Below are 57671 nucleotides of genomic sequence, written 5' to 3' on the forward strand. Positions count from 1 at the left end.
TGGCTCAAGCACGTTTAGCGCGCAGTTGGCGGCCAAATTAGGCTTGCCCTTTGCCTTCGCTGCCCATTTTGCCCCAACCCATTTGTTTGATGCCTTGCAATTGTATCATCAGCACTTTCAGCCATCGGCCCAGCTTGCCAAGCCCTATAGCATGGTTGCAATCAACGTCATTGGCGCGGAAACCGATGCCGAAGCCCAATATTTGTTTACCAGCATTCAACAAGCCTTTTTAGATATTCAGCGCGGCACGCCGCGGCCAATTCCGGCTCCAACCAACGATCCAGCCAAGCGCCAAGCGCTAGATTTTGCCTTTGCGCAAAGCCCAATGTTGGCCTACACCGCGATTGGCACAGTTGATACCTTGGAGCAACGCCTCAGCCAGATTATCAAAGAAACTGCCGCCGACGAAATTATGGTTAGCGCCAATATTTACGATCAAGCAGCGCGCAAGCGTTCATTTGAAATCGTCGCTGCCGCTCGCGATCGCATCAACGCCAAACGCTTGGCCTAATAAAACCGCTCATCAGCGGCATGCTTAACCAGCAATCGGTTAAGTATGCCGCTTTTTTATGCTGGGCAGCATCTCCATCGAACGAATGATTGTTCAATTGGCTAAGAGCAGTTATAATCGTGGCGTTGATTGGGCTGATGAGAGCAGCCTAACCCCTCAACATAGCGTCATAATGCCTACGCTTACTCTCACGCAAACCAATTCTATTGAATTGCAATCAAGCTGGTTGTAGGCAGCACTATTTTAAGTCTGAGAAAGGGAACTTCGATGAGCAACTGGTGGAAACTGCGCAGTCTTGGTTGTATAGTCAGTTTAGGTTTGGCAATTGGCTTGGCTCCCCAAGCCTCGCTGGCCGATGGCGTTGTGTATGTTGTGCCGGGCGGCGCTGGCAACCAAACAGGCAGCGATTGGGCCAATGCCAAGGATCTCCAAGCAGCCATCCAAAGCACAGCCGCTGGCACCGAAATTTGGGTTAAACAAGGCATTTATCGGCCAACCACTGGGGCAGATCGGACAGTCGCCTTTACCCTAACCAATGGGCTAAACCTTTTTGGCGGCTTCGCTGGCACTGAAACCAACCGCCAACAGCGCAACCCACTGCAATATCCCAGCATTTTGAGTGGCGATTTGCTTGGCAACGACGCTGGTGCAGCCAATGATACCAACCCAACCAGGAGCGATAATAGCTACCATGTTATGTATTGTGTATCAAAGTCTGAGCCAATTTTAATCGATGGATTTGTGATTCGTGGCGGTCAAGCAACAAACCAAATCTTTCCACGCAATATGGGCGGTGGAATCCTCGCAGATCAGTGTAATTTAACGATTTTAAATACTCGGATCTACAACAATGCTGCATTGTTTGGCGGCGGGATTCTGAATTTCAATAGCACATTAATGCTTGGTCAAAGCATTGTTGCTGGCAACTGGGCACTGAGCACTGGTGGCGGGCTGGAAAATCAACAAAATGGAATCGTTAACATACGATCAACCACATTTGTTGGCAATATTTCGCAGCAAAATACCGTGAGCGCCATTGCCAATGCTGGTGGCACGCTGAATCTGCATAATAGCATCGTTTGGGGCAATAATGGCATCGCGCCAATCAACGGCTCAAATAATAATTTTAACCTTACGGTGAGTTATTCGATTGTGCAGGGTGGCTTTGTTGGTACTGGCAATAGCAGTGCCGATCCCCAGTTTGTTGATGCTGATGGCGCTGATAATCTGATTGGCACGCTTGACGATAATGTGCAATTGCAAGCCAATTCAGCTGCTCGCAATGCTGGTAACAACAGTTTACTGCCAACCGACCAAACAGACCTTGACGGCGATGGCGATATTGCGGAAACAATCCCATTAACCATCGATTATTTGCCACGAGTCAACGAAGGTTTAGTTGATATGGGACCATACGAATACCAAGGCAACGAACCAACAATCACGCCAACGCCAAGTAGTACGCCCAGCCCAACCGCAACGGCGACCGCTACCGCAACCCAAACCCCGACGGCTACGGTTATGCCAAGCGAAACCCCAAGCCCAACAGCTACGGCAACGGTTGTGCCTCAAAACAGCGTTTATCTACCAGCGGTAACGCGCTAAGTTTCAAGGCGGCTGCTTGCTATTCCAAAGCAGCCGCCTTTTCGCGTAAGCCAGCCCAAACCTGTATAATAGGCCCAAGCCTAGCTTAGCAGGGAGATCGCGATGATCGCATCGGTACGGGGTGTTGTGCAATTTATTGGGCTGGATCAGGTAATCATTGACGTGCATGGCGTGGGTTTGGCGATTGCTGTGCCGCGCACGGTTTTAGCGACGATTGGCGCTGTCGGTGATAGTGCCCAACTCTATACACACTTGCATGTGCGCGAAGATATGCTGGCCTTATTTGGCTTTAACTCGCCAGCCCAACGGGCCTTATTCGAGTTATTGCTTGGCGTGAGTGGCATCGGCCCCAAGGTTGCATTGGCGCTGCTTTCCGCCGCCAGCCCCGAAGAATTGCAACAGGCGATTGCCCGCGAAGATACAATCATGCTCTCAAAAGTGCCAGGCATTGGCAAAAAAACCGCTGCTCGTTTAGTGCTTGAACTGAAGGGCAAATTTGGCGTAAGCACAATTAGCCATCAACTCAGCACCAACCCAGGCTTGCTCGCGATCAATACCGAATTGATCGATATTTTGACCAGCCTTGGCTATAGCAGCACTGAGGCCCAAGCAGCGCTCAATGCCCTGCCAGCAGATGCGCCCGCCGACACCGAAGAACGCCTCCGCTTGGCCCTGCAATATTTTGGTGGCGTGTAACCTAGCCCATAAGTCAGCTACAATGTAGGCCATGCAGGTAGCCTCACAATAGGACTACCAAGAATGATTCTCGTTAGGATGGCCGTAAGCTCGCGCTGGCATACTACGGTCAAATCCTTCCTCCTCACACACACTCTTCTCTCCTTCAAGCGGCCCAACTGGGCCGTTTGGAGTTTTAGCCCAGTGAACTACCACACCCACAAGGGGTGTAGCTTCTGCTTTCAACGACGGTTACCAGCGTTTCGCTGGATTTACACCATCTCCAGCAGCGTTTTGACTTTCCGTCGTCCCAACGGCAAGCAGGCGTATTCCTTCATGCACAATGTTGATCGCGGCGTTGCCATCGCGATCATGGGTCGTGCCACAGGTGGGGCATGTCCACATGCGGTCCGCCAGCTTTAAGGCAGTCTTGGAATGACAGACGTGGCACGTTTTCGATGAGGCGTAGAACCGCCCAACCTTAACGACCCGCCGTCCGCACCATTCGGCTTTTTCCTGCAATCGTTGCATGAAGGTACTGAGGGAGGCATCACTGAATGATTTGACCCAGAGGGTACCCCGCTTGGTTCTCGCAAGGCCTTTAATATTCAAATCTTCAATGCACACCACATCGAATCGTTGAACCATCCCCAACGCATGTTTATGGAGCCAATCGGCGCGTTGGTTGCTGATTTTCTGGTGAATTTTGGCAACCCGCTTACGGGCTTTAGCGCGGTTGTGGCTACCCTTTTGAGCGCGTGCGAGCTTGCGCTGAGCGCGGGCAAGTTTCTTGTGGCTGCGGCGGTAGAACTTGGGTGGCGCAGTTTTCTCACCCGTTAACAGCGTAGTGAAGGATTCAAGCCCGACATCAATCCCCACAGGCCGATCAGCCGTTGGTTGAATATCAGGGAGGTTGATATGACAGATGAAAATGACCCACCACGCGCCCGTTGCGTCTTGTTTGTATGGTTGCACCCTTCGCTATGCCTTGCAAGGGGCGATGAATGATTGCCTGCATATGCCCGATTTTTGGCACGCTGATCGTGCATTCATCAACCGCCACCACACCTTGCGGGAAGCGGAGGCTGTGCGGGGTGGCTTTGCGGGCTTTGAAGCGCGGGTACTTGGCCTGTTTGGCAAAAAATTTGCTGAAGGCGGTTTCTAAATCCATCAGCGCTTGTTGCAACGGTTGCGAATGGCACTCGCGAAAAAAAGCCGTTTTGGGCTGACGTTTTAGATCGACCAAGGCAGCCGCCAGTTGCGAGTAACTCAGCCGTTGACCCGTTGTTTGGTAGTGGGTTTGCTTGCAGTGCAGCGCCCAATTCCAGATGAAGCGTCGGCAACCTGCCCACTGGACCAAGGTTCCGACTTGGGCAGGTGTGGGTTGCAGACGGTATGTGTAACAACGGGTCAGCGTTCGCATCATCAGGCTTCCTTTTGGTTGGCACTATCCATGGCAATGGTTTGGGCGGAAACCGTTCCCGCCGAACCGACAACCATCTGTCCAAAGCCCACGACCCCAACAATGGCGGCGTTTCAGCGTTAGGAATGTGCGAAACCCATCCACGACAAGGGTACTTTTCAACATCTTCCCAATCACCATGAGCGCGGTTGTGGGCGGTGCTGAAAGAAATCCATGAGTGTGATGGCAATGTATCCCTTGAGCACGCAATGCCGATAGTTGGTGACAAAAGTTGCTACCGCAACTATAATGCTTTATTTTGTATCTTTATTGTATATCAATGTTACTATTTTGTCAATATGTATAGACTATAAAGATATAAATTAGTGTAATTCAATCGAGGCTGCTATAGTACAGAAAGGAATGGATTAAATGCAGGTATCAACTATGCCAATCGAATGCAACGTGCGCGTACTTCTTGCAGAACGGAACCTTGAACGTGCTAAAAAAGGATTGTCTTCCATCAGTGTTCGTGAATTAGCCCGTGAAACACATATCACGCATAGCGCCTTAGTGAAACTTGTTAATGGGAAAAGCACGCGAATCGATTTTGAAACCATCGATCGATTAATGGAATTCTTTGACACGGAGGATGTCAATCAGATTTTGATGCGTAAGTTAAAGACTGAGTGAAAAAAAGCTAGGCGATGCTGTAACACTCCTAGCGCGGCTCCACCGAACGAAGCAAGGCAGAGCGACCGCTATTATCGCGGATAATAGCCATTTTTTTGACTGCATCGAATAGAGTACGCAGTCAAAAAAACCGAACCACGGTTGATTGCTCTTCACGAGGGAGCCTGCCATTACGCTCTTTAATTGCTCTTCGTTAGAACTGGCACGCATGCATGCCGCGCGGGGAACCCAAAATGGGGGGGGTGTTCTGCGGCAAGCCCAATAAAAAACCAACCAACTGAGGTTGCTCAGTCGGTCGGTCGATTATGCAATTAATCAATTATTGCGCTAAGCGCTGTTGACGAAACATTTCATACAGCACAATGCTGGTCGCAACGCCCAAATTGAGCGAGTCGCACGTGCCAGCCATCGGAATCCGCACTAAGGTATCGCAGATGCTTTGCTCAACTACCGACAGCCCAAGCCGCTCGCTGCCCATCAACAAAATCGCAGGGCTAGGGTAGCTGATCGTTTGATATTCTTGCTCTACATCTGGCGTGGTGCCAATCACATGATAGCCGTTAGCCTTTTTCCATTCGCCAAACTCTTCGAAGTTGGTTCGGACCATGCGCAAGGCAAACAACGAACCCATGCTCGCGCGAATCGCCGCTGGATGATAGGGATCGGTCGTGTCGCCAATCAAAATCAGCCCTTCGCAGCCAACTGCATCGCAGGTACGCATAATTGCACCCAAATTACCAGGGTTACCAACTCCATTCAAGGCAACCCAAGGCCGATCAGTCAATTGCACGTTGCTTAATGGTTCTTGCTCCAACTTAACAACAGCCCCGATGCCTTGGAGATTTTCTTTGAATGAGATGCCCGAAAAGGCGCTAATCGAAAGCTCAACCATTTGTTTGGCAGCTTTGCGCAAGGCGCTGACGGTTTCGTTGGAGTGCTCGGTGCGCGAAAGTAGCTCCAGCGAAATGGCCCCAATTTCAATTGGTAAGCCAGCGTTAATCGCTTGCGCAACAATCCGCGCACCTTCAATATAGTAGGTTCCAGTGCGGTCACGGGCATCGCGCGAGCGCAATTGGCGAATTTCTTTAACAATATCGGGCAACACTATTTGCTCAACAACTGGCGCAGGCTTTTGGGCTTGAGCCGGAAGTTTGCGACCATAGTTGTTTGAGCGATCATTGCGATCGGTGCGTTTGGCAGGGCGTTGCTGGCTGGCTGGTTGCCGACTGGGCTTAGTTGGTTTGCGTGGCATGATACGCTACTTTCTCCCACAGCAGCAGTACAAGCATCCACTGGGGAGAGTATTTTAACCAAAAAACCCTTAGCTGCCAAACGCACAAATTAGCCAAAACCGTTATTCGGCGACTTCACGATATTCAAACCAATCAAAATCGGCCACGGTTTGGCTGGCTTGGCCTTGGCTACTGGCATAAAGGCCAATCACTGTGCCCACAAAGCCCCCAGCAATTGGCGTGCTCAAAAAGCGCCCATCGAGATTTTCGAGCACTGGTTGCCATGCATCTGGTTGTTCGGCCACAAAGAAGCTATATTCTTGACCATAGGCCACAATGCGCAAATACTGACGCTGGCCGCTGACTGGCACTTGGGCCAAGGTTTCTTCCTCGCCGTTGCGGCAAACAATCACGCTGGCTTGCTGCGCGCCATCGATCACAAATTGCACCTGATATTTATGATTTTGAATCAGCACCATGCCTGCAACTTCATGCGCTTGCTGCGGCTGAAATTCCAGCACGGTTTGGGCCAAAAAGTTCATGTGCTGCTGGCGGCGACCAACAAAGCTGGGGTTGGCCATTTGATTGATTTGCTCAGGTCGCAGTTGCATGCGCAGCCAACCTGGCCGTTCACTCAAGCTCCACCATTCTGAGCGCGGCGTGCGTAAGAACATCCAATGCATGCCAACAGTATCGCCATCAAAATGATCGCAAGCCGCTTGAAATGGCCAGCGTTGCAACGGCAAATCGGGCACAGGATAGCTCGACTCAACCTTACCAGTGCCAGGGCTGATCAAGGGCCAGCCTTGTTCCCATTCAACCGGAGCTAAGAAGGTTTCACGGCCAAGATTGTAGAATTCGCCGCCATACGGACGCATTGCCAAGAGCACCATCCACCATTCACCGTTTTGAGTTTGCACCAAATCAGAATGGCCAGTGCCCATAATCGGATAATCGCGGCCAAGTTGGCGATGGGTCAGAATGGGGTTTGCCCGATAGCCTTCATAGCCTTTCGTCAACTCGCTGCTGCGCGCAATAGTCACTGCATGGTTATATTCAGTGCCCGCTTCGGCAATCAGCAAATAATACCAACCATCGATTTTATAAAGATGTGGCCCTTCAGTCCAAACCACGCCGTTGAGCGCGCCGCGCCACAAGACATATTGCTCGCCAACTAATTGCATCGTGCTCAGATCAAGCTCTTGCAGCCAAATTTCGCATTGACCTTCGTATTCGGGGTTGGCTTTGCCCCGATTGCCCACATACCAGGCCCGACCATCTTCAAAAAACAGCGAGGGATCGATTCCATCAGCATCGAGCCAATAGGGGTCAGACCATGGGCCAGCTGGCGATTCAGCGGTCACAATAAAGTTGCCATGACGCTCTTTACCAGCAATCAAGGTCGTAATCATATAAAACGTGCCATTGTGATGGCTAATTGTTGGGGCATAAATTCCAGCAGATGGGTGAATTTCATCGAGGTTAAGCTGCGAAGGACGATCTAAAATATGGCCAATTTGCTGCCAATGCACCAAATCGCGGCTATGGTGAATCGGCACGCCGGGGAAATATTCAAAGGTTGAATGAATCAGATAATAATCTTCACCCACCCGACAGATCGCCGGATCAGGATAAAAGCCCGACAGAATTGGATTTTGAAAGCGGCGTTGCATAGTGTTCCTCACACATGGAAGGGTTGTATTCGTTCTTTTTTAGCAGAAATCAGTTAAGATGCAATTGAAAGTTTAGTGTTTTGGAGCAAATAATGAGTGATTTGCCAGCCAGCGCCCGCATTTACAACAATCATATTCTAAAGTTCTATGATTTTTTGGTGCACGGCATTTCCGATAGTTTTATTTGGCGTTGCCCCAAGCCCAATTTAGTGCAGTGGTATCGGCAGCATTTGCGTGCTCAGCATTTGGATATTGGGCCAGGTAGCGGCTTGTTGCTGCGCGAAACTCTGGCCCAACACAGTTTAGCTAAACTCGTGCTGCTCGATGTTAATCCAGAGTGCTTAATCCAAGCCAGCGCGAATCTTACCCAATGGCAACCGCAATGCGTGCGAGCTTCGATTATGCATGCCTTGCCATTAAACGAGCAATTTGAATCGATTGGCTTAGGCTATATTTTGCATTGTATTGCTGGCACGCCTGAAATCAAAGCCGCGGTCTTGCAACGCTTAGCCGAGCGGTTAACCGCTGATGGGGTGTTATTTGGGGCCACGATTCTGAGTGCAAGCGAGCCATTTCATAGCAGCACTGCCCGCCGTTTGATGGGCATCTACAACCAGCGCCAAATTTTCGCCAACCAAACCGACACGCTTGCCAACCTCGAAATAATGTTGCAACAGGCCTTTCAGCGCTACGAAATTAAACGCATCGGCAGCGTCGCCATGTTTGCTGGCTGGCGTTGAGAAATTAGGGTTCAAGGGTCGGGGATCAGTTGTCAGGGGTCGGGGATCAGGAGGGCTTGCTTGTGCCAAGAGCCGATAGCCTTCGTGCTCTTCGTGGATCAAAACTTAGCGATCTTCGCGATCTTCGCGGTTCCTAATTCCCGACCTCCAGTCCCTCGCTCATTTTGAAATCCAAGCATTTTTTAGAAGAATTTTAGTAAAAAGGCTTGTAGACTAGCTCGTTAAAGTGGCGTGCTAATCTGCGTTTGCCCAAACGCGGGGCGCGACCCTTGAGCAACTAAGCGCTGCTTGGCAAACAACGATGTAGAGCAGCATGGAGCATCAACGATGATTAGCAACCCACCCCGCGAACGCATATTGTTTGATCAAGGCTGGCGTTTTGCCCTCGGCCATGCCTTCGATCCCGCCCAAGATTTTCAGCTTGATACCAGCCATTTTTCGTTTTTGGCCAAAGCTGGCTATGGCGATGGTGCAGCTTCGCCCAAATTCGATGATCGGGCTTGGCGCATCGTCGATTTGCCCCACGATTGGTGCGTCGAACTGCCATTCGATCAACGTGCCAGCCACAGCCATGGCTACAAAGCGATTGGTCGCAAGTTTCCCGCCAACAGCATTGGCTGGTATCGCAAAAGCTTTGCAATTGCCGCCGGCGAGCTTGGGCGACGGATCAGCCTCGAATTCGATGGCGTGCATCGCGCTGCGCAGGTTTGGGTCAATGGCTTTTATCTTGGCAACGAGCCAAGCGGCTACACCAGCTTTAGCTACGATATTAGCGATTATCTGAATTATGGCGGCCAAAACGTGGTCGTCGTGCGCGCCGATGCAACCACCGAGGAAGGCTGGTTTTACGAAGGCGCTGGCATTTATCGCCATGTTTGGCTCAGCAAAACCGCGCCGCTGCATGTTGCCCGCTATGGCACGTTCGTCACCAGCGAAGTCCATGAAGCAAGCGCAACCATCAATATTCAAACCACGATTATCAACCAAAGCCAGCAACCAGTTGAATTCAGCTTGCTCGAAACGATCAACGCGCCTGATGCAACGCCCGTCGTGCAAGCCCAAAGCTCAATCTATCAACTGGCTGCGGGCCAAAGCGCCGAATTTACCCACCAGCACGAGCTGAACAATCCACAACGCTGGGATCTCACCAGCCCCAATTTGTATCAACTCACCAGCAGCGTGCAGCTCGCCGATCAAACGGTCGATAGCTACGAAACCAGCTTTGGGGTACGCAGCATTCGCTTCGATCCCGATCAGGGCTTTTTCTTGAACGGGCGCTCGGTCAAATTGGTTGGCAGCAATCAGCACCAAGATCACGCCGGAGTTGGCACGGCCCTGCCCGATAGCTTGCAAGCATATCGCATTCAACGCTTGCAGGAATTCAATCACAACGCGATTCGTACTTCGCACAACCCGCCAACGCCTGAATTTCTTGATGCCTGCGATCGTTTGGGCATGTTGGTGTTGAACGAAAACCGCTTGATGGGATCGAATCCTGAGCATTTGCGCCATGTCGAGCAGCTGATTAAGCGCGATCGCAACCATCCATCGGTTATTTTGTGGTCGTTGGGCAATGAAGAATGGGCGATTGAAGGCAATATCATCGGCGCACGCATCGCCAGCACCATGCAAAGCTTCGCCCGCCAATTCGACCATACCCGCCTATTTACGATTGCTTGTAGCGGCGGCTGGGATACGGGCATCGGCACGGTGACTGATGTGGTTGGCTATAACTACATTTGGCATGGCGATATTGATGCTCATCATGCCCAATTCCCATGGCAATCTGGCGTTGGCACCGAGGAAAGCAACACCTACGGCACGCGCGGCATCTACCAAACTGATGCTAGCCGTGGCCATTTGGCGGCATCTCCCAGCGGCGATGGCTATGCCGATACCGAATTTAGCTGGCAATTTTATGCTCAACGCCCATTCTTGGCTGGGCTATTCTTCTGGACAGGCTTCGATTATCGCGGCGAACCAACGCCGTTTGAATGGCCAGCAGTCGCCAGCCAATTTGGCTTTTTCGACCTCTGCGGTTTTCCCAAAGATATTGCCTATTTCACCAAGGCTTGGTGGGGGCAAAACCCAGTGTTGCACATTGGCTATCACTGGGATTGGCCACATGATCTTGGTCAAGTCAAGAGTTTCCCAATCTATAGCAATTGCAGCGAAGTTGAGCTTTGGCTGAATGGCGTAAGCCTTGGCCGCCGTGCAATGCCCGAAAATGGCCATCAACAATGGGAAGTTGCCTATCAGCCAGGCGAATTGCTGGCCCGCGGCTATACCGATGGCGTTGAAGTGATCAGCACTAGCTTGCGCACCAGCCAAGCAGCCAGCCAGATTCAGCTTGTGCTTGATTATGGTCAACTCAAACAAGCAGGCGATTTGGCAATTGTTACGCTGCAAATATGCGACGATCAAGGCCAAATTGTGCCAACTGCCAACCACTTGCTTGATCTCCAATTAGCTGGTTCGGCCAAAATTTTAGGCGTTGGCAATGGCGATCCTGCTAGCCACGAGCCAGAACAATATCATCCAAGCTACCTAATTAGCCCAATTCAGATTACTGGCGAGCAAACCGCCGCTGATCTGAGCACTGGCTTGGAATTGGCTCGCGGAGCAGTAGCCCAAAGCTGGCAACCAGCATTTTTGCACCACAACGACGATCAACAAGCCAATCCACAACCCTATATCGTCTTCAATGGCAGCTTCGAGCTACCAAGCTACAGCGATGCTAGCAGCATTCGTTTGTTCAGCAAAAGCATCGCCCACGACTATAGCGTTTATATCAATGGCCAACTGATCGCCAGGGAGATTGCGCTGGATCAAGGCGACCAAGTATTTGAATTGAGCCACGATTTAGTGCAGCCCGGCCACAACGAATATCTGGTAACTGGGCGCTGGATCAAAAAAGCCAATCCTTGGGATTTCCCCAATCGCGAGCCTGGCGTGGTCCAAGTGATCGAGCCAGCAGCGCCATGGCAACGCCGCGCCTTCAACGGCCTAGCTCAAGTTATTGTGCAACACACTGGCGGCGACGAGCCAATGAGCCTTAGCGCAAGCAACCCCGAACTCAATAGCGCAAGCCTGACGTTTTAATCCTCGGCAATTGGGCGAGCCAGCACTGCTTCCAACAAGGCGGTCGCTGGCTCCTCAATCAGCAATAATTGATCGATTTGATCGCTCTCCATCGCCTGCAAAATTAATTCATTAATTCCGCCCACAATCGCCATCGCCAAAGCTGGCGTGATTTGGCGTTTCTGCGGCGAATCGTATTGTTGATCAGCCCCCGTTGCGCGCAACAAATCAGCAAAGCGTTGATTGGCGGCGCGGCGAACCTGCAAACCCCTGCGGCCTGCGGCCAAAATTTCAATAAATAAGGTCCGCATCAGCAACGGATGGGCTTTGATCCGCTGTAAATAGGCCCGATGGGCGCAGCGCACCCGCGAATGCAGATCGTGCGCGCCCTCGATTGCTTGGCGAATAACCTCGATCAGCTGATCGGTGGCGGCGGTATAGAGCGCCAACAAACAATCTTCTTTGCTGGCAAAATGCTCGTAAAACGTCCGCTTGGAAACCCGTGCCAAGCGCACAATATCGGCAATCGTGGTTTCGGCATAGCCTTTTTCGGCTACCGCCGCCGTCATTCCATCCATCAAGCGGCTACGATAGTCAGTTTCGCTTAGTTGTTCGGTCATACCACCCTCGTCGTTGAGCCATTCCTCACGCATACTAGCTTAATTTCTTGGTACTTGACAGTACCAGAAGCAAATGATAGCATAAATCGTGTTGGTACTCAATAGTACCAAGCATATTTTTTGATAATTCGCGGCGACCTGCACAGGCCAGCATTGCAATAAGCGAGGCTCGTTGTATGAGTATTTCTAGTCCCATTCGTGCTATTCCCCAACCACCAACCCGTCCGATTGTTGGCAATGTACCGGATATTGGCATGGAAACGCCGGTGCAAAATTTGATGAAATTGGCGCAGCATTATGGGCCAATTTTTCGCGTGAGTTTTCCTAATCGCTCGGTTTTGGTGGTTTCTTCAGCAGCGTTGGTGGCCGAAATTAGCGATCAACAACGCTTCGATAAATTATTGCATGGCCCGTTGATTCAAATTCGCGATTTTGCTGGCGATGGTTTATTTACGGCCTACACCGAGGAAGCCAATTGGAGCAAGGCGCATCGTTTATTGATGCCAGCCTTTGGGCCAGCCAGCATGCGCAATTATTTCGACGACATGCTCGATATTGCCGACCAATTATTTACCAAATGGGAGCGCCAAGGGCCAGAAACCGATTTCGATGTCGCCGATAATATGACCCGCCTGACGCTGGATACGATCGCCTTGTGTGGCTTTGGCTATCGCTTTAATTCATTTTATCAGCGCGAAATGCACCCCTTTGTTGAGGCAATGGTGCGAGCCTTGGCCGAAGCAGGTGCGCGTGCCCGCCGTTTATCAATTCAAACCAAGCTGATGCGTTCGACCCAGCGCCAATATGAAGCTGATATGCACTATATGCACGGCATTACCGACGAATTAATTGCTAAACGCCGCAGCCTGCCCAGCAATGAAGTGCCCAACGATTTATTGGGATTGATGCTCAACGCCAAAGATTCAATCACTGGCGAAGGCTTAGATGATGCCAATATTCGCAATCAATTGGTGACATTTTTGATTGCAGGCCACGAAACGACCAGCGGCTTGCTTTCGTTCGCCACTTATTTCTTATTGCAACAACCAGCAATTTTGCAGCGCGCCCAAAGCATTGTCGATGCGGTGCTGGGCGATCGCTTGCCGCGCTACGAAGATTTAGCCAAACTTGGCTATCTCGACCAAATTTTGCGCGAAACGCTGCGGCTTTGGCCAACCGCGCCTGTATTTGGCGTATATGCCAAGCACGATACAACGATTGCTGGCTTTCCGGTGAAGCAAGGCGAAAAATTCCTTGCCCTATTGCCAACCTTGCACCGCGACCCCAAAGTTTGGGCCAATCCAGAAGCGTTTGATCCTGATCGCTTTGCGCCCGAAAGCCGCGAACAAATTCCTGAGCATGCCTGGAAGCCGTTTGGCAACGGTCAACGCGCATGTATTGGCCGCTCCTTTGCCATGCAAGAGGCCACGTTGGTGCTGGCAATGCTGCTGCAACGCTTTGAATTATCGCAGCCACAGCCCTACAAATTGCATGTCAAAGAAACTTTGACCCTCAAACCAGAAGGCTTGACAGTTCGCGCCCGCCTGCGCAAAATAATTAATCGGGCAAGCCAGCCAGCACAACCAATAATTATGTCCAAAACCGCCAACAACCAAGCCCTGCACAACACGCCGCTGTTGGTGCTCTATGGCTCGAATTCTGGCTCGTCGGAAGCTTTTGCACGCCGCATTGCCAGCGATGGTGAGGCTCAAGGCTACCAAGTAAGTGTTGCGCCACTCAATGATTATGTCAATAAATTACCAACAAATGGCGTAGTGAGCATTGTTGCAGCGTCGTACAATGGCCAGCCCGCCGATAATGCCCAAGCCTTTTGCCAATGGCTGGCCAGCGTGGAGCCAGATTCGCTCAAGGGCGTGCGCTATAGCGTGTTTGGCTGTGGCAACCGCGATTGGCAAAGCACCTACCAAGCAGTGCCAACTCAAATCGATCAGCACTTGCAGGCCGCAGGAGCAGAACGCTTGCTTGAACGTGGCGCAGCTGATGCCCGCAGCGATTTCTTTGGCGATTTTGAGCGTTGGTACGCGCCATTTTGGCCAACCCACAATCAAGCATTTGCAATCGAAACCACAGCAATCAACACCAAACCGCTGTACGAGGTTGAATTACTACCATCAAGTAGCAACCAACTCGCCCAACAAAGTGGCTTGGTGTTTGCTAGCGTGCTCGAAAATCGCGAATTGGTGGATTTAAGCTCGCCCTTGGGCCGCTCAAAACGCCATCTCGAATTCAACTTGCCTGCTGAAATTCAGTATCAAGCTGGCGATTATCTGGCAATTCTGCCCGAAAACCACCCCAGCCTAATCGAGCGGGTCTGTAAACATTTTGGCCTAAAAACAGAGCAAACCGTGGTTTTACACGCCAATCGGGCCGCCAACTTGCCGCTTGAGCAGCCAATCAGCCTTGGTGAATTGCTCAAAAGCCACGTTGAGTTGGCAACGCCAGCGACCCAGCGCGATCTAGCAATTTTGGCTGAGAAGAATGTTTGTCCGCCGCATCAAATCCATTTGGCTAGCTTGGCCAATGATCACGAACGCTACAGCAACGAAATTTTGCAAAAACGGCTCAGCCTGCTCGATTTACTTGAACAATATCCATCATCGCTGCTGAATTTTGGCGAATTTTTGGCGCTTTTGCCAGCAATGCGGGTGCGTCAATACTCAATTTCATCATCGCCATTGCTCAATCCGCAGCAGGCCAGCCTAACCGTAGCGGTAGTTGATGCACCTGCATGGTCGGGCAAAGGCCAGTTTTATGGCACATGTTCAAGCTATTTGGCCCGCTTGCAGGTTGGTGATCAGGTTGCCTTGACGTTGCGCCAGCCACATATTCCATTTCAGCCACCAACTGACAACAACCAACCACTGCTGATGATTTGCGCAGGCACCGGTTTAGCACCATTTCGTGGTTTTATCCAAGAACGGGTAGTCCGCCACGAGCAAGGCGAGCTGCTTGGCCCAACTGCCCTGTTTTTTGGCTGCGATCATCCCGAGGTCGATCTGCTGTATCGCGATCAAATTGTTAATTGGCAGCAAGCAGGAGTTTTGGAATTTTATCCCGCTTTTTATCGCCAGCCAATCGGCGAGGTCAGCTTTGTGCAACATCGGCTCTGGCAAGAGCGCCAACGAGTGTGGAGCTTAATCGAACAAGGCGCAGTAATTGCGGTCTGTGGCGATGGCCGTTATATGGCTCCAGCAGTGCGCGAAACGCTCGCCAAAATTTATGCTGAAGCCACTGGTAGCGAGCAAGCAGCAGCCATGGATTGGATTAGCGAAATGGAGCAAACAGGTCGCTATGTGGCCGATGTTTTTGGCTAAATCAGGCATCAATTAATCAAATAGCTGTAAAAATGCCGTTGGATCAATTTCCAACGGCATTTGTTTAATCGAAGATTGTTCGCTGCTGAAAGTGTGGAAATTGTTTATTGCATGAGCCACACGCGGCTGTTATACTGCGAGAGTGTCCTCTAACTAGAATATATCGCAGACTCCCTAGCGCTACAACAGCCAAATTCTGCAATCAATTGTGCAAAGCCTGATGAGGATGGCGCAATGCCTGATATTGAAGATTCATCACTGCAACTTAATCTTCCTGCATGGATGCGCAATGGCGGGATCGCTGGAGCAAGCTTACAACAGATCGATTGGCGTATGCATGCGCTTGGGCCAATGGAACAATGGCCAAGTGCCTTACAAACCGCGCTGAGTATGGTGTTATCAGCTGCAATCCCCATGGCATTAATTTGGTCGGCAACGCAGACTATTTTTCATAATGATCACTATCTTGAATTGCTTGATTCTGATAATCCCCCCAGCCAAGCAAATTCTGAAACCGGCTTCTTGAACTATCCAGCGTTGCAACAAGCCATCCAACAGGCCAGTGCAGGCCAAAGCATCAAGCTCAAAGCTTTTGCGCTAAGCCAATCATTAAGCGTTGATCTAGCTTTTAGCCCAATTTATGCAGAACACAGCACCATTGTGGGCGTGCTAAATAGCGTTACCCACAGCCACAGCGCCCAGAAAAATCTCTCTACTCAAGCAACACCAGCTTCATTTTTACATTTAATCGAGCAATCCACGCCGAGCTTGCAGCCAACCAAGCAGCTTCAGCCTGAGCACGAGCGGCTTGGCGCGCTAATCGGCTACGTTGATCGCCAGGGCTATTATCGTTTCAACAATCAGGCCTATCAACAATGGTTTCAACGGCCACTGCACCAAATTACTGGCTCAACGCTCAGCGACGTTTGGGGCGAAGCCGCCTACCAGCAATTTTATGATCACATCCATCAAGCCTTGCTTGGCCAAACCGTAAGCTTTGAGACCGTAATTGCGCTTGCAGACGATCAGATTCGCAGCGTCGCGCTTGAATATCAGCCAGATTTGAATGCAGCAGGCGAAGTGCAAGGATTTTTCAGTTTTATTAACGATCTGAGCAGCAATAAAAAATTAGCGGTTGCAGTTCAAGAATCGCAACAACGCTTTAATGCACTCTTCCAAACGAGCACAAGCCCAATGATTATTACCCGTTTGCACGATGGGCTTATTTTAGATTTAAACGAAAGCTTTAGTCGCTTGCTTGGCTATCAATACGATCAATTAATTAATCAACCGATTCAAGAACTCAATATTTTCGTTAATCTGCACGATCGAATTGCGATGGTTCGAATATTAAAAAATCAAAGCTACGTTAGTGATTATGAATTGGAAGTTCGAACCAAATCTGATGAAACAATTTTTGTTATTTGCTCAATGACCTTGCTTGTCTTAGATAACAGTTTATGTGGCTTTACAGTTATTCATAATATCAATAATCGCAAAATTTTTGAGCGCAAACTGCAAGAAAGTGAAGAACGATTAAAAATCGTGATCGAAAATCTCAATGAAGGAATTGTATTATCGGATGTTGATGGCAATCTTTTTCATTGGAATCGTACAGCTTTAGCGATGCATGGCTTTGCAAGTATGCAAGAATGTCGTGAACGCTTGCCTGATTTTCACGATTTTTATGAAATTAGCACCCTTGATGATCGTATATTAGCTATTGAAGAATGGCCAATGGCACGGCTGATTCGGGGCGAAACTTTAGAATTAATTGAATTAAAAATTCGCCGCATTAATACTCCAATTGTTTGGGAACGAATTTTTTGCTATGGTGGTGCAACCGTTATCGATTCGTCTGGGCATACGGTTGCGTTCTTAACAATTACCGATATTACTAAACGCAAAAAGGTTGAGCAAAAGCTTCAATATCAAGCCAATCTTTTAGCGCATGTTTCCGATGCAATTATTTCAACCGATAGCAATTATACTATTAGAAGCTGGAACCGTGCTGCTGAAGAAATTTATGGCTGGCCTGCCCAAGAAGCAATTGGCCAGCGCTTAGGCCATTTGATTCCAACTGAATATATTTATAACGATACCCGTGATCAAGCAAGTACACGTTTAATCGAGCAATCATTTTGGCAAGGCGAAGTCTACCAATATACCCGTAATGGCCAAAAATTGCATATGCTCAGTAGTGTTTCGCTGATTAAAAATATTCAAGGCCAAATTCAAGGAACTGTTGGAATTAACCGTGATATTACTGCTTATAAAGAAGCAACCCAAGCGCTCCAAGAAAGTGAACTACGCTTTCGAACACTAACTGAATCATTACCACAATTAATTTGGACTTGTACAATAGCCGGAGCATGTGATTATTTAAGCCAACAATGGGTTCAATATACGGGAATACCGGAAGCAGAACAATTAGGCTTAGCATGGATCAAACAAATTCATCCTGATGATCAAGCAAAAATCCTGAACGAATGGAACAATGCGCTTAATAATCGCCAAAAGTTTCATAGCGAGTATCGGATTCGGCGACATGACAATACCTATCGTTGGTTTGATACCCAAGCTGTGCCTTTTTTCAACCAACAAGGCGAAATTATTAAGTGGTTTGGCGCAAGCAACGATATTGATGATCGTAAGCGAGCAGAAGATGCCCAATTACGCAGCCAAAAAATGGAGGCCTTAGGCACGCTAGCAGGCGGAATTGCCCATGATTTTAATAATATTTTGCTAGCAATTACGGGAAATACCCAATTAGCAATGTTAGACCTTGATCCACAGCATCCTGTGCAGAATAACCTGCGTGAAATTGAACAAGCAGGCGAGCGTGCAACAGATTTAGTCCGCCAAATTTTAACCTTTAGTCGCCAACAAGAAGTAAAACGCGAGGTTGTTTTATTGCCAACAATTATTGATCAGGCAGTAAAATTATTGCGCGCAACCTTACCAGCACTGATTGAAATTCAGGTCAAGGTTGTGGGTCAAATTCCGGCAACTGCCGCTGATCCAACCCAAATTTTCCAGATTATTATGAATTTGGCGACCAATGCGGCCCATGCAATTGGCAATAATCGCGGCTTGATTGAAATTCGGCTTGATTTAATCCATCTGACTGCTGAATTATTGCGTGCAGTCCCCAACCTACAACAGGGCCATTATGTGCGGCTCTCGGTCAGTGATAATGGTTGCGGCATGGAACAAGAGACAATCAAACGAATTTTCGATCCCTTCTTTACAACCAAGCCGCTTGGCGAGGGCACTGGGCTGGGGTTATCGGTGGTTGATGGAATTATGAAGAACCACGATGGCGCAATTACGGTCTATAGCCAAATTAATAAAGGCTCCACCTTTCGGCTCTATTTTCCGACCACCAACGAACTGCCAACGCCGGAACCACCAAAACGCCAGCTGATTAGCGAAAGTGGCTCGGCCCAGATTGTGTATATTGATGATGATCAAGCATTGGTGAGCTTGGCCATTAAGATGCTCACCACCTTGGGCTACACGGTGCAAGGTTTTACCAACCCGCAACACGCCTTGGAATATGTGCAGAATGACCCCAATGCCACCGATATTGTGATTAGTGATGTTTCGATGCCACATATGTCGGGCTTCGATTTGGCCCAACAATTGCACGCGATTAAGCCCAATTTGCCAATTATTTTAACCTCGGGCTATGTACGCCCAGAAGATTATGCACGTGCTCAAGCTTTGGGCATTCATGCGTTAATTTTGAAGCCGCATACCTATGAAGATTTAGGCTATACCTTGGCCCAAATCGTCTAGCCAAGGCGGCTGAAATTTTTTAACGGTTCTTTACCCTTAACTCATCTGCTACTCATCCAAGTAGCATAATATCATTCTCGGAAACCACGCTCGGTACAAGGAAACTGCATCAACAATCGTGACGATGACGAGACCTTGGAAGGAGATAACTTCATCACCTTCAACCATCGACCGACAAAACCCCTCCTGTGATGGGGTCACACATCGCAGAACGATTCAAAAATCCTCATTCGCCGCTATCCCCCCCTATGGATAGCGGCGAATATCGTTTAGCGTTTGTTGAGCATGCGCCGCGACCACGCCACCAAACGCTTGGCAGCTCCCCGATAGGGCGGTTGAAACAGATTAACCAGATTCAGGCCACCTTGTTGAAAGACCGCTCGTTCATGCGAAAAGGTTTTAAAGCTATAAAAACCATAATAGTTACCCAAGCCACTTTGGCCAACCCCGCCAAATGGCAAATGTGGATTGGCTAAATTGAGCAAAACGCCATTAATCACGCTGCTACCAGCTGGAATTTCGCGCAAGAGCCAATTGGTAATTGCTTGATTTTCGCTGAAAATAGCCATTGTTAGGGGCTTGCCACTAGCACGGGTGGCCATAATCACTTCATCAATCTGGTCGTAGACCAAAATTGGCAAAATTGGCCCGAAAATTTCTTCTTGCATAATTGCCATGCCAGGCTTAACATTGGTCAAAACGGTTGGGGCAAAGCGCGCTGGATGGTCGGTTGATTGACCACCTAAGGCGACCAAGGCCCCTTGGGCAACCGAGTTATTGAGCAAGCCGCGCAAGCGAGCTGTGGCATTGGCATCGATCACATTGGCCAAATCAGGCGATTGCAGACGGGTATAATCGCCTTTGCCATAATTACGCTCAATTTGTTTGATAATTAATTGGGTCAGGGCTTGGGCTTGCTCGCGCTGCACCCAAACATGATCCGGCGCAACACAGGTTTGGCCAGCATTGACAAACTTGCCCCAAACAATCAATTGGGCCACTCGCTGCAAATCTGCCGAACGATCGATAATTGCTGGCGATTTGCCACCCAGTTCTAAGGTAACCGAGCTAAAATGTTCAGCGGCGCGCTGCATCACATATTGGCCAATGCGTGGGCTGCCAGTAAAGAAAATATGCTCAAATGGTAAATCGAGCAAGGCTTCGGCGGTATCAATATCGCCCACAACCGTGGTTACATGCTCAGGCTTAAAGGCGGCGGCGATAATGTTGGCAATCACTTGAGCGGTATGCGGCGTGCGCTCCGATGGCCGCACAATCGCGCAATTGCCAGCGGCAACCGCCCCCACCAAGGGAGCCAAAGCCAGCGAAAGCGGATAATTCCAAGGAGCCAAAATCAGCACCACGCCGCGCGGCTCGTATTGAATCCAGCTTTTGCTGCCAGCAAGCATGGTTGGCGTTTTAACCCGTTTGGGTTGCATCCAGCCTTCGAGGCGTTTCATTGCAAAATTAATTTGCTCGATTACCTGTTGAATTTCGGTGGCTTCGGTTTCGGCCACAGGTTTCGCAAAATCAGCCTGCAAGGCTGCATAAATATCGGGGCGGGCTTGTTCAATTGCCCGTTTAAATTGCTGTAAATAGCCAAGTCGTTCAGCTGCGCGGCTGGCAGCGATGCGGCCACGATTGGCCTGCAAGGCCGCAAATTGGCCATGAATTTGCATGAGGTTCATTGATTCCTCCAACACAACATGTCGCAGGCTATTATACGCGAGCTTGGCGGCAGCATACAGAAACTTGCTAAAACCACAAACGGCCCAGTCGGGCCGCTTGCAGGAGAGAAGAGTGTAGAGGAGGAAGAATTTGATCGTAGTATCAGGCTTGAAGCTTACGACCAACCTAACGAGCCAAAACGCCACAACTCCTATTTCGATCTAAGCCGCAGAGGGGAAAAAACAGAACATAGAGCATAGAGCAAAGAACATAGAGCCTAGGATTCAGGGATCAGGGATCAGAGGTCAGAGGCTATTGGCTTTGGGCTTTCGGAAGATTCTTCGTGGAATTCGGGCAATTCGTGGCGAAAAGAGGCTCACTTTTAACGCAGAGGCGCAGAGCAGGCATGGCTATTGGCTATAGGCTTTGGGCTGGCGAGAACATAATCTTAACAATCTGTGCCAATCTGTGGCCAAAAAACTTAACCTTCGTGTTTCTTCGCGGTTCCGTGCTTCGTGGCCCTTCGTGAATCAATTAAGGAGAGAATTTAATGCCTTCAATCAATCCTGAGTTTTTAGCAGCCTGCCGTGAATCAGTTCAGCGCCAAGTTGAGTTACTCAGTCTATTAGCGGCTTCATGGAACATGCAGCCAAATGATGTGTACTATAACTGGCGCTCACAGCGTGATCAATCGGGCATGATTGCAGACACTGCGTGGCGCTATTTTTTTCATGGCTTGGAATGCGATATCAGCAATCAAGAAGATGGGCGTTTTGTGCGCATTGAGTTTGGGCCTGGTGGACGCGCCGATTGCCTTTCGAGCTATAGCGTGCTGCAATTTATTATGACAAGCAAAGCACCATGGGGCTATTATCCCGAATTACAGTCCCAGCTTGCCGACAAACCAGCGCCATTTAATGAACACTCTGGCGATTACCACGCAATCCATGTTTTAATCGAACCACTCTATACAGCTAAGCTGATTGAATTGGCCGCTCCTGCTTTGCTCGCAATTCAAGAACAAGCCCTAGTTGTTACGCCCGAAGGCAGACAAATCTATGAGTTGCCAGCTCCCTATAACAACCCAAATACCCATGGTTTTTGGGATATGATGGTTTGCCACCGCATGGTCTTGAAATAAGCTAAGCAATGAGCGAAAAAGTCAGAAATCAAAAGTCAGAAATCAAAAGTCAGAAATCAAAAGTCAGAAATCAAAAGCCATAACTCCCTTCGCGATCTTCGCGCCCTTCGCGGTTTCCGTGCTTCGTGGCCCTTCGTGAAACTTCGTGGATCAATGCTTTAACGCAGAGGCGCAGAGCAGGCATGGCTATAGGCTATAGGCTATGGGCTGGCGAGAACGTAATCTTAACAATCTGTGCCAATCTGTGGCTAAAAAAACTTAACCTTCGTGTTTCTTCGCGCCCTTCGCGGTTCCATGCTTCGTAGATCAAACATTCCCCCTAATTGATGAGTGCAATAACCGTTATTCAATGCTACTATGGCGCTATCGCCCAACCAGACATTGATTTGAGGAGTATGTATGTCCAAATTTTGGCAGCCCAGCCGCTTTGGAGCGTTGCTTTTAACCCTTGTAGCGGTGCTCTCGAGCCTTGCGATTACCCGCGCCCAACAACCAGCCAACCCGCCAATTAATGGCGTTTGGGATAGCACGATTGGCAATAGCCTCCAAACCCCAGGCAGCATCAATAAACTCTACATCGGCCCCGATCAGCGCTTATATGTTGCTGGCAATTTCGCCTATCTCAACAATCAGTTGGGCAATGGCTTAGTCTCGTGGGATGGCACGAACTGGCACACCCACGGCTTACAGCCCAACGATATTAATAGCATCAAAACTTTCGAAACCTACCAAAACCAACTGATTATTGGTGGAAGTTTCCAAAACCTCGCAGGCCGAGCGATTAATGGCGTAGGTCGTTGGGATGGAAGCCAGTTTCAAGGCTTTGGGGCAGGTACACAAGGCTCCAATGATTATTGGGGCAATACGCCATCGCAAGTTAACGACATTACGGTTATCAGCGATACGCTCTATCTCGCTGGCAATTTTTCGCAATTTGATACGATTGCAGCAAATTCGGTAGCCTATTGGAAACCCACCGGAATTGGCGCACTTGGCAGTTTTGATAACAAAGCCTTTGTTGCCGCGTCAACTGGCCAGCAATTGTTCGTCGCTGGAGCATTTCAATATATCAATAATGTTGAAATCCCCTTTTTTGCCCGATTTACGAACGGCCATTGGTCATCAATGCCGATGCCAAGCAGTATTGGAGTTAACCCTCAATGGACGACCGGGCTTAACAATGCAATCTATGCGTGGGGCTACCTATTATCCAATCCAAAGCAACATTATGTCTATCGTTATAGCAATAACCAATGGACGCAGCTTGGTAATGATCTACCAAGCCTGATTGACGGTATCATCGATGCCAATGGCTTGTATGCTTATAACAACAGAAATGTGTGGAAACTGGTCAATAGTCAATGGCAACAAGTTCAAATTCCGGCCAGCATTACCAGCATCACCGCAGTTGCTGGCACGAGCAACCAGCTCTATCTTGCAGGCCAGTTTGTGGTCAATAACCAGCCAAGCCAGTTGATTGCGTGGGATGGAACCAGTGTAACGAGCCTCGCAACCACTACCTTGCCGCCAGCAATCGCTGATATTGGCGGTGTGCATGGCAAGCTGGTGATTAATCGGGGTGGCAATACCAACCTGCACCAATGGAATGGCAGCTCATGGCAACAACTCTATAGCATGGTCCAAGGCACTCGGATGGTTACGGTTGATAGCCAACACACCTATCTGACGAGCGGTTATCCGTTTAGCCCAAATAATGGCAGTCTCAGCGCCCTTTGGGAATTCAGTTCAACAGGGACGCTCACTAATCCAGTCGCAATTAATGGGACTGCCATAACTTGGACGCGCTCAGGCACAAGTTTGCTAGCGAACGGCAGTACTGGCACGATCAATGGCCAAGCCTATAGCACAACCGTCCAGATTAACCAAGACCATTCATGGCAACAATTTAATGTTCGTCATTATGACAACCAAGTTAGCATTTACTTTGTCAATAATCAGTATTATGCGCTCAAACTCCTTTCCGAACCCTATTCGACGATCATTTTGGTTAATGTTTGGCGCAATAATAGCTGGCAAGAAAGCGATGGCATCCAAATTGGCAATGAAACCGATGTGCAGTTTGTGGTGTGGCGAGATCGCTTGTATATCAGTGGATCATCTGGATTGTATCAATTGAATGATGATGGCAACATTGTGCAGATTGCCCAATTTAATAATATAGTTAAACGCTTGGCTAGCGTTGGTGATGAGTATCTGTATGTTGCTGGCAAATTCACTGCAGTCAATCAACAAACTACTGGCTCAGTTGCCCGCTGGGATGGCATGATTTGGCAAGGTTTAGCAGCACCTGTCAATGGCACAGTTGAGCACATGGCTGTCACCAGCGACGATCTGTATCTCGCAGGCAATTTCACTCACGCTGGATCGATTCCATCCTTGGGTGTAGCCCATTTAAGCGTAGAATACCAACCACCAAGCAACACCGTAACTCCAAGTAATACGCCAACCAACACAGCTACTCCAACAATTACCAATACACCAACAAATACAGCGGTGCCAAGCAATACGCCAACTAACACAGCTGTGCCAAGCAACACGCCAACCAATATCCCAACAAGCACGGCGGAGCCAACGCCGATGCCAAGTCAGACGTATAGAGTGTTTATAGGCTATGTTGTGAAGTAATGAGAGCAAGAGAGGGATGAAGGATGAAAGATGAAAGATGAAGCTATAGCCCTTCGTGCAATTCATGGAATTCGTGGCTAAAAATAACTTCGTGCTCTTCGTGGTTGAATTCTTTAACGCAGCGGCGCAGAGGCGATGTGGCTATCGGCTATCGGAATAAAACATCCGTGGTAAAAAACAGCCTTCGCGCTCTTCACGTTCTTCGCGGTTTCCATGCTTCGTGCTCTTCGTGTCCTTCGTGGATCAAAAAAAGGGATCAGTTCTTACCACTGATCCCCTACGATTACCTAGCCCTGATTAACCTTGGCAACAATTTCATCAACTTGGCTGGCCTCGAAAAAGCCAAAATTAACAAACTTGGCCAACGGAATTGGCTCGAATATCGCGCGGGTGCTGGCGCTTTGACCTTCGATAAAGGCTCCAGCACTTGCTTGTAACAGCTCAGCCCCAATCGGATCGTCCAAGAATTCCTTGATTGAACTCATGCGGGTCAGCACTTTGCGCACCGAACGCGGATCTTCATTAACGGTCAGATCGGCGACCAACGGCAGATCGTCGCTACAGCCACCAGCCAAAATGGTATACTCGCCGCCTTCCATTCGCCACGCCGCCCGTTGCTGGTCGTAGACGCTGAAATCGCGGGCAGCAAGGCTTAATTCAACGGTCTTGGTTTCGCCAGCAGCCAATTCGACTTTGGCAAAAGCCCGCAGTTCTTTAACTGGGCGCAAATAACTGGATTTGATTGGCTTAACGTAGACTTGCACAACTTCTTTGCCTGTACGGTCGCCGGTGTTGGTCAGGGTTACGCTTACCGTCAACGGTGTAGCATCGTCGATGGTGCTGGCACTCAGCGCAAGCTGATCGTAGCGGAATGTGGTGTAGGATAAGCCATAGCCAAAGGGAAACAGCGGCTTAACTTTGCGTACATCATAATAGCGATAGCCAATAAACAGGCCTTCGCCATAGCGCACCACCCCAGCTTCGCCTGGATAATTGAGGTAGGCTGGCGTATCAACCAGATCATAGGGAAATGTTTCGGCCAATTTGCCACTTGGATTGACCGCGCCAGACAGCACATCAACTAAGGCACTGCCCACAGCCTGCCCCGCCAAACCTGCTTCAAGCACCGCTCGCACTTGACCAAGCCACGGAATGCTGACCGCCGAGCCGTTGATCAAAATCGCCACTGTATGCGGCTGCACCGCAGCTACCGCTTCGAGCACTTGATTATGGCCAGCTGGCATGTTGATGTGAGTACGATCAGCGCCTTCAGTTTCGTAGGCATCGGGCAAGCCAACCAAAACCAAGCTTACACTTGCATCTTTGGCAGCAGCCAAGGCTTCGTTCAACAATGCTTCGTTGGTATTGCCATCGTGATCATAGCCAGCGGCGAAGGTCACTTCAACCGTATGTTCGCCGAGCCATGCTTGCAAGGCTTCAAGTGGCGTATCAACCTGAGTTGCATTAATTTCCGAGCTGCCAGCGCCTTGATAGCGTGGTTTTTGGGCAAAATTGCCAATCACCGCCACGCGGCTGCCAGCAACAGGCCGCAACGGCAAAATCCCATCGTTTTTGAGCAACACCATCGATTCGCTAGCAGCTCGTCGCGCCAAGGCATGATGCGCCGCCTGATCATAGCTTGCTGCTGGTTGGCGTTGCTCCAGCCCACGCAAAATAATTTTGAGCATGCGGCTGGCAGCAGCATCAATCACTGCCTCTGAAAGCGTTTCCTTGCGCACCAAATCGGCCAACAATTCAACGTGATTCAGGGCTGGGCCGGGCATTTCTAAATCGAGGCCAGCGCTTAATGCTGCGGCTTTATCGTTAACCGCGCCCCAATCGGAAACCACAATCCCTTCAAAGCCCCATTCATCGCGCAAAATCTCGCTGAGCAATTGCTTGTGCTCGGTTGCGTAGATGCCATTGATTTTGTTGTAAGCAGCCATAATTGTCCAAGGTTGGGCACGCTTGACAACTTGCTCAAAAGCTAGCAAATACAACTCGCGCAATGTACGTTGATCGACTTCGGCGCTAATCGTCATGCGCTCGAATTCTTGGTTGTTGCAGGCAAAGTGTTTGAGCGATGTACCAACGCCGTGCTCCTGCACCGCTTGTACAAACGCCACGCCCAACTCACCAGCCAACACCGGATCTTCGGAATAATATTCGAAGTTGCGGCCACCAAGCGGCGTGCGTTTGAGGTTGATGCCAGGCCCAAGCACAATTTGCACGTTGTTGGCTAAACATTCTTGGGCAATCGCTGCACCAATCGCGCGCGCCAAATCAACATCCCAGGTCGAGGCGACGGCGGCGGCGGTGGGAAAACAGGTGGCAGGCAGCGCATCGACAATGCCAATTGAGGAATTTTCTGGGGGTTTGCGCAAGCCATGCGGGCCATCGTTCATGTTAATCGAGCCAAGCCCCAAGCGTTCGACGGGGTGGGTGCTCCACATATCTTGGCCGATGGTCAGCGAAATTTTTTCTTCCAACGTCATTTGAGTCAACAAGTCGTTGATTTGTTGATCGCTCGCGGTCATGAATTCGACCTTTCCTTGCTACAAAATGCAGCATCTACGAGAACCAGTGCAACAGCGCAGCATAGGCGGGCATCGCATTCCAGCCCATGAGCCAACGCCCCGTTGCGTTGCATTCCTAATTCACTTGATCAGAAAGGCTATCACACCTGTTCTCAAACTATCGATCGTAACTAAATAATAAAGCTTGAGCTTGGTTCTTGCAGCGTTGCTTGAACCAGAGGCAGCCCCAAAAAGCGCTCGCGCAATTCATCGCGCAGAATATTGCCCGAAATATGTTGAATCAAGCGTTGCGCATGTTGGCGCTCGCTTACCGCCAGCGTAAATTGGCCCTGTGCTTCGAGCCATTCAGCGCGCCACGCCCGAAAGCGCCAAAGATCATGAATATCGCCAGCAGGCTTTTCGTTAATCAATACTTCGCTGAATTCGATCGCTTCAGCCAATTTGCCTTGGGCCGCCGCCAAACGGGCACGATAGTTGGAAACCAACGAGCCACCAAACCACAACACCGAAAGTTGCTCGACAATTTCGTCTACTAAGCGCTCGGCATGGGCATAGTCGCCAATTTTAAGGCACAATTCAATATGAATAACCCGCAACATCACCCCAGCCACAACTTGTTGCTCGCCAAGTTCAAAGCTCAAAATATGCCGAATCGTTTCGCTCAGCTCAGCTGGATCTTGGTTGGTTTGCTCGATCGTAACCAGCAAGCGCAGGGCAATGAACAATTGGCGCAATGCAATTAAGGCTTCATCGTTAACTTGTTCAATGTATGCTTCGCCAGCTTCCAGCACATCCAGCGCCGCTTGATAATCGCCAAGCATGCGATACAAGCGAATCAGCTCAGTGCGCCCATACATATTCAGCATAATCGGCCCAGAAAGGCTCGATTGCTCGATTGACGACTGGAACATATGCAAGGCTTGTTGAATATCGCCAGTCTCAAGCGCAATGCCGCCAAGCACCGAGCGCGAAAAGCCCAAATTCCAAGCATTGCCAATCATCACAGCCAAGCGCTCAGCCTCACGGGCATAGCGCACAGCTTGATCCAAATCGCGGCGCGAATAGTAGAAATCGGCCATGCCTGAAAGGCTATCAGCCAGCATTGGTAGGTTATTCAACGAGCGCCAAAGTTCAATCGCCTCGCGCAACATTCGTTCGGCCAATTCTGGTTGGCCATTGTTGATCGCGACGCGGTGAAAATCGTTGAGACAATAGGCTTGCAGCTCGCGCATGCCCAACTCGCGGGCCAAACCAAGCGCTTTTTCGCCCCACGGCTCGGCAGCAGTAAAGCGGCTGAGGTGGCCTTCGATCAAGGCCAAAAGCCAATAACAACGAGCTTCCGATTGGCGGTCGCCTTGTTGGATCGCCAGTTCCAAAGCACGCGTCGTCTCGCTGCGGCTACGATCAAGGTCGCGATGGTGACTCGGTAGCATCAACAAACGTGCATGCTCGATCAAGACAATAATTAACGATTCAGTGTCGTTTTCGTTCTCGCAGCGTTCAAGCACGTGATGGTATAAATCAAGCGCTTGTTTGGTTTCGCCAATCAACTCGGTAGCACGGGCATAATTCAGATACAAGCCGCGCACCACACCCAACGGCAAATCGTAATGATGGCTCAAATCGTGGGCGCGTTCGTAATGGCGAATTGCCTCGCGCAAGGCATATTGGCGATAGGCCACATCGCCAGCAAGCAAGGCATATTCAAAGGCCTTGGGATGCTCGGCATGCATAAAGTGGTTGGCCAAAGCCGCTGCCAATTCTTCTCGCCGCGAGGGATACAAGGCTTCCAAGGTTTCGCCAACTACGCCATGCAAACGCCGCCGCTCAGTTTGCAAGGTCGTGCTATACACCACTTCGTGCACCAAGGCATGGCGAAAACGCAAATAGCCATTGGGATTCGTGCGATCACGCCGTAACAACTCGCGATCGACCAACAAATCGATTGAATTAGTCATTTTTTCGGCGGTCGAACCAAGCACCTCGGCTACAACGCGAATTGCAAAACGGCGGCCAATCACCGCTGCAATATGCAGCAATTGGCGCAACTCGCTGGGCAAGCGGTCGATGCGCGCCGCCAACAAGCCGTGGACGCTATCGGGCAATTCGATTTGATTAATTGCTTCCAGCGCCACCCAACTATTGCCATCGTGCATAATCGCTTCGCGATCGATCAGCGTGCGAATCACTTCCTCAACAAAGAAGGGGTTGCCATCGGCTTTGTTGAGAATCGCGGTGCGCAAATGTTCGGGTAAGCCATCGAAATGCAGCAAATTGGCGATTAATTCGCGGCCATTGGCGAGTGATAAAGGCGCTAAATTCAATTCGAGGCCACTTAAATCGCGCGCAGATTCGACCAAGCGCCAGCCCACCACTTCGCGATCAGGCCGCGAGGTGGCCAAAATGACGAGCGGAATGTCGTTGTGCAATTGCAAAAGGTTTTGCAGCACATCAACCGAAGCCTCGTCAGCCCAGTGAATATCCTCAATCGACCAAATGACGGGCGTATGTTGGCCTTGGGCCAGCACCAAACGCCGCACAGCGGTGATATACAAGGCTTGCAACGCTTGCGGGCTGAGTTCATCGAAGCGGCGCGAGGCTGGCAGCAACAACAAATGACTCAACGCTGGAATCACCTGATCAGCTTGATCTAACAATAATGCTGTGGCGATTTGATGCAAGGCCGCTGCCATATCATCTTCACTATCGGTAATTGAAACGCCAATCAGCGAGCGCACCAAATCGCGCAGCAAGGCGTAGGCGCTTTCTTGGGTGTAGGAGAGACAACGAGCTTCGTACCAAACAACTTGCGGCAATTGCTCAAAACTTTGGTTACGCCATTCGGTCAACAGCCGACTTTTGCCAATGCCCGCCTCGCCGACCGCCATCACCACCCGCCCGCGCTGTTTGCTGAGATCAGCAGTTACCGCCAACAAACTATCGAGTTCGCCATTGCGGCCAACCATTGGGCTTTGCAGGCCTTTGATGCCACGGCCAGATGAGGGCCGCGGATTGAGGCCGCGCAACTGGAATACTGCCACTTGTTCAGAGCGACCTTTGATTGTGCGTTCGCCAAGGGCTGCATAATCAAACACGTGGGCCGTCATCCGTTGAGTTTCGGGGCCAACCAAAATCTCGGCGTTGCTCGCCAAATCTTGCAAGCGGGCTGCCAAATTAACTGCATCGCCAATGACTGAATATTGCTGCCGACCGAGCGAGCCGATGCCACCAGCAATCACCACGCCAGTATTGATGCCAATGTGCAAGCCAAGTTCGAGGCCTTCTTGTTGGCTAAGCTCAGCAATTGCAGCGAGCATGGCACTGGCAGCATGCACAGCGCGAATCGGATCATCTTCGTGAGCGAGGGGTGCGCCAAAAATCGCCATAATTGCATCGCCAATAAATTTATCGACGACTCCACCGTAGTGCTCGATAATTGGCACCAAACGGTCAAAACAGGTATTGATTAAGCGATGTACAGCCTCTGCGTCGAGCTGTTCAGCAATTGAGGTAAAACCCACCAAATCGGCGAACATTACCGTAACCCGCCGCCGTTCGCTACGGGGCAAGGGCGCATCGGCCAACATGCGGCCACATTGTGAGCAAAAACGTGCGCTGGCAGGGTTGAGGTTGAGACATTCTGTACATTGCATAGGCGGTGTACTCGGCGCAAAAATATTGCACCATTATAGCGTTAATTTTACTATTTTTGAAACAAATGTTTACTAGAAATGTATCTGAATAGTGACGAAAACCCGCCACTCGTATCCACGAGTGACGGGTTTGTAACCAAAGATTAGTGAATTCTAGTTGAATGGCAAGGTGATGGTGGATTGTTGGCCTTGGCCGCTGGTGGCGCTGGTGCGAACGCTCGCCGAACCATTGCCAATCGCGTTCCAAATTTCAATCCGTACCCGACCATTGCTCAAGTTGGCCCAAGCCCCGCTGCTGCTCTTGAGGCCAGCAGTTTGGCTATATTGCTCGAAGCCAGCAACTGGATCGGTTGGGAAGTAGTTGTAGGTTTCGGTGCGATCATAGCTGCCGTCGCCAGTCCAGTCGTAGGAGATGCGGGCTTGCACCCCATTGCCTACGGCGGTATTGGAATCGACGAACAACTTGAATTGGGTGGCTTGGCTGTTGTAGCTGCGGGTCAAGCCTGAGATGGTATAGACCAAGGCGTTGGTTGGCGTACCATCGTAGTTGGCTCCGCTAGCTGATGGAATGCTGTCGCTGTTGGCTCCAGCGCCTGCGCTCAAGCTCAAGGTACCAGCCACATTTTGGGCAGCACCATCGATCACGTGCAAGGTATTACCACTGCCACCAGCATCGATCTTGGTCAGTTGCCATTGTTGGTTGGTCGCACCAACATATTCCCATTGATGGACATTGCCACCATCGGCGGTTGAGGCATCAGCAACATCAAGCGCCTTGCCGCTGTGGCGGGCAATAATCGCATAGTAGCCGCTGCCAACATCGCGCAAACACCATTGTTGATTGGTCGTGTTGCCATATGGCCATTGATGGATGTTAACTCCGTTGCCGGTTGCGGTCGTGCCGCCTGCAACATCAAGCGCCTTGCCACTGTGGCGAGCGGTCACTTTGAAGTAGTTACTGCCAACGCCTTCGAAGCGCCATTGTTGGTTGGCTCCACCAACATAGCCCCATTGATGAACATTGGCACCATCAGCGGTTGAAACTGCATCGACATCCAAGGCTTTGCCACTGTGGCGAGCAGTTACGCGATAGTAGGCATTGGCATCCAAGCTAACTGCTGAACAGCCTGCAACTGGCGTGGCAGTTGGTAGAACAGGAGTCGCGGTTGGGTTGACCGGCGTTGCCGTTGGATTGACTGGCGTTGCGGTCGGATTCGGGTTGACTGGAGTCGCCGTTGGCGGTGGGGTTGTGCCAGTGCTGCGAGCCATGCTGCGCGCTGGAATGCTATTCAAGACCACACCATTCGAGAAAGTAACGCTCAATGGATTTGCGGTTGGATTCCAGGCAACGTAGGTGCGAACACCATTTTTGTTGAACACCGCATAGGTTGGCGTGTTGGCAGTGATCGAGGTATCGATCGAACCCAATTGCTTCAAGTTGCGAATCCAGTGGTAGGTATGAGCTTTGGTTTCGCCTTCTTCAGGCGTGAAGGGCACGGTATCGAACTTGGTTGCAGCAGTTGCAGCATCACCAAAAGCTTGGAATTGCCAAATAATGTCGAGCCAGTAGCGTTCTGCGCCACCAATGTTGTTGCGCATTTGGCTGTAGTTTTTGTTGACGTAGGCTGGATTGCGGCCCAAGTACAACGAACCACCATGGAATGGCAAGAAGTTGATGCCATGGATCATTTCTGGATTGGCGCTGAACCAGGTTGCATAGCTGCCACCATCGCCCCAAACCATCCCGACGGCTGGGTGATTGTTGTTGGCGGTGAAGCCAGCAGGGAACACAGCGTTATCCACATTGAACCAATATTGCTCAATGGCGTGGGTTTCATGGGTATACATGAAAATCCCAAGGTCGCGTAATTGGGTGTTGCCAGTGTTTGCGCCCCACAACAGCACAGCGCTGTTGAACATCATCGCTTCTGATGATGATTCGTGGTTGTTGCCTGCACCAAAACCAGCGTGGCCCGAAGCCCATGAGTGGCCTTCGTAGATGTCGAAGGTGCGCAAGCGGGGGAAGCGTGGATCGTTGGCGGTGCTGATGTTGGCAGCATCGTTGATCAACAGCTTGACCATCGAACCCCAGTTGCTATCGAGCGCCCAGTTTGGATCGTATTGGGCCAAGATTGCCGCAGCGTAGATGTAGTAGCCATAGTGGAAGTGGTGGTCGTTCAATTCGGTATCCGAGCCGAATGAAGCGGGATAGCCGATGACCGTGCCCCAGTTGCTGTTGTAGTAGAACTGGCCGTTGGTGTCGTTGGCGCTGGCGGTGAACCATTCTTGCAAGCGGTTGCGCACGGCGGTAATCAACGAATTGCGGGCATTAGTATTGCCCAATTGTTCAGCAATCGGAATCAAATTAGCCAAACGCAGCAACGCCTTGCCAGTGTAATAGGTATCAGCACCGCCAAAGTGGCTGGCTTCGTTGGCAACATCGTTCAAGTGATTGTTGAGCGTGGTGCGGTTGTAATCGCCTGCATCTGGCAAGGCTGGCAACACGCCATTGAAGCGCATCGAAGTGGTAAACGAATTCCCATCGCGCAAACGAATTTGGCCGCGCGCCGTGGTATAGCTGTAGTTAGTCAACGCCGTTGATGAGTTGATCGCGTGGTGACGATACAAGCCCAACACAGTGTTGGTATTCGAGCCTTCTTTGGCAACCGTGGTTGCATTGAAGGTGGTGTTCAGGCTAGCCGTTGCTTGATCGTAGCTCCAGCTGGCAGTGGTATTGGTCACAAAAGCATAGGCGCGTGACTTGAAGAAATTAAAGGTTGCCACGCTATTATCAGGCAGCACCGCCACCGAATAATAATCCTTGCCTGCCAAATTTGATTGGAAATTGTTCCCCGATTGGCTCCACGTAGCGCCAGTTGGGGCAAAAATACCGTAGTGATGGCCGTTGACTGTGATGCCAAGCGCATTCGTGCCAGCGCCAGTCCAGACGCTTGGCGGGGCAGCAGCGCCAATCAAGGCATCGCCACCGCTCTTAGTCAGGTAGACAAAGGGCATGCCATGGCCGAAGGTTGCGCGCAATGTTCCGCCACCATTCCAATAAGCCGTGACCGTCCAATCCGAGTAGCCGTCAACTTTGGCATCAGGCGAGTTCAAGCCCACCAAACCAAGGTTCAGGTCTTCAGAAGCGTTATAGTGAAATTCGCCAATGTAGTTGGGCGAGCCAGTTGAAATTGCTGGAATCGTGGGGAACGTTACGCCCAAGCCAGCAGATTTGGCTTTGACAATCAACGGCAAGGCCGTCATATTTTCCGAATAGGGATTGCCAGGGAAGCGCTGCCAGCCAAGCGAACTCCACCAGTCGTTGGTGGGCATTGCGCCCGTAACATTGGCAGTGCGCTTGGGCGAAACCGGATTGCCATTAAAATCATCGGGAACTTTCGCGCCTGCTGGTAAGTTGGTGGTGTAACTGCCAAGCCCTGCTTGATCCGCGTTGGCAACGGGTTGGCTTGGAGAAAAGAACAAACTCGTGGTTAGAAACGTAAGGAGGGTTCCTGCGAGCCATGGTAATCGTCTTGAGCGATTAGGCAAATGTTGTGTATTCATGCACATCCTCGTGTACTAATCAACGTCGATAGCCGAAATGTTATGAACTCCTCGTCGCATGAATCAAGCAACCTCCTTCGATCAAAGAATCCATATACTGCCATTTTAATTTTTTCCTAACTATTATTCAATGACTAAAATAAGTCATTTCGCATGCTGAATGCTTCCAAAGGCTGGTTAAATAGTTAATCGTTCTATGCTACTATGCGCAGAATTGCATATAACTGTAATTTGTCCCCTCACCCCCAGCCCCTCTCCCACTAAACGCGGGCGAGGGGAGTTCCAATATTCATGCTGAAATGGTTCCTCCTCGCTCGCCAGGCGGGTTAGGAGGTGAGGGATTGCAGATTAACGAATCATTGTATATAGAGAATAGGAACCACCCATGGCAGAGTTGCAAACCTGGCAGGCCACGAGTCTGTTGGAGTTACGTTTTATCTCCGATGCCCAAATTGCGCCCAATGGCGAGCAGATTGCGTTTGTTGAAACTTGGATCGAGGAAACAGCAGGCAAAAGTGGCCCGCGCAAGCCCGATTATCGCTCGGCAATTATGCTGATTCAGGCCGATGGCGGCACACCGCAACGCATGACCTTCAGCGTTTCAGGCCGCGATAGCTCGCCGCGCTGGTCGCCCGATGGCAGCAAATTAGCGTTTATTTCAACCCGCGATGCAGGCGTAGCCCAATTATTTGTGCTCGATTTGGCTCGTGGTGGCGAGGCCCAGCAACTCACCAGCCTTGGCTATGGCGTGGCCGAAATCAACTGGCGGCCTGATAGCCAAGCATTAACCTTCATCTCTCGCGGAGCCAAAGCCAAAGAACAACCACATGTTGAAAGCTTGCGCGACGAAAAAATTATCGAGCGCTTGCCGTTTAAATTTGATGGCGTTGGCTATTTGCAGCCAGAATATGCCCAAATTTGGCTGGTGGAGCTTGGCCAAGCACCGCGCCAAATTACCGACCAAGCGTTTGATCACGCCGATCCAGCGTGGTCGCCCGATGGCAGCGAGTTGGCGTTTATTACGGTTTCGCGGGCAGAATTAGAGCACACGCGCCAAGCAGATATGTATCTTTTAAATGTCGATACTGGTACATCACGCTGCTTGACCAACGCGCTTGGGCCGGTCTATCACCCAACGTGGTCGCCTGATGGCAGCCAAATCGCCTACATCGGCCACGATCAGCAGCTTGGCAATGCTTCAAATGAGGCCTTGTGGTGTGTTAGCAGATCTGGTGGCGATGCGCGTTTGCTCAGCGTTGGCTTTGAACATGGGCTGGAAAATAGCATTATCAGCGATGCACGGATTGGACGTTTTCCCTATCGACCATATTGGCGCGATAACGGCATCTATTGTTTGGCAACCCGCGCAGCCCGCACCCGCGCCTATCGCTACAGCGATGGCACAATGCACGAACTCACGCCAGAGGATAATCCCAGCATTTCGGGCTACAGCCAATCGCTCAACAAGCGCACCGCCTTTACCGCAGGCACAGCCACCCAGCTCGAATGCTTGTATATGGGCGATGCAGATGGCAGCATTAATTTGCTTTATGATCCAAATGCTAGCTTGCTTGCCAGCATGCAAACAATCGAGCCAGAACGCTTTACCTACAACAGTTTTGATGGCTTGGAGATCGAAGGTTGGGCGATGAAGCCAGTTGGCTTCACTGAAGGCCAGCAATATCCTTCATTGCTCTACATTCATGGTGGCCCGCACAGCGCCTATGGTCACAATTTTATGCATGAATTTCAAGTGCTGGCCGCTGCTGGATATGGCGTGATTTACACCAACCCGCGCGGTGGCACGGGCTATGGTCAACGCTTCCGCGCCTTGGTGCGCCAAGATTTTGGTGGCGACGATTATCGCGATCTCATGGCCGCCGCCGATTTGGCTGAAACGTGGGATTGGATCGACAACAAACGCATGGGTGTGCTCGGTGGCTCGTATGGCGGCTACATGACCAACTGGATCATCAGCCATAGCGACCGTTTTGCTGCCGCCAATACCCAGCGCTGTATCTCGAATTTGATGAGCTTCTTCGGCACATCGGATATTGGGCCATACTTCGGCGAAGATGAATTTGGCGGCCAGCCTTGGGCCAATATCGATAAATTTATGGAACGCTCGCCGATTCGTTATGTCAATTCAATTAACACGCCGTTGTTAATTTTGCATTCCGATGAAGACCATCGTTGCCCAGTTGAGCAAGCTGAGCAACTGTATACCGCGCTCAAGGTGCTCGACAAGCCTGTGCGCTTTGTGCGCTTCCCTCGCGAAGGCCACGAACTTTCGCGCAGCGGCGAGCCATTGCATCGCATCGCGCGCATCGAATATATTCTCGATTGGTTCGGCCACTATTTGCAAGGCCACGACCTCACGCCCGCCGATCAGTTTCGGCGCAACGTGGCTGGCGCATGGAAAAGCAACCAATAGATCAGAAAGATCAAAAGTTGCGCTGATCGATTCAGATTAGCGCAGCCCAAATAATTGAATCCACAGCCGTTGCCAGCTTTAGGCAGCGGCTTTTTGCTTGGTTTGTTGGCCGCGATACCAGGCAATTGTTGCTTGCAACGCTTGCTCCAATGGCGTTGCATCCAAGCCAAGCTCACGCTCAATCGCTTGGGCATCGACAATTTGTGGCTCGGTATATTGATAAAACATCTCAACAAACTCGCGCATAAACGAATCCATCAGGCCAAAGGCACGAATCGCCATTTTGGGCAAGGCAATGCTGCGCACGGGGTAGCCCAGCAATTGGCCAATGGTTTGCAACATCGCGCGTTGAGTTAATGGCGGCGCAACTGGCAAATGCCATGCTTGGCCCACGGCAGATGGATGCTGGCCCAACAACGCCAAGCCGCGCGCCACATCGCCAATATAACTAAAGCTATGCGGCAAATCGATGTTGCCCAACAATTGCGCTGGTTTATGCTGCAACAACATGGGAAAAACCCGATCGCCCAAGGTTGAATTTAAAACCCGTGGGCCAAAGAAATCGGCGGCGCGGCCAATCGCCACCTCCAGCGTGCCAGCCCGATGCGCGGCCAAATAGGTTTCGACCAACGCAGCGCGCATGCGGCCTTTGCGTGTATGCGGCGCAAACGGCGTGGCTTCAGTCAATGGGCGGCCTTGGCTCGAACCATAAACGTAAAGCGTATCGAGCACGACCAAGCGTGCACCCACCGCCGTAGTTGCCTGCATAATCGTTTGCTGAAACTGAGGCATAATTTTGGTCTGTTCAGCATAATGAACGTTAGCGCAGTGATAAACAACATTCGCGCCATAGCACAATTCATTGATTTGGGATTGATTCAACAAATCTCCAGCCAGAACTTCAATCGTTGCAGGCAGATCGGCCTTGCCACTGCGATTGACACAACGTACCTGCTTGCCTTGGTCTAAAAGTTCTTCGGCGAGGCTGCTCCCAGCTGGGCCAGTCCCGAAAATCACATGCAATGAACTCATTTTAATACTCCTTGTACATCATTCAATAATCGAACAATGTTCGATAGAGAATAAAAAAATTTATGTGGTGGTCATTAATAAGCCTTGTAACAAGGCTTGGGTTGTGCGTTGGATGCGGGCTTCGATCTGTGCTGCTTGGCTGAGGCGTTGGCTTAGTGCTAAACTGACGATGCCATGCAAGGTTGCCCAGAGAATTTCGCTATCTTCACGTAAATTGGGACTCGTCACCTGCTCGTCAATCAATAAAGCTTGTAAATCTTGTTCAACCAGCAAACAGGTTGGCCACGCTGCTTGGTTGCGCAAATCAGGGTTAACCATCACGCCATCCATGCCATGCATTACTTGATAGAGGTCGGGATTGGCTTGGGCAAAGTGCCAATAGGCCAAGGCCAAGGCCTGCAAGCGCTGATAGGGATCGACATAGGTGGCGCTGGCTTGTTGCATGGCACTGGTTAATTGTTGAAAGCCAATTTCCAACAAGGCTTCCAAAATAGCTTCTTTGCTAGCGAAATATTCGTAGACCATCGATGGGCTATATTCGATCAACTCAGCAACTTTGCGGATGGTCAGGCCCGACCAACCATCTGCTTGGGCAATTTGACGCGCACCATTCAAAATCCCCTCGCGGGTCGCTTGTTTGATCCGTTCACGCCGTTCTTTACTGCCCATGGTTGCTTCCATTTCAAGTACAATCATTTCATCGAACAATGTTCGATAACAATATATGTGTTCAACATTAAATTGTCAAGGGGCTAAAACCGTGAAGATCGCGAAGGTTACGTTTTTGATCCACGAAGGACACGAAGAGCACGAAGGGCTGAAACCGCGAAGGACACGAAGAGCACGAAGGGCTGAAACCGCGAAGGACGCGAAGATCGCGAAGGCTGTTTTTTTAGTCACAGATGACACAGATTAGCTTGATTAGTGTTCCCATAGCCTGATCCCTGATCCCTGATCCCCGATCCTCGATCCTCAACGCCATATGTTCTATGTGTACTGGTTCGTTAGATTGGCAACCGTGTCCCCTCACCCCCAGCCCCTCTCCCACTGAACGCGGGCGAGAGGAGCACTGGAATTGTGGTTCCCCTCGCCTCGCGGGCGGGAGAGGGGTCAGGGGGTGAGGGGATCAGATCCTGGTTAACCCAACAATTCAATAGCCTATAGCCTATAGCCTCAATGCCTGTTTTAGGCTTGCTTGACCAATTCGACCATAACTGTGCCACTATCATCGAGCAAGCTCAATTTATCGCCAGCCATTTTATAGCTGGTTACTTTTTCGAGGGCTTCGAAGAGCGTGGTTTCTTGTTGTTGCAACTCAGGGTCGGCACAAGCCATTTTGGTCGACATTATAGGGCCAAGCGTCAATCGATCGCCATCGATTCTGGCATCGCCACCGTAGCCGTTACAGCCGCTATGGCCTGAAGCGCGGCCATCGGCTTCAAAGCTTAATGGCAATGCTTGCTGACCTTTCAGCGCTTGACCATTGATCTGCAAGACATTCCATTTTGAGCCAGTCAAGCCAGCGCCTGGTTGCGAAACATCAACCGTGGGCAGGTTGGTTGGCATTGCGGTTGGCGTGGACGCACTCCCACAGCCAGCCAAAGCAGCAAAGAGAGCAAATATCGTTAATGTGCGGCGCATAGAATCCTCCAAAAAGTTATTCGTTACCTAGCCAAAACGTTAAAACTCGGCCAAAAGTTCCCTGAGAAAATTAATATCGCTGTGCTATAATATGCCGCAGATTCGCCAAAATGTAACCCGCTTACAATGGTGGCAGGAGGAATGCATGGATATTAGCCATAAAACCTATAACCGTGTTGATGTTATCACCGTTTCTGGACGGTTGGCCGCAGAAACCAAAGATGCGCTGAACGATAAGATTAACCAAATTTATGAGGAAAACCGCCATCGGATTGTCCTCGACCTCGAAAATTTAGAGTATATCAGCAGCCCAGGCTTACGAGTCTTGATTGAAGCACGTAAAAAAGCCCGCGAATGGAAATTTAGCGAGCTTGAACGGGGTGATGTGCGGATCGCCAATCTGCCCCAACGGATTCGCGAAGTATTCGACTTGACTGGCTTCACGCCACTGTTCCAAATTTACGACGACTTGGTGGAAGCTGTTGGCAGCTTCTAGACGAATTTCGGTGAGACGATATGGCGCAAACCGCTGAACTTAAACTGCCAGGGGTACTCGATTCGCTCAGTGCCCTGTGTAAGTTTGCCTATCAGGCAGCACTCGAAGCTGGGCTTAACGAACATACGGCGTGGGAAATTGAATTGGCTGTTGATGAAGCAGCCACCAATATTATCCAACACGCCTACACTGCCGAACATCCTGGTGATGTTCGCTTGGTCTGCGGACGCGATGGCAGCCGTTTTGTGGTACGGCTGTTTGATCGCGGGGTTCCTTTTGATCCTGAAACTGTTCCTCCTCCCGATCTGACCTCATCAATCGAAACCCGCGAGGCTGGTGGCCTTGGTATGTATTTGATGGGCAGAATGATGGATGATGTGCAATTCAACTACAATCCTGAAACTGGTGAAAACGAGTTACACATGAGTAAAATCGTTGGAACACGCCTGCCCGACGATGTGCGGGTTGTGCCAGTTCAAGGCCGGATTGATGCCACGGCAGCACCAGCCTTAGCCACGATTGTCCATGAAGCCGCCGAAACTGGCGGACGACGTATCTTACTTGATCTGACGGGCGTAACCTTTTTGAGCAGCAGCGGCCTGCGCATTTTGCTGTTGTTGGCCCGCGAGCTAAAAGGCTCCAACGGCGAACTGCGCTTATGCTCATTGCAACCAGCAGTCGCCGAAGTCTTTGCACTGACAGGCTTCACCCAAATTTTTACCATTCACCGCACGCGTGATGAAGCACTTGCAGCGTTAGCCCAGGTTGAGTAAGGTGCATGTTACCCAGTTTTGATCGTGGAATCCGGCTTTCGAAACCACGCATGGTGGCCCTTGGTTGGGCTGCCATGCTCTTTTTGTTGGGCTGCGCCAATATTGTTTGGTATGGGCTGCCCACCTTCAACTCGGCGACCTTGCCAGTTGCAGGTGCACTCTTGCTCTTGCTCGATGGCTTAGCCGTCCGCGATCGCTCCAACCAGCCGCTTAGCCTCTCAGGCGTTGTGTTGTTGGCAGTTGCGTTAATTAGCACCCCTAGCACAACCTTGGTTTTAGCCGCCGCCTCTGGCTTATGTATTCGGCTTGGGCGTTTGGCCCGTTCCCGCTATGAAGATTGGGCTCGCCGAGCACTCGAAAGTGGCGCACGGAGTTTAGGCCTTGCCCTCGCGCTTCCGTTTATCGATGATTTAGGTTTGTGGTCAAAGCTCTGCCTGCTCATCTTGAGTTATATTGTGGTGGTTCAAGGCGCACGCTTGATCTTTGCCTTGCTCTGGGATGGCAAGCAAATTACGCTTGGCACTTGGCAAGTCAGCGCCCCCAATATTTTTTCAATTGAAATGTTGCCCTTGCCTTTGGCTGCGATTGGTGCCCAAATGGCGCAATCATTCCCTTTTAATTTGGTGGCGATCTCAGCAGCAGGCTTGATTGGCAGCGCCTGGATGGTGCAACGCGCCAGCCGATCGTTGGGCTTGCAACGCCGCACGGTCGCTGAACTTGGCCAAATTAATGCAATCAGCCGCGCCATCATTCGCGCTGAACTCGATGTTGATTCGCTCTGTCAACTGGTGTTTGGCGAGGCCAGCAAGGTTGTCGATACCAGCAATTTTCGCTTGGGCTTGTTTGAAGGGCGCTTCTTTGAGCTTAAAGTGCGCGTGCAAGATGGCCATCACGAGCCACCGCTGCGGGTTGAAATCCCCAACGATCGCGGGATCGTCAGTTGGATTCGCCGCACAGGCCGTTCGTTGTTGGTCGAAGATTTTGAGACCGAAATGGATCGCCTGCCTGCTCAGCCAACTTATCAAGCAGAATTTCCGCCCCGTTCAGGGATTTATATTCCATTGATGACTGGCGATGAGGTTTTAGGCACAATCTCAATTCAAAGCAGCGAGCCACGCGCTTTTGATACCGATGATTTGCGCTTGCTCTCACTAATTGCCGATCAAGCAGCAGTCGCGATTGATAAAGCTCGCGCCTATTCGGCAGCGCGCCGCCGCGCCGCCCAACTCGCCACAATTGGCGAAGTAAGCCGCCAAGTAACCGCAATTCTCGATTTGGATCGCTTGTTGCCCTCGGTTGTGCATCGGATTCGGGTAAGCTTCGGCTATTCGCAAGTGCATTTATTTACCTTCGATCAATTGCATCAACAGCTGTTTTTCCGTGCTAGCACCGCCAGCGATAGCCCATTTTGGCAACGCCAAGGCAAACGCTTGCCGCTTGGACTGGGAATTGTCGGCCATGTTGCAGTCAGTGGCGAGCCAATGTTGGTCAATGATGTGCGCGAAGAGCCTCGCTTTTTGCCTGACCAACCAGGCATTGCCTCAGAATTGGCAGTGCCCATGCGGGTTGGCCAGCAATTGCTTGGCGTTTTAGATGTGCAAAGCGAACGCTACGGGGCCTTCGATGAAAATGATTTCTTCGTCGTGCAAACCCTCGCCGATCAAATTGCCATCGCCATCGATAGCGCCTCGGTCTTTCAATCGCAACAAGAAGAAGCATGGGTGCTGAATGCGCTGTTGCAATCGGCAGAAAATTTTGCTTGGGTCAGCGAGATTAGCGAAATGCTCTATCTCAGCGTGCGCCTGCCAGCCTTATTGGTTGGCTGCGAACGTGCGTTATGTCTGCTTTGGCAGCGTGAAAGCAACCGCTGGATTTTGGCCGAAGGCTGGGGCTTGACCAACGAACAGCGCCAATCGATTGGTGCCAGCGCGACCGATGAACAAGTGCCATGGCTGGTACGGATGCGCTCCGAAGGCGAATCATTTGCAGCCGAGTTGGTTGATCTTGAACAGCTTTCGAGCGCAGGCTTAGTGCCCTATACCAGTTATGGTGCAGTGCTGGCCCAACCGCTCAACTCGCGCGGCGCAACCCTTGGCGTGCTGCTGCTTGAGCAATGTGGCACCGATGAAACCTGGTTGCCGCGCCAAGTAACGATTGCCGCCGGGATTGCCGGCCAAGCAGCTGCGGCGATCGAAAGCGCCTTATTTGCCCAAATTGAAGCCGCCCGCCAACACATCGAACAGGAAATTAGCGTCGCTCGCGAAATTCAAATGAGTTTGTTGCCAGCCCGCTTGCCACAGCTAGAAGGCTGGGATAGCGGCGCACATTGGAATTTGGCGCGCCAAGTTGGCGGCGATTTCTACGATTTCTGGCAGTTTCGCAGCGGGCCGTCTGCTGGCGAAATGGGCTTTGTGATTGCCGATGTCTCGGATAAAGGCGTGCCAGCTGCCTTATTTATGGCACTTTCGCGCTCGCTGGTGCGCGGTGCAGCGCTTGATGGCTCGCCGCCATCACAAGCAATTGAGCGCGCCAACCGCTGGATTATGCGCGATAGCCAGTCGTATATGTTTGTAACTCTGTTTTATGGCATTATCAATCCAGTAACTGGGCGCTTGCGCTATACCTGCGCTGGCCACAACCCGCCCCTGCTCTATCGCGCTGCAACTGGTGAGATTGAGCAATTACGCACGCCAGGCATTGCTTTAGGTGTAATTGATGATGCAGTCTTGGGCGAAGCTGAAACAACGATTGAATTAGGCGATGTTTTAGTCTGTTATACCGATGGCGTAACCGAGGCAGTTGATAGTACAATGGATGAGTGGGGCGTGCCACGGCTGATGGAGACGATTCATCAGACCGCCCATGCTGATGCAGCAACCATGCTACACGCTATCAGTAGCCGCCTTGCGGCTCATACTGGCGATTTACCAGCCTTCGATGACCTCACTTTAGTGGTGATCAAACGGCTTGCAAGCGCTAATCAACCTGTTTGAGGAATTTGATCGTGCGTCTCCTAAATAAACATGTGATCATCACTGGTGGCTCCAGCGGACTTGGCTTTGCCACCGCCCAACGAATGTTGGCGCGCGGAGCGTCGGTTTCGTTGATCGCGCGCAATCGCATTCGCTTGGTCGAGGCCGCCGAACGCCTTCAGCCTTTAGTTAATCGGGCTGGACAGCGCATCGAAATTGCCACCGCCGATGTGCGAGTGCGCAACGATGTCAGTCAAGCCATCGCCGATCTGATTCAACGCGCTGGGCCTTGCGATGTGCTGATCGCCGCCGCTGGCAGTATCCAAGCGGGAGCTTTTCAGCACCTTGATGAGCAGATTTTTCACGATTTAATGGAGCTGAATTATTTCGGCACCTTGCATGCAATTCGCGCTGTCGTGCCGCATATGCAAAGCCGCCGCGTTGGAACACTCGTCGCCGTCTCTTCGGTGGCGGGTTTTGTTGGCTCGCTTGGTTATAGCGCCTACACACCAACTAAATTTGCCATCCGTGGGCTGATGGAAGTGTTGCGCCAAGAACTTAAAGCCTACAACATCACCAGCAGCGTGGTCTATCCTAGTGATTTACCAATGCCAGTTACGCAAAGCAACAATGGCGATGGAAATGGCAACAATCAATCGCAACCCAATCCTGATCGCCTTGCGCAAGCGATTGTCCGTGGGATTCTCAAACGCCGTTTTATCATCACAGCCGATGCTCAAAGCTCATGGGTGGTGCGAGTTGGTAATTTTGGCTCGCCGCTCTTAAATCGCTTTTTTGCCCGGCCTCTGAAGCGTTCACAACCGCAACCAAAGCCTCACGAAGATAACACGCCGCCAACCGGCTTGGTTTAAGGAGAGAATTATGCAACCGTGGTCTGATGATATTCAACAACAAGCCGCCGTGTTTAACGCCATTGGGGCCGATTATGAGCTGATGTTTGGCAATAACCAAGATCAACAAGATCTCAGCCAATGGCTGGCCGATTTGTTGGAGCCAAACTCAAAGGTGCTTGATTCTGGCTGCGGCACGGGCATTCCAACCGCCCAAACGTTGGCCAAAGCAGGCCATGAAGTAACCTGCCTCGAAATTTCCGCCGCCATGCTCAATTTGGCGCGCCAAAATGTACCCAATGGCCAATATGTGCTCGATAGCGTGAATCAGGTTAATTTTGATCCCAACTCATTTGATGCGGTGGTTTCGTTTTTTGCCCTGCTGATGCTGCGCCGCCACGATATTGAGCATGCCTTGCAGCAATTTCACCATTGGCTCAAGCCCGCTGGTTTGCTCTTGCTCTCAATGGTCGAAGGCGATTTTGATTATATTCAAATCGTGATCGGCGATCAGCCTGTGTTTGTCACGGCCTATCCCCAAGCCCAACTCGAAGCAGCCATCACCAAAGCTGGCTTTCAAATTTTAGAAACCCGCTTGCAACACTACGTGCCGCATCACGGCGCGACCCCTGAAACCCAAATCTTCATCGTTGCCCAACGCGATTAACTGTCGCCTCGCCCCCCAAACCCCCTCTCTTACAAGGGTAGGTTTTGAGCGATTGGTCGGCGGTGGAACGTTCCCTCACCCCCCTCACCCCCCAACCCCCTCTCCCACTGAACGCGGGCGAGGGGGAGCATCCGTGGTTCACCAAAGAATTGGGAGCGAACCAGAGAAATAAAGCCCCTCGCCCGCACGCGGGAGCGGGGTTGGGGTGAGGGGATCTTAACAACCTACTCTTGTAAGCCAACCCCCTCTCCCACTAGACGCGGGCGAGGGGGAGCACGATGGAAGAAACAAACATCATCGATACAACCACCATGCAAAAACCCCTCTCCTGCGTGCGGGAGCGGGGTTGGGGTGAGGGAATCTTGACCCTTATTTCGTAACCAAGGGCAAATATTGCACCGAGCCAGTTGCATAATCATCAAGATAGGCCGCAACCCACGCCAGCGGCGAGTTCCAGTTAATCGTCACTTCATTAGTCGACCACGAATCAATATGGTCAACATAGCATTTCAGAGCTGCACAACCAGTCAATTCCGCTTGGGCATACGGATCTTGAATGCCTGAATTTGGGCCGCCAGCTACTACACCTGGCGGCGTGCCAGGATACTCTGGGTTAATTTGTTTGGCCCAAAAACGATGGTGCGGGTTGGTCAACGAAACCGAGCCATAGCCCGAAATATACGAGCGATTAAGCGGATTGCGCCCGAGCAAATAATCCATGCCTTGGCTAATTGCGTTGGCATAGCTGGTTTCGCCAGTAAAATCACCAGCCAAGCCAATCACAATCATATTGTTCAGAATCGATGAGTTGGAACCCCATGGATATTCGCTGCCCGGATTGTAGGGAATGCCATAGCCACTTGCTTGTTGCGCTGCCACAAATTGATCAGCTGCCGCAATCACTGCCGCGCGAGCAGTTTGCAACTCGCTGACACTCAAATCGTTGGGAACCAAGGCCAACGACAAGGTGCCAAGGCTGGCGACGCTGCCCCAGTTCATGGCGCTGCCGCCACCAATATCGAGCTTCAAATAATATTGTGATTCTTCGATGGCCTCGCGATAGGTTGCCGAGCCAGTTGTTACGTACAATTCGGCGGCGGCCCAATACCATTCGTCATTCAACGTCCGATCGCCATAGCCACCACCGCCATCGAAGTGATCGTTGGCAAATTCGTTGGGATGCGCCACTGCTGCTTGCCAAGCGCGCTCGGCAGCAACCAAACAACGGTCAGCAAACGCTTCATCAATCCCGCGCCAAATCCGCGCACATTGAGCCGCCGTCGCTGCCAAATTCAAGGTTGCCGCGGTGCTTGGTGGATACAAATAGCGCATTTGCGGATCGTCATGGGGAGCCATTGGCAAGCCCGTCCAATGGGCATCGTGGACTTTATGATGCACCATGCCAGTTTTGGAAATTGGCGCAGTTGCAGGAATTTGCATTCCCAGCATAAATTCCATATTCCAGCGCACTTCATCCAACAGATCGGGCACACCATTATTATTTTCGGGAATGTTCATGCTGCCATCAGCAAATTGGGCAAGGCTTTCAGCGCCGCGTTGCTGTGCCCGTTCATATTGATTCAGCAACGTCCACACCGAAATGCCACTGTTAACCACATATTTGCCATGGTCGCCAGCATCGTACCAACCTTTGGAAACATCAAGTTCATAATCACAGCCAGGCCAGGTTTGACCTTGGTTGTCAGTGCCACTAAAGCAGGTTACTGCGGTATCGCCTTGGTTTGGCGCAACCCCAATATGCCCAGCAGGCCGCGTCCATTGTTCGTCGCCAGCATAGGGCATGGTAATCGCGATGCCGCTGCGGTTATGGTAGAAATAGGCCAAAGCATCGTATTTCAGCCGCGAGTATAAGCCATCCTCAATCGCAAAAGGGTAGCTCTGTTCGCTACCAACTTTCAAATAATAGCCTTCGCCAACTGTTTGATAGCCTGAAAAATCGATCAAGTGTACATGTTCAGCAGAAGCTGCTTCTTCGCCATAGACGGTGGTTTGGCCGCTCAACACCACGCTATCAGCGGCATTGTGCAATTGCCAAGTCAATGGCTCGGTTGCAGGGTGCGCCAAGCTGGCAATTTTGCTCATTGAGGGCAAATAGCTAGCTTGATTGACCCGAATTCCAGTTTCTAACATTTCTAAACTCACATGATTGAAGCAGATCGTCGGCGTTCCTAAGCCACCAATTTGGAACAACAACGAAGCTGCATCGCTATAGGCCGACGTAAAATTGAATACAAATTCAGTCCAAGCTGCATTCAGCCCGGGATCAGTCGCAAAATAACCAGTATATGGCTCGCCATTTTGTTGCAAACGCACTGGCAAGGTTACTGGGGTGGTCGATTTAGCGGCGAATTTGAGTTGATAGCTCGCGCCAGCTTGTAACGCAATATTATGTTGACCAAGCTGCACATCCCAAGGATTGCTGCCAGCAGTATTAATCGTCAAACATGCACCATCAGCAGTATCAATGCTGAGATCACCGCTTGTCCACCATGGCTCAATCCCACCAACAAAATTGCCATTTTGCACCAAATTGCTCGATGGCGCTGCTGGCCCTGTTTCGCCAAGCACCTGCACATCGTCAATCGTCAGCACATTATTGCCTTGGCCGCCCATCTGAAATTGAAAAGCCGCCCCAGCATCATCAAAACCCGATGTAAACACAAATTGATGGGTTTGATCGCTGGTGGTTAGGGCAACATCTTGGCTAAAATAATTGGTGTAGGGGGAAGCTTCTTTTTGGAGTTTAAGCACCGCCGTGCCAGTGCTTGCGGCCCGAATCCGAAAGGTGACGGTATAGGTTTGGCCAGCTTGCAAATTAAGTCCATTTTGGCCAACAATTGCATCCCATGGATTGCTGCCGGCATTGGTGATTGTGGCAACCAACGAGCCACTTGCCGCATCCGCCGTAACCGAATTGGTGGCCCACCACGGCGCAATCCCAGCGCTAAAATCACCATTTTGCAGCAAATTACCGACAGTCTGTGGGGGTTGGGCATGAATTTGTGAAGTTGCAGGCACGATTGCTTGTTGACATCCTAAAGCAATAATCAGCCAAAGCCCGAACAATCCTCGCGCCCAAAAGCTCCTCGTCGAACGAATACCAATCACGGTACGGCTGTGGTCAGCGCTCATTGCTGCCTCCATGATTCACTTCATTGGAATCGGTCTCAATACACAGGCGTAAATGCAAGAAGGGTATCCAGACTAAAGCTGCTGCTACAGTGCTATACAATTGTTGCTGCTCTAGTCGGTACTTGAGAACGATCTCATAGCTAGATAGCCTATAATAGCATAGGATTGTGCCGTATAATGCAACCAACAATTTTGCTCCATTGAAGCTTCATTGGCCAGAGGAACTCATGCAAGCCGCCAGAACCAGCTATACCTACACCCCAATGCCATTTCGCCGCCTGCTGCGCTGGTCGATGCTGCTCTCAACCGTTTTGGGCTTTATTATTCTGATTCCGGTCGCTACCTCTGGAGTAAAGCTCGAAAATGTGCTGCTAACTTTTGGTTCGAGCTATTCGATTGGCATCGCCGCGCCGTCGCTGGTCTTTTTCCTCTTGCGCTGGACAATGCCAATTGCCCAATGTCGCAGCTGGTCGCCAATTCGGGCTTGGTCACTGGCCGTTTTTATTGGCGGACTGATTGCAAGCATCATCTATGCAGTGATTTTTGGCCTGTTTTTCATTCCAGCGCCCGAGCGCTTCAATTTCATTATTTTTTGGATTATTTTGGGTTCGTTGCTCTCTGCCAGCACCACCGCACTGTTTTATACTGCCGAACGTATCTTGAATGATTTAGAAAAAGGTCGTCAAGCACTCCGCAAAAATGCTGCCCTCTCGGAAGAATTGCGCCTCGCTCGGATGATTCAAGAAGGGTTATTGCCCGATCAAGCTCCCGAAATCAATGGTTTAGCAATTGCTGGTGGTTGTTTTCCTGCGCACGAAGTTGGCGGCGATTTGCTAAGCTACGATTTAACCGCCGACGGGCGTTTGTGCATTAGCGTTGGCGATGTGACGGGCAAGAGCGTCAGTGCTGCAATGTTGATGGGCATTACGCTGGGCGTGTTGCAATCGGAGATTTATGATCACGCCGAACCAGCCGCCGTGCTCAGTGAGCTTGATCGTTGGCTGCGCACCAAACGCCAAACCAACAACTTTGTGGCCTTGCAAGTAGCCTTGTTCAATCCGCAAACCAGCAGCATGCTTTTAGCCAATGCAGGCCAATTAGCACCCTTACGTCGTCGCCAGCAAACGGTCGAGTTTTTGGAAATTCAGGGTAGTTTGCCGCTTGGCATGGGGCCGCAAATGCCCTATGTTCAAGAAAGCATCAGCCTGCAAGCTGGCGATTTGTTGGTGTTCTACACCGATGGCGTGGTTGAAGCCCAAAATGCCAAAGGCGAAATGTGGGGCTTTGAAAATCTGTTGCATCTGGTCAAAACCATGCCCAGTAACCACCCGCAGGAGTTTGTGCAAGCAATTTTAGCGGCAATTCGTAGCTACAGCCACACTATTCAGCCCCACGACGACATCACTTTAGTCGTGGTAGCTGTTCAATAGTTATGTCAAATAACTATCAGATTGAGCAGATTCAACTTGAACATAGTGCTTGGGCACCGATTTTCATCGCCAAACTTGAGCCGCAGCAACTGCCAAATGTGGTTAATTTGCCCCATCGACATAGCTTTCACGAGCTGCTTTGGATTAAGGCAGGCACTGGTCGCCATCAAGTTGACCAACAATCGTATCGCTTGCAAGCCCACACTTTAGCCTTGGTTGCCCAAGGCCAGGTGCATGTGTTTGAGCAAGCTGATCAGCTTAATGGCTATTATGTGCGTTATGATCAAGCATTTTTGCAACCCCAAGCCCATGATCAGCAACCGCTGTTTCGAGCCAATGGCGGGCTGCAACTTAGCGCTCCCGATAGCCACATAATCGATAGTTTATTTGATTTATTGGCCCAAGAATATCAACGCGAAGATTGTGCAGCCAAATATCACAGCCTGCGCCATTTATTATTAACCTTGCTTTGGCAAAGCCAGCGCCTCAATCAAGCAGCCCACGACCAGCCACAGCAGCCAAATTATGCTATCTATCGCCAATTTTTGGGCTTGCTTGAGCAGGCATTTCAGCAACACCACGACATTCACTATTATGCAACCCAGCTTAATCTGAGCAAAACGCAATTGGCCCAAATTAGTAGCCAATATAGTGGCCAACCACCCAAACGCCTAATTCTCAAGCGCGTTTTGCTCGAAGCCCAGCGCTATCTCCAATTTACCAGCCTGCCAATTCAGCAGCTTGCCCACAACCTCGGCTTTCACGATCCCTTTCATTTCAGCAAGTTTTTCAAGCAAGAGCTTGGCATTTCGCCGCGCCGCTATCGCGAACAAAGCACAAAAAAATGATATGTTAGGGCCAAAATTTTTCCATTTTTTCCAGCGCAATCAATGAGTACAATAGAGCGATGGCTAGTTTTCAGCACGTACTAGCCAGCAATCTGGTAGCACTCAAGCACGAGGTCTTCATGAAACGGATCGTCATCGATCAAAAAATTGCAGTTTGTGTCGTCTTTGTGGCGGCATTGTTTATGAGCATTATGGATGGCACGATTATCAACGTCGCCCTCGCCACCATTCAGCAAGATTTTGGGGCCAGCAGTAGCGCGATCAACGCCATCGTCGTGATCTACTTAATTTGTATTGCGGTTGTGATTCCCGCTTCCGGCTGGCTGAGCGACCGCTGGGACACCAAATGGGTCTTTTTGACCTCACTTGGCCTGTTTACCTTGGCTTCGATGGCATGTGGTTTGGCCCAAAATATTGAGCAATTGATGCTAACTCGTGCCGCCCAAGGCATCGCTGCTGGCGCACTCATGCCAGTTGGCACGACGATGCTTTTTCGAACCTTTCCACCACACCAACGGATTCAAGTTTCGCGGATTTTGATTATTCCAACCGTAATTGCCCCAGCAGTCGGGCCAGTATTGGGTGGCTATCTGGTCGATCGCTTGTCGTGGCATTGGGTCTTTTTTGTCAATGGCCCGATTGGCTTGGCTGCCTTGATCTTTGGTGCACTTTGGCTGCAAACCCCTAAGCGCGAACAAGTTGGGGCCTTCGATTGGCTGGGTTTTATTTTGGCAGGCGCTGGCTTTGCAGCTTTGCTCTACACCTTGACCGAAGGCGCAAGCAAAGGCTGGAGTTCGGCACTCATTCTGAGCAGCGCAGCGATTGGGATTTTAAGCCTTGCAGCACTGGTATTTGTCGAATTAGCCAAAGCCAAGCCAATGCTTGATCTGCGGCTGTTTTCGATTCCGCTGTTTCGGGTGAGCAATTTGGTGGCAATTTTCGGCTCGGCGGCATTCACCGGGATTCTGTTTCTGATGCCGCAATTTCTGCAAAATGTCGCTGGCGCAAGCGCGCTCGAATCGGGCTTGACCACCTCGCCCGAAGCAATTGGGGTCGTGCTTTCGAGCCAACTTGTGGCGCGGCTCTACCCCAAAGTTGGCCCACGGCGCTTGACCTTTGGCGGCGTGCTCGGAGTTGCCGTTATGATTGGCCTGATGAGCACGATTGATGCAGAAACCAATTTATGGTTGGTGCGAGCCTTGATGTTTGGCACTGGCGTGGGCATGGCCTACCTGTTTTTGCCAATTGAAGCAGCAGTATTTGCCCAAATTCCCCATGCTTCAACTGGTCAGGCTTCAGCGATTTTCAACATGCAACAACAACTTGGCTCAGCCTTGGGCGTGGCAATTTTGGGCAGCGTTTTGGCGCTCAATCATAGTGGCACGGGCATCAATCAAAATGCCCAAAGCTACCAATATGCCTTTATGGCAGCGGCAGTTTTAGCTTTTATTTCGGCCTGTGTGGCGCTCTTCATCCGCGATCGCGATGCGGCGGCAACCATGGCTGAACATGGCGAGCACAGCGAATTAGGCCATTCGGCGGCCTAAAAAAGCGGCGGCGCATGAACCAAATTCATGCGCCGCACTCTGCTTAAATCACTTCGAGCTTAAATCACTTCTTGGTCGCGCAAGCGTGGCTTGGGATCATCGCCACGGCTGCTTGGGCGTTGTTGCTGTTGTTGGGGCTGGCCGCCAAAGATGCCGCCACCGCCGCCGAACAATTGACCAAACAAATCGCCTAAGCCACCAAGTGGGTCGCCGTAGCCACCGCTGCCTTGAGGCGGTTGTTGCTGTTGTTGGCCGCCACCAAATAACTCTTCAAAGCCGCTGGTTTTGGATGGCTCGCCGCGACCTGCGCTAAGGCCATTGGCAAGCAAAGTTTGCAGCAAACTGCCAAGCAACGAGCTAGCGCCAGCAGCCCCTGGATCGATCTTGCCAGATGTGTCGTTATTGCCAAATAGACCAAAGCCTGAACCTTGCTGGCTCGTGCCATATGCGCCACGTTGTGAGGCTTTGTAGCCATCCATCAGCGCTTCGAGCGTCGATTTGCCGTTATTACGCGATTGCATAAAGGTGGTTACGCCAGGCACGAGGCCGTCGAGAATCCCGCCCTCGCCTTGTTGCTTGACCCCAGGCGTATTTTGAACCCCGCCCAGCAAACCGCCCAGCAATTTCATAATGTCGTTGACCCCAAACGAGGTCTTGCCTGCAAGATCGTTGGCAGCTTGGTCTAAACCGTTGGCATACATTGGCGCGGTTGGGCCTTTGCCCGAGGTGCGCAAGGCATGGCTAGCAGCACGTAAAGCCTGATCAACCGAGCCTTGGCCTTCATTTTGGCGGAGCGTATTGGTGATTGTTTCAAAATTACTGACCATATTATCGCCAGCATCGCCATCGCCAACCCCATCAAGTGCATTCAATGAATCGCGTTCATCAGCCAAATTGTTGGTTATTTCGGCAAACAGGTCGGTCAATGCCTTCGACATACAACAACTCCTTTGGTGCTAAGCACATAATCCTACAGCTACTACTGCGATTTTCGTACCACCAATTATCACGATTCTAGCAGCTTGGCTGGCGAAACTCAATTGTTAAACAGCAATGGCTGCTCGCACTGGTCAAGTACGAGCAGCCATCGCACACTAGTTTAGCTATTTTGCACCAACATCAGCACGCTGCTCAATGGTTGGGCGGCCAATTGTGGCATCAATTGCAGCATTCCCTGCACTTTATGCAACACTGGCTGTTGGTCGGCACTGGCAACACTCAACACTTGTTCGAGAGCTGCGCCAACCGTTAGGCTTTGCAATTCTTCGGCACTCAAGTATTGGCTGGCAATCAAGGCTGCTTCGCGCAACACTGGCTGAGCCGAGGTCAGGTTCATGCCATTATCGTTGCTGGCTGGCTTTTCAGCATCGCCATTACCATTGCCGTTGGCTGGCAACACACGGCTGATCAAGCGATTGCCAAGCTCCTTCAATGGAGCTGGTGCGGTGTTAATCAAGCTGCCAACCCCGTCGGCCAAGCCGATCATGCGCAGGATTTGTTGGGCCGTTTCTGGCGTACCATAAAGCTTGAAGTCCATCGCGGCCATTGCTTCGCCCATGGCTTTGGCTTGGGCCACGCCAATTTCAACTTGGGCGTGCATGCGAATCCGTTCAAGTTCCAGCTCTTGAGCCACCCCAGCGTGGGCAGCCAAGGCTTCGGCCAAGGCTTTTTGGCCTTCAGCTTCGGCCAGCGCTTTGGCCCGCGCAGCTTCAGCTTCGGCCAAACCACGTTCGCGAATTGCTTCGGCTTCGATGCGAGCGGCTTCAGCTTTGGCCTTGATAACTTCGGCTTCGGCCAAACCTTGCGAGGCAACCGTGGCCTTGCTGGCTTCGGCGCGCAAGATTTCTGCATCGGACATGGCTTGGGCTTCGGTGCGACGCGCTTCAGCCATCTTGATTGCGGCAGTTGCTTCGGCGGTTGCTTTCTTGTTCAAGGCTTCAGCATCGGCTTCGGCCTGCTTAATTTGGCGGAAGGTTTCTAGCTCGACTTCGTTTTTGCGATTGATAATTTCGCGCTTCGCATCACGTTCAGCATTAATAATTTGAATTTGAGCTTCACGTTCGGCAGCGGCTCGTTCTTGCACCGTGACCACGCCTTGCTCGGCAACTTCACGCTCGGCAGCGATTGCCAAACGATCTTTTTCTGCTTGTTCAAGTTTGGCTTGCTCTTGGGCCAAGGCAACTTGGCGTTCGCGGTCGGCCACTTGAATCGCTTGCTCACGCAAAACTTGGCTGCGTTGCACTTCGCGCTGGCGTTCTTGTTCGGCCAACTGAATCGCTTGTTGTTTGCGTTGTTCGGCCAACATCACCGCTTGTTCTTTGAGCTTTTCTGCTTCGGCGATGGTGCGTTCTTTTTCAACCCGACTTAATTCAGCAGATTGTTGTTGCTCGTAGGCAACACGCTCGGCAGCAGTGCGCTCTTCTGATTCGCGAATCAAAATTTCACGTTGTTGGGTGGCACGCGCTTGCGAGAGATTCCGCTCTAAATTCAATTTTTCTTGGTCAACATCAGCATTACGGCGGGTAATTTCCAATTCGCTTGAGCGTTCAATATCATTTTGCTCCTGCGAGGTGCTGGCATTACGGCGAGCAATTTCCAGCTGCTTTTGGCGCTCAATCGTGTTGCGCTCTTGCTCAGCAGTTGCATTGCGCTTGGCAATTTCAGTTTGGGTCAATTGATCAATTTCATTGCGTTGTTTGAGCGCTTGCTGAATAACTTCTGCATTGGCGCGGGCCACTTGTGCGCCGAACACATCATCGGTACCAAAGCTGCCTTGGCGGGCACTCTTCAATGCAGTAATCGAAACAGCTTCCAATACCAAACCATTTTCAGCTAAATCACTTCGAACCAAATTTTGCACTCGTTCAACAAATTTTTCACGTTCTTGGTGCAATGACATCAAGGTAAAGGTTGCGGCTACGTCACGCAACGCACCTTCCAATTTACTTTCGACCAAGCGTTTGACACTATCAGTATTGACTTCTTTACCACCAATCGTTCGGGCGGCGCGCTCAATATCTTCGGCAATTGGGTTAACTTTGATATAGAAGATTGCCCGAATATCGGCATATTGTGGGTCAATCGTGAGCAAGGCATTGGCCTCAGTACGCTCAACATCAATATCCATCGTGCGCAAATCAACCCACGTAATTTCGTGAAAGGCTGGAATAACCCAGCTACCGCCGTTGAAAACCACTTTTGGTTTGCTGCCACCAGTTCGCACATAGGTACGATCAGCAGGAGCTTTGACATAAAAGTGATTGACCAAGGCAAAAAACACGACTATCAACAGAATTACGACCAGTATTGCGACCCCAACCAAGATTGCAATTTGTTCCATTATCGATTACTCCTTTATAACCAGGGATGGTACATATACATACTCAAATAGCCACCCTAGAGACGTTCCCTCGTTTAATATTCCTTCTTTTCAAAAAGTTTAACCTTACATTGCATTATTCCTCAATATCAACCCATAATCTATCCTAATGGCGAAATTGTTTGGCAATAAAACAACGTTTCGTACTATCGTATTCAACCAAGGCGACCTCGGTATTGATTGGCAATGGCTCGCCAGTGGCTAATTGGGCAAACACCGTGTGTAATAAGCCATGGGGATCGCGCACCTCAACCCGCCCGTATGTCATACTAATCGTTGGGCTACTAACGCGGCCAACCCGCCCAACCAATTGTTCAAAACCAATCGCGTTGGTACTTTCGGGAGCTAATTTTGCGAAGATTCTGCTGGTGCGGCTGGTACCCAAAAAGGCCAGCAGCAAACTCAATAGCAAAATCAGGCCAAAAAACCAGTTCTGGTAGCCGCTGCCAATTTGCACTGCCACGGCATTCAGCAACAACCCAATTAAGCCAAAGAGCGATAAGAAACTGACGAGGATAAACATGAGGGGCACTTTGCCAACCCCGAGCGTATCGAGGGCAGCATCAAACATACCGTGGCCATCACTATCAAGATCGGCATCGCTATCGTGATCGCCGAAGCCACCAACGATTTGCAAAACCGCAAAAACCAAACCAAGACCAAGACTAATCAAAAATGGTAGGTTGTACCACGTTGTCCATACCTTCATGAGCGTTTTCTCCACATCCGAGTGTAGCTTCTGTACGTGGTAATTATTAAAATGTTGCAGCTGAAGAACTGCGATTGATGGTTGCTGAAGGATAGCATAAAAGCCAGATGCGACACAAGCACCATCCTTGTGTTAAAATACGCAACATTGTGTTGTCGCCCAACGGCTCTAGCCGCGATCTCAACGCTGGTTGCACACCGACGTGCCGCTTCTTGGCGTGGCTTTGGCTTTGTTATTATCCAAACGCGAGGAGAGCAGTCGTATGCTCCGAACTCACACTTGCGGCGAGTTGCGCCGCGACCACATCGACCAAACCGTGACGTTAGCTGGTTGGGTTCATCGCCGCCGTGACCATGGCACGGTGCTGTTTATCGATTTGCGCGATCGCTATGGCTTGACGCAAGTGATTGTCGACCCGTCGTCGAATCCTGAAGCGCGGGCTGTGCTTGATAGCATCAAAAACGAGTATGTGATTCAAGTAACTGGCCGCGTGCGATCACGGCTTGCTGGCGCAGAGAATGTCAATTTGGATACTGGCGCAATTGAAATCGAAGTTCAAAGCGCCAAAATCCTCAACACTGCCAAAACTCCTCCGATCTTGGTCAATCGTGATGGCGGCGAAGATGAAGCGCTGCGGCTCAAATATCGCTATATCGAATTGCGCCGCGAACGCCAGCAGCATATCCTTGGCTTGCGCCATCGCACCATCAAATTTATGCGCGATTGGATGGATGCTGAGGGTTTTTGGGAAATTGAAACCCCAATTTTGATGAAAAGCACCCCCGAAGGCGCACGCGACTACCTCGTACCAAGCCGCTTGCACCCAGGCGAATTTTACGCTTTGCCCCAATCGCCCCAGCAGCTCAAACAATTGCTGATGGTTTCGGGCATCGACAAGTATTTCCAAATTGCGCGCTGTATGCGTGATGAAGATTTGCGCGCCGACCGCCAGCCAGAATTCACCCAACTCGACATTGAAATGAGCTTTGTTGAGCAAGATGATGTGCTCGACGTGGTTGAGCGTTTGATGACGGAATTGGTTGCCAATGTTACGCCTCACAAACGGCTGGTTTCGCCCTTCCCACGCTTGACCTACGCCGATGCGATTGAATATTATGGCTCTGACAAGCCCGATTTGCGCTACGATTTGAAGTTTGTCAAT

Annotated in this window: 36 protein-coding genes (2 of these 36 cut by a window edge); 20 read left to right on the plus strand and 16 right to left on the minus strand. The window is 50.8% G+C overall.

From position 1 onward, the window contains the following. The 3 genes from ACFMKP_RS15745 to ruvA all read left to right on the plus strand — a co-directional run. A protein-coding gene (locus tag ACFMKP_RS15745) for an LLM class flavin-dependent oxidoreductase (protein WP_382292967.1) crosses the window boundary here: on the plus strand, window positions 1-511 show its end. 542 nt of this gene lie to the left of the window's left edge; 511 of the gene's 1053 nt are visible here — the last part of the coding sequence; its start codon lies off the left edge, out of view; the stop codon is at window positions 509-511. Between the two features lie 267 nt (window positions 512-778). After that, on the plus strand, window positions 779-2116 hold the full coding sequence (locus ACFMKP_RS15750; RefSeq protein WP_382292969.1) for a hypothetical protein: 1338 nt from the start codon (window positions 779-781) through the stop codon (window positions 2114-2116). A gap of 102 nt (window positions 2117-2218) precedes the next feature. After that, window positions 2219-2812: a Holliday junction branch migration protein RuvA gene (ruvA, locus tag ACFMKP_RS15755; protein WP_110520070.1), complete on the plus strand. Its 594-nt coding sequence runs from the start codon at window positions 2219-2221 to the stop codon at window positions 2810-2812. A gap of 231 nt (window positions 2813-3043) precedes the next feature. On the opposite strand, the gene ACFMKP_RS15760 is transcribed toward ruvA, so the two are convergent. Both ACFMKP_RS15760 and ACFMKP_RS15765 read right to left on the minus strand, forming a co-directional pair. Then, window positions 3044-3766, minus strand: a complete 723-nt coding sequence (locus ACFMKP_RS15760) for an RNA-guided endonuclease InsQ/TnpB family protein (RefSeq protein ID WP_382292972.1) — start codon at window positions 3764-3766, stop codon at window positions 3044-3046. After that, window positions 3696-4217 carry an RNA-guided endonuclease InsQ/TnpB family protein gene (locus tag ACFMKP_RS15765; protein WP_382292974.1) on the minus strand — a complete coding sequence of 174 codons (522 nt, stop codon included), beginning with the start codon at window positions 4215-4217 and terminating at the stop codon, window positions 3696-3698. The genes ACFMKP_RS15760 and ACFMKP_RS15765 overlap by 71 nt, the downstream gene beginning before the upstream one ends. Window positions 4218-4625: 408 nt before the next feature. Here ACFMKP_RS15765 and ACFMKP_RS15770 point away from each other — a divergent pair, with 408 nt between their 5' ends. Continuing rightward, on the plus strand, window positions 4626-4886 hold the full coding sequence (locus ACFMKP_RS15770; RefSeq protein WP_204756355.1) for a helix-turn-helix transcriptional regulator: 261 nt from the start codon (window positions 4626-4628) through the stop codon (window positions 4884-4886). A 319-nt stretch (window positions 4887-5205) separates the two neighbouring features. Here the strand turns inward: ACFMKP_RS15770 and ACFMKP_RS15775 are convergent, their stop codons facing one another. Together ACFMKP_RS15775 and ACFMKP_RS15780 are read right to left on the minus strand one after the other, a co-directional pair. Then, a complete protein-coding gene (locus tag ACFMKP_RS15775) occupies window positions 5206-6138 on the minus strand; it encodes a TrmH family RNA methyltransferase (protein ID WP_382292977.1) in 933 nt (310 codons plus the stop codon). Window positions 6139-6240: 102 nt separating this feature from the next. Next, entirely contained in the window at window positions 6241-7791 is a 1551-nt protein-coding gene (locus ACFMKP_RS15780; RefSeq protein ID WP_382292979.1) for a glycoside hydrolase family 43 protein, read from the minus strand. A gap of 92 nt (window positions 7792-7883) precedes the next feature. Between ACFMKP_RS15780 and ACFMKP_RS15785 the strand changes: the two genes are divergently transcribed. Together ACFMKP_RS15785 and galA are read left to right on the plus strand one after the other, a co-directional pair. After that, window positions 7884-8531, plus strand: a complete 648-nt coding sequence (locus ACFMKP_RS15785) for a class I SAM-dependent methyltransferase (RefSeq protein ID WP_382292981.1) — start codon at window positions 7884-7886, stop codon at window positions 8529-8531. Between the two features lie 327 nt (window positions 8532-8858). Next, on the plus strand, window positions 8859-11633 hold the full coding sequence (gene galA, locus ACFMKP_RS15790; RefSeq protein ID WP_382292983.1) for a beta-galactosidase GalA: 2775 nt from the start codon (window positions 8859-8861) through the stop codon (window positions 11631-11633). Here galA and ACFMKP_RS15795 read toward each other — a convergent pair. Next, window positions 11630-12232, minus strand: a complete 603-nt coding sequence (locus ACFMKP_RS15795; protein ID WP_382292985.1) for a TetR/AcrR family transcriptional regulator — start codon at window positions 12230-12232, stop codon at window positions 11630-11632. The two genes, galA and ACFMKP_RS15795, sit on opposite strands and share 4 nt — an antisense overlap. A gap of 176 nt (window positions 12233-12408) precedes the next feature. On the opposite strand from ACFMKP_RS15795, the gene ACFMKP_RS15800 reads away from it, so the two are divergent. Further along, the gene (locus tag ACFMKP_RS15800; RefSeq protein WP_382292987.1) at window positions 12409-15567 is read left to right on the plus strand and encodes a bifunctional cytochrome P450/NADPH--P450 reductase; all 3159 of its coding nucleotides are present in this window, start codon (window positions 12409-12411) and stop codon (window positions 15565-15567) included. A 234-nt stretch (window positions 15568-15801) separates the two neighbouring features. Continuing rightward, window positions 15802-19368, plus strand: a complete 3567-nt coding sequence (locus tag ACFMKP_RS15805) for a PAS domain S-box protein (protein WP_382292989.1) — start codon at window positions 15802-15804, stop codon at window positions 19366-19368. A gap of 269 nt (window positions 19369-19637) precedes the next feature. Here the strand turns inward: ACFMKP_RS15805 and ACFMKP_RS15810 are convergent, their stop codons facing one another. After that, entirely contained in the window at window positions 19638-21056 is a 1419-nt protein-coding gene (locus tag ACFMKP_RS15810; RefSeq protein ID WP_382292991.1) for an aldehyde dehydrogenase family protein, read from the minus strand. A gap of 530 nt (window positions 21057-21586) precedes the next feature. Between ACFMKP_RS15810 and ACFMKP_RS15815 the strand changes: the two genes are divergently transcribed. Beyond that, entirely contained in the window at window positions 21587-22177 is a 591-nt protein-coding gene (locus tag ACFMKP_RS15815; protein WP_382292993.1) for a DUF6896 domain-containing protein, read from the plus strand. Between the two features lie 399 nt (window positions 22178-22576). Continuing rightward, a complete protein-coding gene (locus ACFMKP_RS15820) occupies window positions 22577-24823 on the plus strand; it encodes a hypothetical protein (RefSeq protein ID WP_382292995.1) in 2247 nt (748 codons plus the stop codon). A gap of 287 nt (window positions 24824-25110) precedes the next feature. On the opposite strand, the gene ACFMKP_RS15825 is transcribed toward ACFMKP_RS15820, so the two are convergent. The 3 genes from ACFMKP_RS15825 to ACFMKP_RS15835 all read right to left on the minus strand — a co-directional run bounded on the left by ACFMKP_RS15825 (window position 25111) and on the right by ACFMKP_RS15835 (window position 34577). Then, complete coding sequence (locus ACFMKP_RS15825) at window positions 25111-27360, minus strand: glycoside hydrolase family 3 C-terminal domain-containing protein (protein ID WP_382292997.1); 2250 nt, start codon at window positions 27358-27360, stop codon at window positions 25111-25113. 170 nt (window positions 27361-27530) lie between these two features. Continuing rightward, entirely contained in the window at window positions 27531-31013 is a 3483-nt protein-coding gene (locus ACFMKP_RS15830; protein ID WP_382292999.1) for an ATP-binding protein, read from the minus strand. A gap of 153 nt (window positions 31014-31166) precedes the next feature. Beyond that, complete coding sequence (locus tag ACFMKP_RS15835; protein ID WP_382293001.1) at window positions 31167-34577, minus strand: glycosyl hydrolase; 3411 nt, start codon at window positions 34575-34577, stop codon at window positions 31167-31169. A gap of 385 nt (window positions 34578-34962) precedes the next feature. Here ACFMKP_RS15835 and ACFMKP_RS15840 point away from each other — a divergent pair, with 385 nt between their 5' ends. After that, a complete protein-coding gene (locus ACFMKP_RS15840; RefSeq protein WP_382293003.1) occupies window positions 34963-37011 on the plus strand; it encodes a prolyl oligopeptidase family serine peptidase in 2049 nt (682 codons plus the stop codon). A 78-nt stretch (window positions 37012-37089) separates the two neighbouring features. Here ACFMKP_RS15840 and ACFMKP_RS15845 read toward each other — a convergent pair whose 3' ends face one another. The 3 genes from ACFMKP_RS15845 to ACFMKP_RS15855 all read right to left on the minus strand — a co-directional run bounded on the left by ACFMKP_RS15845 (window position 37090) and on the right by ACFMKP_RS15855 (window position 39684). Continuing rightward, window positions 37090-38043, minus strand: coding sequence for an NAD-dependent epimerase/dehydratase family protein (locus ACFMKP_RS15845; RefSeq protein WP_382293005.1), 954 nt, complete (start codon window positions 38041-38043; stop codon window positions 37090-37092). A 60-nt stretch (window positions 38044-38103) separates the two neighbouring features. Next, window positions 38104-38712 carry a TetR/AcrR family transcriptional regulator gene (locus ACFMKP_RS15850; RefSeq protein ID WP_382293007.1) on the minus strand — a complete coding sequence of 203 codons (609 nt, stop codon included), beginning with the start codon at window positions 38710-38712 and terminating at the stop codon, window positions 38104-38106. Between the two features lie 516 nt (window positions 38713-39228). After that, a complete protein-coding gene (locus tag ACFMKP_RS15855) occupies window positions 39229-39684 on the minus strand; it encodes an META domain-containing protein (RefSeq protein WP_382293009.1) in 456 nt (151 codons plus the stop codon). 145 nt (window positions 39685-39829) lie between these two features. Here ACFMKP_RS15855 and ACFMKP_RS15860 point away from each other — a divergent pair, with 145 nt between their 5' ends. Genes ACFMKP_RS15860 through ACFMKP_RS15880 form a run of 5 tightly spaced genes read left to right on the plus strand, consistent with a single transcriptional unit; the run spans window position 39830 to window position 45443 of the window. Then, complete coding sequence (locus ACFMKP_RS15860; protein WP_054534399.1) at window positions 39830-40180, plus strand: STAS domain-containing protein; 351 nt, start codon at window positions 39830-39832, stop codon at window positions 40178-40180. Window positions 40181-40200: 20 nt separating this feature from the next. Beyond that, entirely contained in the window at window positions 40201-40953 is a 753-nt protein-coding gene (locus ACFMKP_RS15865) for an anti-sigma factor antagonist (protein ID WP_382293011.1), read from the plus strand. 5 nt (window positions 40954-40958) lie between these two features. Beyond that, complete coding sequence (locus tag ACFMKP_RS15870; RefSeq protein WP_382293013.1) at window positions 40959-43946, plus strand: SpoIIE family protein phosphatase; 2988 nt, start codon at window positions 40959-40961, stop codon at window positions 43944-43946. An 11-nt stretch (window positions 43947-43957) separates the two neighbouring features. Beyond that, on the plus strand, window positions 43958-44797 hold the full coding sequence (locus tag ACFMKP_RS15875) for an SDR family oxidoreductase (protein WP_382293014.1): 840 nt from the start codon (window positions 43958-43960) through the stop codon (window positions 44795-44797). 10 nt (window positions 44798-44807) lie between these two features. Beyond that, the gene (locus ACFMKP_RS15880; RefSeq protein ID WP_382293016.1) at window positions 44808-45443 is read left to right on the plus strand and encodes a class I SAM-dependent methyltransferase; all 636 of its coding nucleotides are present in this window, start codon (window positions 44808-44810) and stop codon (window positions 45441-45443) included. 369 nt (window positions 45444-45812) lie between these two features. Here ACFMKP_RS15880 and ACFMKP_RS15885 read toward each other — a convergent pair whose 3' ends face one another. Further along, window positions 45813-48596, minus strand: coding sequence for a glycoside hydrolase family 9 protein (locus ACFMKP_RS15885; RefSeq protein WP_382293018.1), 2784 nt, complete (start codon window positions 48594-48596; stop codon window positions 45813-45815). Window positions 48597-48823: 227 nt separating this feature from the next. Here ACFMKP_RS15885 and ACFMKP_RS15890 point away from each other — a divergent pair, with 227 nt between their 5' ends. The 3 genes from ACFMKP_RS15890 (at window position 48824) to ACFMKP_RS15900 (ending at window position 52421) form a co-directional block, all read left to right on the plus strand. After that, complete coding sequence (locus ACFMKP_RS15890; RefSeq protein ID WP_382293020.1) at window positions 48824-50026, plus strand: PP2C family protein-serine/threonine phosphatase; 1203 nt, start codon at window positions 48824-48826, stop codon at window positions 50024-50026. A gap of 2 nt (window positions 50027-50028) precedes the next feature. Further along, window positions 50029-50874 carry an AraC family transcriptional regulator gene (locus ACFMKP_RS15895; protein WP_382293021.1) on the plus strand — a complete coding sequence of 282 codons (846 nt, stop codon included), beginning with the start codon at window positions 50029-50031 and terminating at the stop codon, window positions 50872-50874. Between the two features lie 119 nt (window positions 50875-50993). Next, a complete protein-coding gene (locus tag ACFMKP_RS15900; RefSeq protein WP_382293023.1) occupies window positions 50994-52421 on the plus strand; it encodes an MDR family MFS transporter in 1428 nt (475 codons plus the stop codon). A 59-nt stretch (window positions 52422-52480) separates the two neighbouring features. Here the strand turns inward: ACFMKP_RS15900 and ACFMKP_RS15905 are convergent, their stop codons facing one another. The 3 genes from ACFMKP_RS15905 to ACFMKP_RS15915 all read right to left on the minus strand — a co-directional run bounded on the left by ACFMKP_RS15905 (window position 52481) and on the right by ACFMKP_RS15915 (window position 56509). Next, the gene (locus ACFMKP_RS15905; RefSeq protein WP_382293025.1) at window positions 52481-53359 is read right to left on the minus strand and encodes a DAK2 domain-containing protein; all 879 of its coding nucleotides are present in this window, start codon (window positions 53357-53359) and stop codon (window positions 52481-52483) included. 161 nt (window positions 53360-53520) lie between these two features. Next, complete coding sequence (locus tag ACFMKP_RS15910) at window positions 53521-55761, minus strand: SPFH domain-containing protein (RefSeq protein ID WP_382293027.1); 2241 nt, start codon at window positions 55759-55761, stop codon at window positions 53521-53523. A gap of 145 nt (window positions 55762-55906) precedes the next feature. Beyond that, the gene (locus ACFMKP_RS15915; protein ID WP_382293029.1) at window positions 55907-56509 is read right to left on the minus strand and encodes a hypothetical protein; all 603 of its coding nucleotides are present in this window, start codon (window positions 56507-56509) and stop codon (window positions 55907-55909) included. A 262-nt stretch (window positions 56510-56771) separates the two neighbouring features. On the opposite strand from ACFMKP_RS15915, the gene aspS reads away from it, so the two are divergent. Beyond that, window positions 56772-57671, plus strand: the 5' portion of a protein-coding gene (gene aspS, locus ACFMKP_RS15920) for an aspartate--tRNA ligase (protein ID WP_382293031.1). The gene runs 885 nt beyond the window's last position; only the first 900 of its 1785 coding nucleotides appear in the window; the start codon lies at window positions 56772-56774; its stop codon lies beyond the right edge, outside the window.

This window comes from Herpetosiphon sp. NSE202, assembly GCF_042688385.1.
Taxonomy (GTDB): Bacteria; Chloroflexota; Chloroflexia; order Chloroflexales; family Herpetosiphonaceae; genus Herpetosiphon.

What these genes read in the sequence shown, in the direction of transcription:
- ACFMKP_RS15750 (WP_382292969.1), top strand. Translation starts at nt 779, where the DNA reads ATGAGCAACTGGTGGAAACTGCGCAGTCTTGGTTGTATAGTCAGTTTA.
- ruvA (WP_110520070.1), top strand. Translation starts at nt 2,219, where the DNA reads ATGATCGCATCGGTACGGGGTGTTGTGCAATTTATTGGGCTGGATCAG.
- ACFMKP_RS15765 (WP_382292974.1), bottom strand. Translation starts at nt 4,217, where the DNA reads ATGATGCGAACGCTGACCCGTTGTTACACATACCGTCTGCAACCCACA.
- ACFMKP_RS15770 (WP_204756355.1), top strand. Translation starts at nt 4,626, where the DNA reads ATGCAGGTATCAACTATGCCAATCGAATGCAACGTGCGCGTACTTCTT.
- ACFMKP_RS15775 (WP_382292977.1), bottom strand. Translation starts at nt 6,138, where the DNA reads ATGCCACGCAAACCAACTAAGCCCAGTCGGCAACCAGCCAGCCAGCAA.
- ACFMKP_RS15780 (WP_382292979.1), bottom strand. Translation starts at nt 7,791, where the DNA reads ATGCAACGCCGCTTTCAAAATCCAATTCTGTCGGGCTTTTATCCTGAT.
- ACFMKP_RS15785 (WP_382292981.1), top strand. Translation starts at nt 7,884, where the DNA reads ATGAGTGATTTGCCAGCCAGCGCCCGCATTTACAACAATCATATTCTA.
- galA (WP_382292983.1), top strand. Translation starts at nt 8,859, where the DNA reads ATGATTAGCAACCCACCCCGCGAACGCATATTGTTTGATCAAGGCTGG.
- ACFMKP_RS15795 (WP_382292985.1), bottom strand. Translation starts at nt 12,232, where the DNA reads ATGACCGAACAACTAAGCGAAACTGACTATCGTAGCCGCTTGATGGAT.
- ACFMKP_RS15800 (WP_382292987.1), top strand. Translation starts at nt 12,409, where the DNA reads ATGAGTATTTCTAGTCCCATTCGTGCTATTCCCCAACCACCAACCCGT.
- ACFMKP_RS15805 (WP_382292989.1), top strand. Translation starts at nt 15,802, where the DNA reads ATGCCTGATATTGAAGATTCATCACTGCAACTTAATCTTCCTGCATGG.
- ACFMKP_RS15810 (WP_382292991.1), bottom strand. Translation starts at nt 21,056, where the DNA reads ATGAACCTCATGCAAATTCATGGCCAATTTGCGGCCTTGCAGGCCAAT.
- ACFMKP_RS15815 (WP_382292993.1), top strand. Translation starts at nt 21,587, where the DNA reads ATGCCTTCAATCAATCCTGAGTTTTTAGCAGCCTGCCGTGAATCAGTT.
- ACFMKP_RS15820 (WP_382292995.1), top strand. Translation starts at nt 22,577, where the DNA reads ATGTCCAAATTTTGGCAGCCCAGCCGCTTTGGAGCGTTGCTTTTAACC.
- ACFMKP_RS15825 (WP_382292997.1), bottom strand. Translation starts at nt 27,360, where the DNA reads ATGACCGCGAGCGATCAACAAATCAACGACTTGTTGACTCAAATGACG.
- ACFMKP_RS15830 (WP_382292999.1), bottom strand. Translation starts at nt 31,013, where the DNA reads ATGCAATGTACAGAATGTCTCAACCTCAACCCTGCCAGCGCACGTTTT.
- ACFMKP_RS15835 (WP_382293001.1), bottom strand. Translation starts at nt 34,577, where the DNA reads ATGAATACACAACATTTGCCTAATCGCTCAAGACGATTACCATGGCTC.
- ACFMKP_RS15840 (WP_382293003.1), top strand. Translation starts at nt 34,963, where the DNA reads ATGGCAGAGTTGCAAACCTGGCAGGCCACGAGTCTGTTGGAGTTACGT.
- ACFMKP_RS15845 (WP_382293005.1), bottom strand. Translation starts at nt 38,043, where the DNA reads ATGAGTTCATTGCATGTGATTTTCGGGACTGGCCCAGCTGGGAGCAGC.
- ACFMKP_RS15850 (WP_382293007.1), bottom strand. Translation starts at nt 38,712, where the DNA reads ATGGGCAGTAAAGAACGGCGTGAACGGATCAAACAAGCGACCCGCGAG.
- ACFMKP_RS15855 (WP_382293009.1), bottom strand. Translation starts at nt 39,684, where the DNA reads ATGCGCCGCACATTAACGATATTTGCTCTCTTTGCTGCTTTGGCTGGC.
- ACFMKP_RS15860 (WP_054534399.1), top strand. Translation starts at nt 39,830, where the DNA reads ATGGATATTAGCCATAAAACCTATAACCGTGTTGATGTTATCACCGTT.
- ACFMKP_RS15865 (WP_382293011.1), top strand. Translation starts at nt 40,201, where the DNA reads ATGGCGCAAACCGCTGAACTTAAACTGCCAGGGGTACTCGATTCGCTC.
- ACFMKP_RS15870 (WP_382293013.1), top strand. Translation starts at nt 40,959, where the DNA reads ATGTTACCCAGTTTTGATCGTGGAATCCGGCTTTCGAAACCACGCATG.
- ACFMKP_RS15880 (WP_382293016.1), top strand. Translation starts at nt 44,808, where the DNA reads ATGCAACCGTGGTCTGATGATATTCAACAACAAGCCGCCGTGTTTAAC.
- ACFMKP_RS15885 (WP_382293018.1), bottom strand. Translation starts at nt 48,596, where the DNA reads ATGAGCGCTGACCACAGCCGTACCGTGATTGGTATTCGTTCGACGAGG.
- ACFMKP_RS15890 (WP_382293020.1), top strand. Translation starts at nt 48,824, where the DNA reads ATGCAAGCCGCCAGAACCAGCTATACCTACACCCCAATGCCATTTCGC.
- ACFMKP_RS15895 (WP_382293021.1), top strand. Translation starts at nt 50,029, where the DNA reads ATGTCAAATAACTATCAGATTGAGCAGATTCAACTTGAACATAGTGCT.
- ACFMKP_RS15900 (WP_382293023.1), top strand. Translation starts at nt 50,994, where the DNA reads ATGAAACGGATCGTCATCGATCAAAAAATTGCAGTTTGTGTCGTCTTT.
- ACFMKP_RS15905 (WP_382293025.1), bottom strand. Translation starts at nt 53,359, where the DNA reads ATGTCGAAGGCATTGACCGACCTGTTTGCCGAAATAACCAACAATTTG.
- ACFMKP_RS15910 (WP_382293027.1), bottom strand. Translation starts at nt 55,761, where the DNA reads ATGGAACAAATTGCAATCTTGGTTGGGGTCGCAATACTGGTCGTAATT.
- ACFMKP_RS15915 (WP_382293029.1), bottom strand. Translation starts at nt 56,509, where the DNA reads ATGAAGGTATGGACAACGTGGTACAACCTACCATTTTTGATTAGTCTT.